52 protein-coding genes (1 of these 52 running past the window's edge) are annotated in these 57,671 nt (G+C 63.2%); 15 read left to right on the forward strand and 37 right to left on the reverse strand.

The window, feature by feature from the left end; genetic code table 11:
- From LMTR13_RS28580 to LMTR13_RS28590, 3 genes are all read left to right on the forward strand, one after another.
- Positions 1-779, forward strand: partial view of an amidohydrolase gene (locus LMTR13_RS28580; RefSeq protein WP_065730687.1) — the 3' portion only. It extends 559 nt beyond the left edge of the window; the window shows 779 of its 1,338 coding nt (coding positions 560-1,338); the start codon falls outside the window, past its left edge; it ends in the stop codon at positions 777-779.
- Between the two features lie 207 nt (positions 780-986).
- A complete protein-coding gene (locus LMTR13_RS28585; RefSeq protein ID WP_065730688.1) occupies positions 987-2,261 on the forward strand; it encodes an acyl-CoA dehydrogenase family protein in 1,275 nt (424 codons plus the stop codon).
- A gap of 171 nt (positions 2,262-2,432) precedes the next feature.
- Positions 2,433-3,053, forward strand: a complete 621-nt coding sequence (locus tag LMTR13_RS28590) for a flavin reductase family protein (RefSeq protein WP_065730689.1) — start codon at positions 2,433-2,435, stop codon at positions 3,051-3,053.
- Between the two features lie 88 nt (positions 3,054-3,141).
- On the opposite strand, the gene LMTR13_RS28595 is transcribed toward LMTR13_RS28590, so the two are convergent.
- Together LMTR13_RS28595 and yghU are read right to left on the reverse strand one after the other, a co-directional pair.
- Entirely contained in the window at positions 3,142-3,903 is a 762-nt protein-coding gene (locus LMTR13_RS28595) for an alpha/beta fold hydrolase (RefSeq protein ID WP_065730690.1), read from the reverse strand.
- Positions 3,904-3,978: 75 nt separating this feature from the next.
- Positions 3,979-4,872 carry a glutathione-dependent disulfide-bond oxidoreductase gene (gene yghU, locus LMTR13_RS28600; RefSeq protein WP_065730691.1) on the reverse strand — a complete coding sequence of 298 codons (894 nt, stop codon included), beginning with the start codon at positions 4,870-4,872 and terminating at the stop codon, positions 3,979-3,981.
- A 250-nt stretch (positions 4,873-5,122) separates the two neighbouring features.
- Between yghU and LMTR13_RS28605 the strand changes: the two genes are divergently transcribed.
- On the forward strand, positions 5,123-6,274 hold the full coding sequence (locus LMTR13_RS28605) for an aminotransferase class V-fold PLP-dependent enzyme (RefSeq protein ID WP_065733040.1): 1,152 nt from the start codon (positions 5,123-5,125) through the stop codon (positions 6,272-6,274).
- A gap of 103 nt (positions 6,275-6,377) precedes the next feature.
- On the opposite strand, the gene LMTR13_RS28610 is transcribed toward LMTR13_RS28605, so the two are convergent.
- On the reverse strand, positions 6,378-8,036 hold the full coding sequence (locus tag LMTR13_RS28610; protein WP_065733041.1) for a flavin-containing monooxygenase: 1,659 nt from the start codon (positions 8,034-8,036) through the stop codon (positions 6,378-6,380).
- Positions 8,037-8,367: 331 nt separating this feature from the next.
- Here LMTR13_RS28610 and LMTR13_RS28615 point away from each other — a divergent pair, with 331 nt between their 5' ends.
- Together LMTR13_RS28615 and LMTR13_RS28620 are read left to right on the forward strand one after the other, a co-directional pair.
- Complete coding sequence (locus LMTR13_RS28615; protein ID WP_065730692.1) at positions 8,368-9,501, forward strand: nitronate monooxygenase; 1,134 nt, start codon at positions 8,368-8,370, stop codon at positions 9,499-9,501.
- Between the two features lie 93 nt (positions 9,502-9,594).
- The gene (locus LMTR13_RS28620) at positions 9,595-11,109 is read left to right on the forward strand and encodes an acetyl-CoA acetyltransferase (RefSeq protein ID WP_065730693.1); all 1,515 of its coding nucleotides are present in this window, start codon (positions 9,595-9,597) and stop codon (positions 11,107-11,109) included.
- A gap of 29 nt (positions 11,110-11,138) precedes the next feature.
- Here the strand turns inward: LMTR13_RS28620 and LMTR13_RS28625 are convergent, their stop codons facing one another.
- From LMTR13_RS28625 to ltnD, 10 genes are all read right to left on the reverse strand, one after another.
- Positions 11,139-12,470, reverse strand: coding sequence for a TrkH family potassium uptake protein (locus LMTR13_RS28625; RefSeq protein WP_065730694.1), 1,332 nt, complete (start codon positions 12,468-12,470; stop codon positions 11,139-11,141).
- 3 nt (positions 12,471-12,473) lie between these two features.
- Positions 12,474-13,142, reverse strand: a complete 669-nt coding sequence (locus LMTR13_RS28630; protein WP_065730695.1) for a potassium channel family protein — start codon at positions 13,140-13,142, stop codon at positions 12,474-12,476.
- 183 nt (positions 13,143-13,325) lie between these two features.
- The gene (locus tag LMTR13_RS28635) at positions 13,326-15,074 is read right to left on the reverse strand and encodes a methyl-accepting chemotaxis protein (protein ID WP_065730696.1); all 1,749 of its coding nucleotides are present in this window, start codon (positions 15,072-15,074) and stop codon (positions 13,326-13,328) included.
- A gap of 258 nt (positions 15,075-15,332) precedes the next feature.
- On the reverse strand, positions 15,333-16,097 hold the full coding sequence (locus LMTR13_RS28640) for a helix-turn-helix domain-containing protein (protein WP_156795837.1): 765 nt from the start codon (positions 16,095-16,097) through the stop codon (positions 15,333-15,335).
- A 528-nt stretch (positions 16,098-16,625) separates the two neighbouring features.
- Complete coding sequence (locus LMTR13_RS28645; RefSeq protein WP_156795838.1) at positions 16,626-18,326, reverse strand: methyl-accepting chemotaxis protein; 1,701 nt, start codon at positions 18,324-18,326, stop codon at positions 16,626-16,628.
- Positions 18,327-18,540: 214 nt separating this feature from the next.
- A complete protein-coding gene (locus LMTR13_RS28650; protein ID WP_065733043.1) occupies positions 18,541-20,568 on the reverse strand; it encodes a methyl-accepting chemotaxis protein in 2,028 nt (675 codons plus the stop codon).
- A gap of 248 nt (positions 20,569-20,816) precedes the next feature.
- The gene (locus LMTR13_RS28655; RefSeq protein WP_065730698.1) at positions 20,817-22,508 is read right to left on the reverse strand and encodes a methyl-accepting chemotaxis protein; all 1,692 of its coding nucleotides are present in this window, start codon (positions 22,506-22,508) and stop codon (positions 20,817-20,819) included.
- Between the two features lie 179 nt (positions 22,509-22,687).
- Complete coding sequence (gene otnK / locus LMTR13_RS28660) at positions 22,688-23,965, reverse strand: 3-oxo-tetronate kinase (RefSeq protein ID WP_065730699.1); 1,278 nt, start codon at positions 23,963-23,965, stop codon at positions 22,688-22,690.
- Positions 23,962-24,744: a 2-oxo-tetronate isomerase gene (otnI, locus tag LMTR13_RS28665; protein ID WP_065730700.1), complete on the reverse strand. Its 783-nt coding sequence runs from the start codon at positions 24,742-24,744 to the stop codon at positions 23,962-23,964. Before otnI ends, otnK begins: the two co-directional genes overlap by 4 nt.
- Positions 24,745-24,768: 24 nt before the next feature.
- Entirely contained in the window at positions 24,769-25,683 is a 915-nt protein-coding gene (gene ltnD, locus LMTR13_RS28670) for an L-threonate dehydrogenase (RefSeq protein ID WP_065733044.1), read from the reverse strand.
- A gap of 119 nt (positions 25,684-25,802) precedes the next feature.
- Here ltnD and otnC point away from each other — a divergent pair, with 119 nt between their 5' ends.
- On the forward strand, positions 25,803-26,462 hold the full coding sequence (gene otnC, locus LMTR13_RS28675; RefSeq protein WP_065730701.1) for a 3-oxo-tetronate 4-phosphate decarboxylase: 660 nt from the start codon (positions 25,803-25,805) through the stop codon (positions 26,460-26,462).
- 145 nt (positions 26,463-26,607) lie between these two features.
- Here otnC and LMTR13_RS28680 read toward each other — a convergent pair whose 3' ends face one another.
- The 6 genes from LMTR13_RS28680 to LMTR13_RS28705 form a co-directional block, all read right to left on the reverse strand.
- A complete protein-coding gene (locus LMTR13_RS28680; protein ID WP_065730702.1) occupies positions 26,608-27,312 on the reverse strand; it encodes an ABC transporter ATP-binding protein in 705 nt (234 codons plus the stop codon).
- A complete protein-coding gene (locus tag LMTR13_RS28685; RefSeq protein WP_065730703.1) occupies positions 27,296-28,027 on the reverse strand; it encodes an ABC transporter ATP-binding protein in 732 nt (243 codons plus the stop codon). The genes LMTR13_RS28680 and LMTR13_RS28685 overlap by 17 nt, the downstream gene beginning before the upstream one ends.
- Positions 28,024-29,031, reverse strand: a complete 1,008-nt coding sequence (locus tag LMTR13_RS28690) for a branched-chain amino acid ABC transporter permease (RefSeq protein WP_065730704.1) — start codon at positions 29,029-29,031, stop codon at positions 28,024-28,026. The genes LMTR13_RS28685 and LMTR13_RS28690 overlap by 4 nt, the downstream gene beginning before the upstream one ends.
- Positions 29,031-29,864 (reverse strand): branched-chain amino acid ABC transporter permease, encoded by an 834-nt coding sequence (locus LMTR13_RS28695; protein ID WP_236843508.1) that lies wholly within the window; start codon positions 29,862-29,864, stop codon positions 29,031-29,033. The genes LMTR13_RS28690 and LMTR13_RS28695 overlap by 1 nt, the downstream gene beginning before the upstream one ends.
- 248 nt (positions 29,865-30,112) lie before the next feature.
- A complete protein-coding gene (locus tag LMTR13_RS28700; RefSeq protein WP_065730705.1) occupies positions 30,113-31,363 on the reverse strand; it encodes an ABC transporter substrate-binding protein in 1,251 nt (416 codons plus the stop codon).
- A gap of 83 nt (positions 31,364-31,446) precedes the next feature.
- Positions 31,447-32,268 carry a putative hydro-lyase gene (locus LMTR13_RS28705; protein ID WP_065730706.1) on the reverse strand — a complete coding sequence of 274 codons (822 nt, stop codon included), beginning with the start codon at positions 32,266-32,268 and terminating at the stop codon, positions 31,447-31,449.
- 120 nt (positions 32,269-32,388) lie between these two features.
- On the opposite strand from LMTR13_RS28705, the gene LMTR13_RS28710 reads away from it, so the two are divergent.
- Genes LMTR13_RS28710 through LMTR13_RS28720 form a run of 3 tightly spaced genes read left to right on the forward strand, consistent with a single transcriptional unit; the run spans position 32,389 to position 35,549 of the window.
- Complete coding sequence (locus tag LMTR13_RS28710; protein WP_065730707.1) at positions 32,389-33,306, forward strand: LysR family transcriptional regulator; 918 nt, start codon at positions 32,389-32,391, stop codon at positions 33,304-33,306.
- Positions 33,307-33,362: 56 nt separating this feature from the next.
- On the forward strand, positions 33,363-34,613 hold the full coding sequence (locus LMTR13_RS28715) for a Zn-dependent hydrolase (protein ID WP_065730708.1): 1,251 nt from the start codon (positions 33,363-33,365) through the stop codon (positions 34,611-34,613).
- Positions 34,614-34,637: 24 nt separating this feature from the next.
- A complete protein-coding gene (locus tag LMTR13_RS28720; protein WP_065730709.1) occupies positions 34,638-35,549 on the forward strand; it encodes an NAD(P)-dependent oxidoreductase in 912 nt (303 codons plus the stop codon).
- A 155-nt stretch (positions 35,550-35,704) separates the two neighbouring features.
- On the opposite strand, the gene LMTR13_RS28725 is transcribed toward LMTR13_RS28720, so the two are convergent.
- Positions 35,705-36,784, reverse strand: a complete 1,080-nt coding sequence (locus LMTR13_RS28725) for a tartrate dehydrogenase (protein WP_065730710.1) — start codon at positions 36,782-36,784, stop codon at positions 35,705-35,707.
- Positions 36,785-36,957: 173 nt separating this feature from the next.
- Here LMTR13_RS28725 and LMTR13_RS28730 point away from each other — a divergent pair, with 173 nt between their 5' ends.
- The 4 genes from LMTR13_RS28730 to LMTR13_RS28745 all read left to right on the forward strand — a co-directional run bounded on the left by LMTR13_RS28730 (position 36,958) and on the right by LMTR13_RS28745 (position 41,227).
- Positions 36,958-37,734: an SDR family oxidoreductase gene (locus tag LMTR13_RS28730; protein WP_065730711.1), complete on the forward strand. Its 777-nt coding sequence runs from the start codon at positions 36,958-36,960 to the stop codon at positions 37,732-37,734.
- A gap of 121 nt (positions 37,735-37,855) precedes the next feature.
- Positions 37,856-39,277, forward strand: a complete 1,422-nt coding sequence (locus LMTR13_RS28735; RefSeq protein WP_065730712.1) for an amidase — start codon at positions 37,856-37,858, stop codon at positions 39,275-39,277.
- 33 nt (positions 39,278-39,310) lie between these two features.
- The gene (locus LMTR13_RS28740) at positions 39,311-39,976 is read left to right on the forward strand and encodes a sulfite oxidase-like oxidoreductase (RefSeq protein WP_065730713.1); all 666 of its coding nucleotides are present in this window, start codon (positions 39,311-39,313) and stop codon (positions 39,974-39,976) included.
- Between the two features lie 24 nt (positions 39,977-40,000).
- Complete coding sequence (locus tag LMTR13_RS28745) at positions 40,001-41,227, forward strand: bifunctional alpha/beta hydrolase/OsmC family protein (protein ID WP_065730714.1); 1,227 nt, start codon at positions 40,001-40,003, stop codon at positions 41,225-41,227.
- Between the two features lie 42 nt (positions 41,228-41,269).
- On the opposite strand, the gene LMTR13_RS28750 is transcribed toward LMTR13_RS28745, so the two are convergent.
- The 16 genes from LMTR13_RS28750 to LMTR13_RS28825 all read right to left on the reverse strand — a co-directional run bounded on the left by LMTR13_RS28750 (position 41,270) and on the right by LMTR13_RS28825 (position 55,736).
- Positions 41,270-42,328: a YeeE/YedE family protein gene (locus LMTR13_RS28750; RefSeq protein WP_236843181.1), complete on the reverse strand. Its 1,059-nt coding sequence runs from the start codon at positions 42,326-42,328 to the stop codon at positions 41,270-41,272.
- A gap of 236 nt (positions 42,329-42,564) precedes the next feature.
- Entirely contained in the window at positions 42,565-43,584 is a 1,020-nt protein-coding gene (locus tag LMTR13_RS28755; protein WP_065730715.1) for a quinone oxidoreductase family protein, read from the reverse strand.
- Between the two features lie 31 nt (positions 43,585-43,615).
- Positions 43,616-44,947, reverse strand: a complete 1,332-nt coding sequence (gene paaK / locus LMTR13_RS28760) for a phenylacetate--CoA ligase PaaK (protein ID WP_065730716.1) — start codon at positions 44,945-44,947, stop codon at positions 43,616-43,618.
- Positions 44,948-44,972: 25 nt separating this feature from the next.
- A complete protein-coding gene (paaI, locus tag LMTR13_RS28765) occupies positions 44,973-45,425 on the reverse strand; it encodes a hydroxyphenylacetyl-CoA thioesterase PaaI (RefSeq protein ID WP_065730717.1) in 453 nt (150 codons plus the stop codon).
- A 174-nt stretch (positions 45,426-45,599) separates the two neighbouring features.
- Positions 45,600-46,679: a 1,2-phenylacetyl-CoA epoxidase subunit PaaE gene (gene paaE / locus LMTR13_RS28770; RefSeq protein ID WP_065730718.1), complete on the reverse strand. Its 1,080-nt coding sequence runs from the start codon at positions 46,677-46,679 to the stop codon at positions 45,600-45,602.
- Positions 46,680-46,681: 2 nt separating this feature from the next.
- Positions 46,682-47,185 carry a 1,2-phenylacetyl-CoA epoxidase subunit PaaD gene (gene paaD / locus LMTR13_RS28775; protein WP_065730719.1) on the reverse strand — a complete coding sequence of 168 codons (504 nt, stop codon included), beginning with the start codon at positions 47,183-47,185 and terminating at the stop codon, positions 46,682-46,684.
- Positions 47,179-47,955, reverse strand: coding sequence for a 1,2-phenylacetyl-CoA epoxidase subunit PaaC (paaC, locus tag LMTR13_RS28780; RefSeq protein WP_065730720.1), 777 nt, complete (start codon positions 47,953-47,955; stop codon positions 47,179-47,181). The genes paaD and paaC overlap by 7 nt, the downstream gene beginning before the upstream one ends.
- Before the next feature lie 113 nt (positions 47,956-48,068).
- On the reverse strand, positions 48,069-48,356 hold the full coding sequence (gene paaB, locus LMTR13_RS28785; protein WP_065730721.1) for a 1,2-phenylacetyl-CoA epoxidase subunit PaaB: 288 nt from the start codon (positions 48,354-48,356) through the stop codon (positions 48,069-48,071).
- A gap of 13 nt (positions 48,357-48,369) precedes the next feature.
- Positions 48,370-49,362 carry a 1,2-phenylacetyl-CoA epoxidase subunit PaaA gene (paaA, locus tag LMTR13_RS28790; RefSeq protein WP_065730722.1) on the reverse strand — a complete coding sequence of 331 codons (993 nt, stop codon included), beginning with the start codon at positions 49,360-49,362 and terminating at the stop codon, positions 48,370-48,372.
- Positions 49,363-49,437: 75 nt separating this feature from the next.
- Entirely contained in the window at positions 49,438-50,307 is an 870-nt protein-coding gene (gene paaX, locus LMTR13_RS28795; protein ID WP_065730723.1) for a phenylacetic acid degradation operon negative regulatory protein PaaX, read from the reverse strand.
- A gap of 155 nt (positions 50,308-50,462) precedes the next feature.
- Complete coding sequence (locus LMTR13_RS28800) at positions 50,463-51,233, reverse strand: esterase/lipase family protein (protein WP_065730724.1); 771 nt, start codon at positions 51,231-51,233, stop codon at positions 50,463-50,465.
- 186 nt (positions 51,234-51,419) lie between these two features.
- A complete protein-coding gene (locus LMTR13_RS28805) occupies positions 51,420-52,706 on the reverse strand; it encodes a DUF445 domain-containing protein (protein WP_065730725.1) in 1,287 nt (428 codons plus the stop codon).
- A 267-nt stretch (positions 52,707-52,973) separates the two neighbouring features.
- Positions 52,974-53,450: a phasin gene (locus LMTR13_RS28810; RefSeq protein ID WP_065730726.1), complete on the reverse strand. Its 477-nt coding sequence runs from the start codon at positions 53,448-53,450 to the stop codon at positions 52,974-52,976.
- Between the two features lie 236 nt (positions 53,451-53,686).
- Positions 53,687-54,280 carry a GNAT family N-acetyltransferase gene (locus tag LMTR13_RS28815; protein ID WP_065730727.1) on the reverse strand — a complete coding sequence of 198 codons (594 nt, stop codon included), beginning with the start codon at positions 54,278-54,280 and terminating at the stop codon, positions 53,687-53,689.
- Positions 54,277-55,359: an alpha/beta fold hydrolase gene (locus tag LMTR13_RS28820; protein WP_065730728.1), complete on the reverse strand. Its 1,083-nt coding sequence runs from the start codon at positions 55,357-55,359 to the stop codon at positions 54,277-54,279. The genes LMTR13_RS28815 and LMTR13_RS28820 overlap by 4 nt, the downstream gene beginning before the upstream one ends.
- Complete coding sequence (locus tag LMTR13_RS28825; RefSeq protein WP_065730729.1) at positions 55,356-55,736, reverse strand: hypothetical protein; 381 nt, start codon at positions 55,734-55,736, stop codon at positions 55,356-55,358. The genes LMTR13_RS28820 and LMTR13_RS28825 overlap by 4 nt, the downstream gene beginning before the upstream one ends.
- A gap of 162 nt (positions 55,737-55,898) precedes the next feature.
- On the opposite strand from LMTR13_RS28825, the gene LMTR13_RS28830 reads away from it, so the two are divergent.
- A complete protein-coding gene (locus LMTR13_RS28830) occupies positions 55,899-56,813 on the forward strand; it encodes an alpha/beta fold hydrolase (RefSeq protein WP_065730730.1) in 915 nt (304 codons plus the stop codon).
- 161 nt (positions 56,814-56,974) lie between these two features.
- On the opposite strand, the gene LMTR13_RS28835 is transcribed toward LMTR13_RS28830, so the two are convergent.
- On the reverse strand, positions 56,975-57,649 hold the full coding sequence (locus tag LMTR13_RS28835) for a spermidine synthase (RefSeq protein ID WP_065730731.1): 675 nt from the start codon (positions 57,647-57,649) through the stop codon (positions 56,975-56,977).
- Positions 57,650-57,671: the final 22 nt, after the last annotated feature.

Below are 57,671 nucleotides of genomic sequence, written 5' to 3' on the forward strand. Positions count from 1 at the left end.
ATGGCCTGTTTACGCGCTTTGCCAAACCCGATATCGCCTTCGCCCTGCATGCCGGTCCGTTCTCTCATGGCACGGGCTTCTATCGCACAGGAGTAGGCTCGTCCGCTGCCGACGGCCTCGATATAACATTCCACGGCCGCGGCGGTCACGGTTCGGCACCGCACACGACCGTCGACCCCGTGGGAATAGCGGCGCGCTTCATTGTCGAAGTGCAAAGCGTGATCAGCCGTGAAAAAGACCCGACCGAATTCGGTGTCGTGAGCATCGGCGCCATTCACGGTGGCACCGCTCCAAATATCATCCCCGACTCGGTGCGGCTCTCCGGCACCATTCGCTCCTACAAGCCCGAGGTTCGCGCCAAACTACATGCCGGGATCGAACGAACGGCAAAGGCCGCTGCCGCCATGTCAGGTGCACCCGCGCCCGATATCAGAATTGTCGAGGGCACCAAGCCCGTCATGAACGATCCCGACGTGGTCGCCGCCACTGCTGAAGCGTTGAAGACGGCATTTGGCGACAAGTTCAGGGTTTCGCCGCCGGGGACCGCCAGCGAGGACTTCTCCGAATACGCTGGCGCAGGCGTGCCGTCGATGATGTTCAACATCGGCGTTTATGACCAGGAAAGTATCGACGCAGCACGCAACGGCACCGGCCCGCCGATACCGTCAAATCATTCACCGCTGTTCGCGCCGGTGCCGAAGCCGACCATCGGAACCGGGGTCACCGCCATGACGCTCGCGGTGCTCAGCGCGTTCGATCGGCACGCCAGGCGCAAATGAATTGTAGGATGGGGGTAGAGCCAACGGATCAGCCGTGCCCGGCCCCGTTGGCTCCACCAATCCTACACACTACGCGCTTGCCATGAGGCGGAAAATCGTCGCCGCGCGCCCGCGCTTGTGCAAGCCCTCTCCTCCCGTCTACATTGCCGGCCAACGAGCCGAGCGCGCCCGCAGATAAATGGTCTGCGCAATGGGAGGAAATAATCCATGAAACACGCCTACATCCCGCGAACGACGACCTACAACCTCAATCCGGGCGAAGAACTCAACGATTTGCGCATGTCGGACGAAGTTCGTCCGCTCTACGAGCACGTCAAGAAATTCATCCGCGAGACCGTCGATCCGATGTCGGTGGAGTTCATGCGGCTCGGCGAGGGCAAGAAGGACCGCTGGAGCTTTACGCCGGAGCAGTTCGCGGTGCTGCAGAAGGCCAAGGACAAGGCCAAGGAAGAAGGCCTGTGGAATTTCTTTCTGCCCGATGCCGAGACCGGCGAGGGCCTGAAGAATCTCGACTACGCCTATATCGCGGTCGAGCTGGCGAAGAATCCGCTGGCCTCGGAAACCATGAACTGCTCGGCGCCCGACACCGGCAATATGGAAGTGCTGGAGCGCGTCGGCACCAAGGAGCAGAAGGAGAAGTGGCTGAAGCCGCTGCTGGCAGGCGAAATCCGCTCGGCCTACGCGATGACCGAACCCAACGTTGCCTCCTCCGACGCCAAGAATATTTCGACGACCGCTAAACTCGTCGGCGACGAATGGGTGATCAACGGCGAAAAATACTACATCTCCGGCGCCGGCGATCCGCGCTGCAAGATCATGATCGTGATGGTGAAGACCAATCCCGACGCGCCGCCGAGCAAGCAGCAGTCGCAGATCCTGGTGCCGATCGACACCCCCGGCGTGGAGATTCTGGGCCCGATGCACGTGTTCGGCCACGACCACGCGCCGCGCGGCCACATGCATCTGCGCTTCAACAATTGCCGGGTACCGAAGGAGAACATTTTGCTCGGCGAAGGCCGCGGCTTTGAAATCTCGCAAGTTCGGCTCGGGCCGGGCCGCATCCATCACTGCATGCGCACCATCGGCAAGGCGGAAAAGGCGCTCGACCTGATGGTGTCCCGCGGGCTCACCCGCGAAGCCTTCGGCAAGAAGATCGCCCATCTCGGCGGCAATCTGCAGATCATCGCCCAGGCGCGCTGCGAAATCGAGGCGATGCGGCTGATGGTACTGAAAGCCGCCAAGGCAATGGATGTGCTCGGCAACAAGGAAGCGCGGATCTGGGTCAGCATGGTCAAGGCCATGGTGCCGGAGCGTACCTGCAAGATCATCGACCAGGCGATCCAGATGCACGGCGCCACCGGCATCTCGCAATGGAGCCCGCTCGGCGAGATGTACCAGGACGTCCGCCATTTGCGCTTCGCCGATGGCCCGGATGAAGTGCACTGGATGGTGGTCGGAAGGCATGAACTGAGCATGCCGTAAACTTCCCCCCTCTCCCCGTTCTTCACGGGGAGAGGGTCGGGGTGAGGGGCTGCTTTCGCAGAAGCAGCAGGCAGCAAGTTCGCGGAGAGCCCCCTCACCCGCCGCGCTCTCGCGCGTCGGCCTCTCCCCGCACGCGGGGCGAGGCACAGACCTCCCCCGGAGCAGGCAGCCATGCAATACGACCCCGGCGACCTAAAACCCCGCGAGCGCTACAAGGTGCTCACCTCCTTTGTGCTGCCGCGGCCGATCGCCTGGGTGACGACGATCGGGCCGACCGGCGTGGTCAACGCGGCGCCGTTCAGCTTCTTCAACGTGTTCTGCGAGGATCCGCCGCTCTGCATGTTCGCCGCCAATCTGCGGCCCGACGGCCGCGTCAAGGATACCGTGATCAACATCCGGCGGACTAACGAGTTCGTCGTCAACATGACCGACGAGCCGCTCGCTCGGGCGATGCACGAAAGCAGCGGCGATTTTCCACCCGAGGTCGGCGAGCCGGACTATCTCGATCTCAAGCTGGCGCCCTCGACGAAAATCGCCGTGCCGCGGCTGGCGGATGCGCCGTTTGCGATGGAATGCAAAACCTGGAAGGAGATCGACGTCAACGGCGACCGGCTGTTGGTGATGGGCGAAGGCATCCACTTCCATATCCGCGACGATTTGTGGGACCACGCCGCTATGCGCGTGCACATGGAGCGCTATCATCCGATCGGCCGTATGTTCGCGGATCGTTACTGCCGGACCGACGACCGCGTGGTGTTTCCACCGGCGGAAGGGGCGAAGACAGTGGTGTAGAAGTAGGATGGGTGGAGCGAAGCGATACCCATCAGCATCACGAACGGTATTGATGGGTATCGCTTCGCTCCACCCATCCTACACGCTACTACGAATTAGCCACCGGCCTATGCGCACGCAGGAAAGACCGGATCTGGCGCACCGCGAGCGGCACCCGCTCTTTCGGCTCCTTCCACGGAAACAGGCTCACTTCCGCGTTCGGCGCCAGCATCGCGCTCTCCATGGCGACCGCGTAAGGATGGGCCGGGATGTCGTCGGGCAGGATAAGCACCGGCGTCTGACACTGGCGGACGAAATCACGCGTCACGGTAAAGACGAAGTCGGGATCGGTGCGATACATCCGCGTCAGGAATTTTTCCGCCTGCTCCATCGCGATGTCGGGCCGGCGTTTTGTCAGTTCCGGCGCCCAGCCGGTCATGTTGTTATTGTAAAACAGGTCGCGCATTTCGGGACGCGAGCCTGACGGCATCGCCAGTACGGCGGCGACGACGCGATCCGGTACGCGCTTGATCAGATTCCAGATCAAGGGCCCACCGATGCAAAAACCCAGCACCATGAATTTTTCAAAACCGAGGTGATCCATCAGCGCGAGCTGGTCGTCGGTATGGGAATCCCAGGGACGCTCGATCTCCAGCGGGCCGGTGGATTGGCCGGGCGGCGCGTTGCGCAGGTCGTAGGCGATGCAGCGATATTCGTTGCCGAACTCCTTGACGGCATTGAACGGCGGATAGTCGCCGGTGATGCCAGAGATGTTCGAATTCAATCCGCCGCCGGCGATCAGGAGCAGCGGGAAGCCGGAGCCGGCTTCCTCATAGTGGATGCGGACAGCGCCCTTTTCGAAGAAGCTCATGGTGGTTTCCTCCTGCCCTGTCGGACGCGCGGGACCTTTGTTGGTTGTTTATCGAGAGTCCCCCACCGCCAGCCATCACCCCTTCGCGGGCTCGCCGATCTTGTCCTGCGTCCTGGTATCGAAATCGCTCGCCTCATGCCGCTCGTGCAACTGGCTTGCCGGATCGCCGGAGATGCGGTTGACCATGCGCCCGCGCTTCACCGCCGGGCGCTTGGCGATCGCGTCGGTCCAGCGCTGCACGTTCTTGTATTCATGCACCGACAGGAATTCGCCGGCGCCGTAGACCAGGCCTTTTGCCAGCGCGCCGTACCATGGCCAGGTCGCCATATCGGCGATCGTGTATTCGTGGCCGGCGAGAAATTCGTTATCGGCAAGCCGTCGATTGAGCACGTCGAGTTGGCGCTTCACCTCCATGGCGTAGCGGTCGATGGCGTATTCGATCTTGGTGGGCGCGTAGGCGTAGAAATGGCCGAAGCCACCGCCGAGAAACGGCGCGCTGCCCATTTGCCAGAACAGCCATGACAGGCATTCGGCCCGCGCCGGACCGCTCGCCGGCAGGAAGGCGCCGAACTTTTCGGCGAGATGCATCAGTATCGCACCTGATTCAAACACCCGGATCGGCTCCGGTCCGCTGCGGTCCATCAGCGCGGGAATCTTCGAGTTCGGATTGACAGCAACAAAGCCGCTGCCGAACTGGTTGCCGTCGATCTTGATCAGCCAGGCGTCGTATTCCGCGCCGCTATGACCGGCGGCAAGCAGCTCCTCGAACATGACCGTGACCTTGACGCCGTTGGGAGTAGCCAGCGAGTAGAGCTGGAACGGATGGCGGCCGACCGGCAGCTCCGCCTCATGCGTAGGGCCTGCGATCGGCCGATTGATGGCGGCGAACCGGCCGCCGCTTTCCTTGTTCCAGGTCCAGACTTTCGGCGGGACGTATTCGGCGGGCTCGGTGGTGGGGGCGTCGGTCATTATGTGGGCTCCAGGCTTCTTCGGCCGTCTCGCGATTGCGTGATCTGTCGCGCGGCGGCCGGTGCAATCCATGTAAGGTTTCGTATCAGCACCGCAACAGAACAAAAAGCGCGCAAAAGTCAGAGGAGGAATGCGCCATGCAGCGCCTGCCCTGATTGCACGAGGCAAGTGTACTCGGAGCAATGCTCCTGTGGCTGGTGTATTCGAGATCGGTCATAATGGAGGTGTCGCCAGCAAAGAGACCATCCACATGCTCCCATCACAGCGCGCCTTGTTCGAGATACCGCGCCAGATCTGTTACCTGAACGCCGCCTCTTTCAGCCCGCTGCCGCTTCGAACGCTGGAGGCCGGCCGCGCCGCCGTTCTCCGCAAGGGCACGCCGTGGACGCTCGAGGCATCCTTCGCCAACCAACAGAATGAACGCGCGCGCCTTGCTGCCTCCCGGCTGATCAATGCCGAGGCCGCCGATATCGCGCTGATTCCCTCGGTCAGTTACGGCGTTGCGACAGCCGCGAAGACTCTGCCGATCGCCCGCGGCACGCGCGTGATCGTGCTGGAGAACGATCACTCCTCTCCGGTGCTCGAATGGCATACGCGGGCCGAGGCAGAAGGGTTCACTGTCGAGACGGTGCGGCAACCTGACGATGGCAACTGGACGGCGGCGGTGCTCGGAAACATCGAGCGATCCGGCGCACCGCCGGTCAGTCTGGCCTCGATCTCATCGGTGCACTGGTCGGACGGCGGGTTGATCGATGTCGACAAGGTCGGCGCGGCACTCCGGCAGCGGGGCGCTGCCTTTCTCATCGACGCGACGCACAGCACTGGCGTACTGCCGACCGACGTGAAGCGTCTCGACCCGGATTTTGTGATCTTCCCGACCTACAAATGGCTGCTCGGCCCTTACGGCCGCGCCTTTCTCTATGTTGCCAAACGTCATCAAGGCGGTATCCCGCTTGAGCAGACCGCGTCCGGCCGCTGCAACGTGCGCGCCGATAACGCGGTCTATTTCACCGATCTCAGTTACGTTCCCGATGCGCGGCGCTTCGACATGGGCGAGCGCGACCATTTCATCTCGATGGAGATGGCCTCAATCGGCATGGAGATGATAGCTGAATGGGGCGCGCCGGCCATTGTGCAACGTCTCACGATGCTGACGGAGCGGATCGCGCAAGCCGTGCGCGGCATCGGCGTCCACGTTCCCGAACCTCATCTGCGGGCGCCGCATGTATTGAGCCTCGCCTTCAAGGGCGGAATGCCGGCGGACCTCGTCGAAGGATTGGCAAGCGAAGGCGTCTATGTCGCACCACGCCTGGGGCGCATGCGCATCTCGCCCCACGTCTATAATGATGAGACTGATGTCGACCGGTTTGTTGAGGTGTTGAGCAGGCGGCTGCGGCGCTGACATGTAGGGTGGGCAAAGCGAAGCGTGCCTACCATTCGCGCTATCGAACCGGCGAGATGGTGGGCACGGCGCTTGGCGACTTTGCCCACCCTACGGCGGCCGCTTACGACGCGGCCAGCTTGCGCGTCATCTCTGCCCTTTCCATCACAAATCCCTCATAGCCCTTGGCCGCGACGTCGTTGCAGATCTGCCTGTACGGGCCGACGCCGCCGATATAGGGCATGAAGATGCGTGGCTTGCCGGGGACGTTCGCGCCCATGTACCAGGAGTTGGCCTGCGGATAGAGTGTAGTGGAGGCGACCTCGTTGACATGGTCGACCCATTGGTCCTCGGCCTCGGTGGCGGCCTCCATCGTGTCGAGCCCGCGGTCGCGTATGTAAGCGAGACAGTCGGCGATCCAGTCGACATGCTGCTCGATCGACACGATCATGTTCGACAGCACCGACGGGCTACCGGGGCCGGTGATGACAAACAGGTTGGGAAAGCCCGCGCTCATCAGGCCGAGGTAGGTGCGCGGGCCCGCGGCCCATTTTTGATTGAGCGTCTGGCCGTCACGGCCTTTGATATCGATCTTCGCCACCGATCCCGTCATGGCGTCAAAACCGGTCGCCAGCACCAGCGCGTCGACTTCGTAGTTTTTGCCGGCCACGCGCACTGCGTTCTCGGTGATCTCCTCGATCGGATTCGATCTGATGTCGACCAGCGTCACGTTGGGACGGTTGAAGGTCGCGAAGTAGTCGGTGTCGATGCAGATGCGCTTTGAACCGATCGGATGATTGTTCGGCTGCAGCAGTTTCGCCGTGTCGGGATCCTTGACGATCTCGGCGATCTTGTCGCGGACGAAATTTGCGGCAGTGTCGTTGGCCACCTTGTCGAGCGCAAGATTGTTGTAGACTGACATGAAGGTAAGCCCGCCGCGATTCCAGCGCGCCTCGTATTTGGCGCGACGCTCATTGTCGCCGTCATCGAGCGCGCCGCGGTCGGGCATCTCGGTGTAAATGCCGTTCTTCGCCACCTCGCGCGCAAAGCGCCGGATCTCGGGATAGTTGGCGCGGAATTTCTGCCGCTCTTGTTCCGTCAGCGATGCGTTGCGCGCGGGGATCGAGAAATTCGCCGTGCGCTGGAATACCGTGAGATGGCTTGCCTGTTCGGCGATGACCGGCACCGACTGAATCCCTGACGATCCGGTGCCGATGACGCCGACGCGCTGGCCCGTGAAATCGATCGTTTCATGCGGCCAATGGCCGGTGTGATAGACCTTGCCCTTGAATTGATCGAGGCCCTTGATGTCGGGCATCCGCGCGTTCGACAGGCAACCGGTGGCGAGCACGACGAATTTTGCGGTGACCGTCTTGCCGTCGGAGGTCGTAACCGACCACAGCGAAGTCGTCTCGTCGAATTCGGCGCTGTCGACGCGAGTGTCGAACTGGATGTCCCTTCGCAAATCGAAGCGGTCGGCGACGTGATTGGCGTATTTCAAGATCTCAGCCTGCGGCGCGTAGCGCTCGCTCCAGTCCCATTCCTGCTGCAGCTCCTCCGAGAACGAATAGGAATACTGCATGCTCTCGACGTCGCAGCGTGCGCCGGGATAGCGGTTCCAGTACCAGGTGCCGCCGACGCCGCTGCCCTGCTCGTAGACCCGCGCCGTCATCCCCTGCCCGCGCAACCGGTGCAACATATACATGCCGGCAAAGCCCGCGCCGACCACGACGACGTCGTAGGTCTCGGGCGATTTGGCAGCGGCGGACGGCATGGCGGACATGAAGATGGGCTCCCTGAAATATTCTTTTGGTTGATTGGCAGCATTCTCTCGATAGCGCCAAAGCGCAAGACGCAAATCGGCGGGTGGGCTTTGCATATTTTGCTAGGTGGAATGTTTTGTCCCCTCATGGTGAGGAGGCGCGTCAGCGCCGTCTCGAACCCTGAGGCCCGTGGCCCATCCTTCGAGACGCGGCCCAAGAGAGCCGCTCCTCAGGATGAGGTCGGTGTGTGTTGCTACGCTTGGCATTCACGCCTGTATTGGGCTAGCGTTCCGCCAACACACAAACCAACAATGAGCGGCTGGCCCGCGGTCGCCACAGGGAGCGCATACCATGAAATCGCCGATCTGCGACATGCTGGGTATAGAATTCCCCCTGCTCGCCTTCAGCCATTGCCGCGACGTCGTGGCCGCTGTCAGCCGCGCCGGCGGGTTTGGCGTATTGGGAGCGACCGCGCACTCGCCGGAGACGATCGAACAGGAACTGAAATGGATCGACGACCGCACCGACGGCAAGCCCTATGGGCTCGACGTTCTGATTCCGGAAAACATTTCGACCGCGGGCGAAAAGGATGTCACCTGGAAGAGCCTGGAAGCGCGGATCTCGCCGCAACATCGCGACTTCACCCGCAACCTCCTGAAGAAATACGGCGTCGAGCTGACGACCACCAACGTCACCGACAACCAGCCGCAGCCGTTCGACGCGCAGCGCGCACTCGACGTGCTCGAAGTTTCGTTCCGTCACCCGATCAAGCTGATTGCGAACGCGCTCGGTGTGCCGCCGAAGCAGATGATCGACATGGGCCGCAAGCATGGCGTGCCGGTCGCCGCACTCGTGGGGTCCAAGGAACATGCGCTGCGGCAGGTCGCTGCCGGCGTCGATATTTTGGTGGCGCAAGGCACCGAGGCCGGCGGCCATTGCGGCGAGGTCTCTACCATGGTGCTGGTACCCGAGGTGATCAAGGCGATCAAGCCGGTGCGCGACGTGCCGGTGCTGGCCGCCGGCGGCATCATGACGGGTAAGCAGATGGCGGCCTGCATGGCGATGGGCGCCGCCGGCGCTTGGACCGGATCGGTGTGGCTGGCGACGGTGGAATCGGAGACCACGGAAATTTTCCGCGAGAAGATGATCGCGGCGTCCTCGCGCGACGCCGTCCGCTCCAAGGGCCGCACCGGCAAGCCGGCGCGGCAATTGCGGTCGGTCTGGACCGATGCATGGGACCGCGGGCCGGATAGCCCCGGCGCTTTGCCGATGCCGTTGCAAAGCATCATCAGCCGCGATGCCTTCAACTCGATCGACCGCGCGGCCGCCGCAGGCAACGTACAGGCGCGCGATCTCGTGACGTACTTCGTCGGCCAGGGCGTCGGCCTGATCGACAGCGTGAAATCGGCCGGCGCCGTGGTGCAGGAGTTCAAGGAAGATTTTGCCGATGCGGTGGAGCATATGAACATGCTGATGGAGGAGTGAGTGCCCACCATTGCCGAGCATGAAGTCAGATGGTGGGCACGGCGCTATGCGCCTTTGCCCACCCTACGAGATTAGAAAGCGAAACAAGAAAAAATGTCGAACTCTCCCCTCCTCGAAGACCGCATTCCCGTCATCGTCGGCGTCGGTGAAATCGTCGACCGGCCAAAGGACATCGCCGATGGCCTCGAGCCGCTGGCGTTGCTCGAGCAGGCGGTGCGGCGCGCGGAGGCCGATAGCGGCGCAAAGCTGCTCGGCGAACTCGGCTCGCTCGATGTCGTCAATTTCCTGAGCTGGCGCTACCGCGATCCCGAGAAGCAGCTTGCAACGCGGCTCGGCGCCAATCCAGCGCATTGCTATTACGGCCCGGTCGGCGGCGAGAGCCCGATCCGCTACATTCACGAAGCCGCACAACGCATCGCGCGCGGCGAATGCAGCGTGGCGGTGGTCTGCGGCGCGGAAGCGCAATCGACCGCGACCAAGGCCGAGCGCGGCGGCATCTCGCTGCCATGGACACCGTTCGCCCATGACGTCGAGGAACCGAAGCGCGGCGCGGCGTTTCAGAAGCCGATGGCGGTAAAGCTCGGTGTGTTCCGCCCCATCACGGTCTATCCGCTCTATGAATCCGCCACGTCAGCACATTGGGGCCAGACGCCGCGCGAGGCGCTCGCCGAATCCGGCGAGCTGTGGTCGACCTATTCGAAAGTGGCGTCCGAGAATCCCAATTCGTGGCTGAAAAAGCGTTTTGCACCAGAGGAGATCATCACGCCGACGCCGGAGAACCGGCTGATCGCCTGGCCGTATACAAAACTGATGGTGGCCAATCCGACCGTGAACATGGGCGGGGCGGTGCTGCTGACGTCGCTGGCGAAAGCGCGCGCGGCCGGAGTCGCGGCGGATCGCCTGATCTATCCGGTCGGCGGCGCTTCCGCCGAAGAGCCGCGCGACTATCTGGTGCGCGACCAGTTTTATGAAAGCCATCCGCAGAACGCCGTGCTGAAGGCGGTGATGGACATCGTCGAAGGCGACGGCAGGAAATTCGGCGCCATCGAGCTCTATAGCTGCTTCCCCTGCGTGCCGAAGATGGCGCGGCGGACGCTGGGTCTCGGCCCCGACGTGCAGCCGACGGTGACCGGCGGGCTCACCTTCTTCGGCGCGCCGCTCAACACCTACATGACGCACGCGGCCTGCGCGATGGTGCGGAAGCTGCGTGAAGGCGGCAAGCTCGGCCTGCTCTACGGCCAGGGCGGCTTCGTCACCAAGCATCATGGCCTGGTGCTGTCGCGCGAGGAGCCGAAAGAGGCGCTCAAGCAGGACACCAGTGTCCAGGCCGAGGCCGACCGCAACCGCCGCCCGGTACCGGACTTCGTCACCGAGGCTTCAGGCAAGGGCAAGGTCGAGAGCTTTACCGTGATCTACACGGGCAAGGGCGAGGTCGAGCACGGCGTGGTGATGCTGCGCACCGAGCAGGATGCGCGGGCGCTGGCGCGTGTGCCCGCTGGTGACGCAGCGACGCTGGCGCATCTCCTGGACATGGACCGCACCCCGGTAGGATCGGTCGGCTCGATCGTCACGGCTGACGACGGCGTGCTGGAGTGGCGGGTGGGATAGCCGGAAAGACCACGCCAACGATCGCCGCATCAGCCTATGTAAACCTTGCCGGTAGCATATCGCGACCGGCCGACGCGCGGCGCCATAAACAGAAGGGCCAGCGTGAGCGGGCCCAGCTTTCCGGCGAGCATCAGCAGGACGATGATGACGCGACCAAACTCGTTGAGTTGCGCAGTCAGGCCGCGTGATAGTCCCACCGTCCCAAGTGCGGAGGTAACCTCGAACAGCACGTCGAGAAGCTGCGCGTCATGGGTGACCAGGACAAAGAAGGTGGCTGTGACAATGAGCGTTCCGGTCAGCACGATAAGGGAAAACACGCGAGTGACGTCGTCGAGCGTTATCCCCCTGCCGAACGCGCTGACCTGCGATTCCTTTCGAACGAACGAGACGCACGCGAGCACCATCACCAGGAAAGAAGATACCTTGATGCCGCCTGCAGCCGAGGTGCTGCCGCCGCCAATGATCATCAGAGTGATCGTCAGGAGCGACGTGCCGTCCTGAACTTTTGCGAAATCGATGGAGTTAAACCCGGCTGTTCGCGGCGTTACACCCTGGAACCAGGATGAGAGCAGTTTTTCACCAACCGTCATGCTCCCCAACGTGTCCGGGTTGCTCCACTCGAGCACGGCAAACGCCACTGTCCCCCAAAGGAGCAGGGCTGCCGTGCCGGCGAGCGTGAGTTTCGAGTGGAGCGTGAGCGCCCACCAGGTACGACGTGCGGCAATGTCGTCGATCACTCCGTAGCCCAGGCCGCCGATCACAAAAAGCAGTGAGATCGTGAGGATGACGATCCAACTGCCTGCCCAGGGCGTCATGCTTGCCGAATGCAGGCCAAACCCGGCATTGTTGAAGGCGGACACGGAGTGAAAAACAGCGTACCAGATCCCCTGCCAGCGACCCATCTCCGGTATCCAGACGTAGGCCAACACGATCGCCCCCAGCACCTCTGCCAAGAGGGAGATCCTGAGGACCTGCCAGGCAAGCACCAGCACATCGTGGATGGAAGTCCGGTTGAGATCGTCACGCAAATAGATCTTATGCTGAAAGCCGATCGGCATGCCCAACGCACGCAGCATCAGCACGGAGAACGTGATGATGCCGATCCCACCGATCTGAATGAGGCAAGCTACGATGGCCTGCCCGAACAAAGTAAGGTCAGACCCGGTATCCACCACCGCAAGGCCGGTGACGGTGATTGCCGATGTTGCGGTGAAGACTGCGTCCGACCACGTAATCGGCCGCGTCGTTGCGAAGCCAGCGCCCAGCTTCAAGAGCACTGCACCAAACACGACCAGGCCAATGTACAGGAAGCAAAGGACCAGCGGTGGCGGCAGCCGGTCGATCAGGCGCTTCAGCGGCATCGGCTACAGGCTCGCCGCGAGCCGTCGCAGCACATCGGGGCGGCCGACGAACAACAGTTTATCGCCACGCCTCAGAAAGTGTTCAGTATCCAGTTCAAACGAAGGCGAAAAGCCCTGCCCTCGCACGAGGCCGACCCAATACAAATCCTTGTATCCACTGATGCCCAGCGCCGAGAACGGGTGGCCGTCAAATTTGTCGGGAACATCGACGTTCACGGCCGAGTAGCCGTTGCCGAGCGGCATATAGTTACGAAGGAAAGGGCTATGCAGCGTGTGGGCGACGTGAACACCGGTATCATGTTCCGGCTGCACCACCCTGTCAACGCCGATACGAGACAGGATGCGGTGATGGGTCCTGCTGTTCGCCTTTGCCCAAATCGTCGAGACGCCGATCAGCTTGAGATTCATCGAGGCCACAATGTTGGCCTCCAGGTTCTCGCCGATCGCAACGATAGCCACGTCGCATTCGGCCACCCCTGCCTCGCGGAGTGCATCGTCATCGCGTGCGTCAGCCACGATTGCGTGGGCAATCTTGTCGGCCAGAGGCGTGACCTGCGTCTCATTCGCATCGATGCCGATGACACGATCGCCCAGCCGCGTCAGTTCGAGCGCGATGGTGCTTCCGAACTGACCGAGACCGATCACGGCGTATGTGCGCTGGCCTGCTGGCATTGAGAATTCTCCTCGTGCAGCCAACTTAGTCACAAGCTTGCAAAGGCGAAAGAGGATCACTCCGTGAACGGGTCTTGACGGCCCCATGATGGTCGTGCCTACACGCACCGGATCACCACGGCACTGCATGCAGCCGTGCTCGTTCAATACTCCCATTCCGCTTTCAGAAGCTGCGGCCGTTTTTCACGCCGCCCGCACCGTATCCAGGAACCTGCCGACCTCGAGCTTGAGGCGGTTGGAATCGCTCGACAGCGACTGTGCCGCCGAAAGCACCTGCGCGGAAGCCGAGCCGGTCTCACTCGCCCCGCGCTGCACGTCGGTGATGTTGGCGGAGACCTGATGGGTGCCCTCCGCGGCCTGCTGCACGTTGCGGGAGATCTCCTGGGTGGCAGCGCCCTGCTCTTCCACGGCGGCCGCAATTGCCGAGGCGATCTCGGCCAGTCTTTGTATCGTGCCACTGATTTCCTTGATCGCGCCCACCGACTCCTGGGTGGCGCCCTGGATGCCGGTGATCTGCTGACCGATCTCGCCGGTCGCCTTGGCGGTCTGTTCGGCAAGCGCCTTCACTTCAGACGCTACCACCGCGAAACCGCGGCCGGCCTCGCCGGCGCGTGCCGCCTCGATGGTGGCGTTGAGCGCCAGCAGGTTTGTCTGGCCCGCAATGGTATTGATGAGCTCGACGACGTCGCCGATGCGGCTTGCCGCCTTCGACAATTCGCTGACGCGTTCGTTGGTGATCCGGGCCTGGTCGACGGCTTCGCCGGCCATCCGCGCCGATTCCTGCACCTGACGGCTGATCTCGTTGACGGAAGACGACAGCTCCTCTGTCGCCGAAGCAACCGACTGCACGTTGGCGGAAGCCTCTTCCGAGGCAGCAGCCACCATCGTGGTCACTTCCTGGGCCCGTTCGGCGGTCGTCGTCAGCGTTCCCGCCGACGCTTCGAGTTCGGTGGAGGCGGACGATACGGTCTCGACGATCTCGCCGACGGCTGCCTCGAAGGCGTCGGCAAGGCGGACCATATCGGCCTTGCGCTGCTGAGCGGCGATCTGGTCCTGTTTCATCTTGGCTTCCGCCTCGTCGCGGGCTTTCTGCTCCGAGACGACCTTGAATTTCTCGACGGCGCCAGCGACGGCACCGAGCTCATCCTTGCGGCCGAGGCCCGGCAACACCACTGCGAAATTGCCACCCGCAAGCTCCTCCATCGAGACGCTCAGGGCGCGCATTGGACGGGCAATCGTGAAGAACGAGAATATGCTGGTTCCGATCAGCAGGAAGATCGTGCAGAGACCGATCGCCATGGACATCCGTTCAGCCGCCGCCATTTCGAGCGCGGCCTGGGCCTTTTCCTTCTCCACGCTCTGCTTGGCGAAATCGGTGATTTGGTTGGCGAGCGATTCGAGTTCGGCCGCGATCGGTAGCGTAACTTCGCGGGCGATGCGGATCGCTTCCTCGTTCAGCTTCGCGATCCGCGCTGTGGCGTCGGCGGCGCCCGCTGCAGCAATCGCTTCGTCCCGCACCTTCACGATCTGCTGGGCCTCCTTCACGTAATCTGAAGCTCTCGTCTTGAGCTTCTCGATGCGCGCGCGGTTCTCGGCGGCGTGCGACAGTTTCAGCATCTCGTCGCTGAATTGACTCGCCGATTTCAGACCGGCGGCCAGATAGTCGTTGGCTCTTTGCAAATGCGCCGCGGTATCGGCGAGACGAATATCACGAACACCGGTCTGCATACCGGCAATGGACGCCTTCGCATCCACTGAATCTCGCGCGACCGCCTGCTGCGCAGACACGCGAGCGTCCAGATCGCGCATTGCTGTATTTGCCCGCATTTGATTCGTCACCATCGCGGCGACGAGCAGAACGCCGAGACCCGAGGCGATGCCGAGCTTGGCGCCGATCGACAGATTGAGAATGAGACGGGTGATGCTGGACATGGCTGGCGTCCTCAAGAAACCGGTGGTCAAGGGAATCGCGGCGGTACCGTCTGCTTCCCGCACGGCGGGATCACGGTGAAGAAGTGCCGGGCCAATTTGGGACGAGCCGTTTCGTTGCGAACGAAGGGCTCCTGCGGCGGCGTAGCCACAGAGCGGCACCCATGACCATCAAGCTTTCATACGATGGTTAACCAGCGTCTAAAGCGGCACGGTCGAAGAATTGGTAGTATTACGGAATCCCGGCGCGCTGCGTCGGCATCATGACGGCTCGCTCGTCTGCTTGCGGGCTGCCGACAGCGTCTGCTGCGGCGTTTCGCCAAACAGTTCGCGATATAGCGCGGTGAACTCGCCCATGTGCCAGAAGCCGTTCACCAGCGCGACCGCCTTCACCGACTGCACCGAGGTGCCCCGCACCAGTTGTTGTCGCACGTTCCACAGTCGCCGCAACCGCATGTAACGATGCATGCTCATGCCGCGAATGGCAACCACGGCGTTATGCAGCGTCCGTACCGAGACCCCGAGTTGCCGCGCCACGTCGGCGCTGTACAGCGCCTTGCCGGCGCTTTCGGCAATGAACTCGTCGAGCTTCCGAACCAGCGCCAGATAGTGGCTCAGGCTCAGGCGCTTGGCTTCTGGTGTGGGCGATGCCGCAGCCATCGCCAGATCGACCGCCTGCAGGATCGATTCTTCGACGTGCTCGATCACGTTCGGCTGTGCGAAGGTATCGGGCGAATGCGATGCGAGCGTCAGGGCGTCGCGAACCGTCGCCCGCAGCGACTCGCATTTGTCCGGCAGCGTCACTATCAATTGAGCGCTATCGGCATCGCCCGGCCAGCCGCGATCGTCGATCGAAGCGAAATTCACAAGCGTCACCAGATTTGCGTGCTGCTCCACGATCTCGCACGTCGCGGTACCCTTGACCAGGAGCAATGCCGGCGCGCGGCCTTCGACACCGTTGATGAGCAACGAAGCCGCATCGTCCATCGTGAAGCCGACGATCGCGCCGGTCGTCGAATACTGCATCTGCAGAATTCGCGGGAACGTCCGCTGCAGATAAATCGTACAGGACTTGAGCTTCAACGAGGCGAAAGCGGCGGCGAAGTCCTTAGCGTCAATCGGAATGCTTTTGGCATCGCCCAGTCCTTCGATGCTCCGGAAACGATCGACGTCCAGAGACCGGCAAACCTTTACGAACTCAGATTCAACTAGTTCATCAAGCAACGACACGCGGCGCACATCCGAGCCATCGGTAGCGATCCATGGCAAGATCTTCTGGCACCAGACCTTTTGACATCAAATCGTCACGATGCTTCTGCGTCTTACCACTTTTTCCCGATTGCGGAAGTTCGTTTGCCACATTTGGTGCCAGTTTCACTCTGGGCGATTGATCGGCACGGACCGCAATCGCAATTTTGCGATCTAGGGATGTCTCCTGTTCCCGGTGCAGCCGAAGAAACGCGGGCCTCCGCATCGCCGGCTTCCGATTCGGATCGCCGGCGATCGCGAAGCCGGCATCAGGAACCGGCTTCGGACCGAATAGTCGGTACGCGATCAGGCCGCCCGCACCGAGTCGAGGAACCTGCCGACCTCGAGCTTGAGGCGATTGCTGTCGCCCGACAGCGATTGCGCCGCCGCAAGCACCTGCGAGGAGGCCGATCCGGTTTCGCTGGCGCCACGCTGCACGTCGGTGATGTTGGACGACACCTGGTGGGTGCCCATGGCCGCCTGCTGCACGTTGCGGGAGATTTCCTGCGTCGCGGCACCCTGCTCTTCCACGGCTGCCGCAATCGTCGACGAAATCTCCGACAGCTTTTCAATCGTACCGCTGATCGCCTGGATGGCGTTCACGGATTCCTGGGTGGCGGCCTGGATGCCGGTGATCTGCTGCCCGATTTCGCCGGTGGCCTTTGCGGTCTGCTCGGCCAGCGCCTTTACCTCTGAGGCCACGACCGCAAAGCCGCGGCCGGCCTCGCCGGCGCGCGCCGCCTCGATGGTGGCGTTGAGCGCAAGCAGGTTGGTCTGGCCGGCGATGGTGTTGATCAGTTCGACGACGTCGCCGATGCGGGTGGCCGCCTTCGACAATTCGCTGACGCGGTCATTGGTCGTGCGGGCCTGATCCACGGCGTCATTGGCCATCCGGGCGGATTCCTGCACCTGGCGGCTGATCTCGGTGACGGATGACGCCATCTCTTCGGTGGCCGATGCCACCGACTGCACGTTGGTGGAAGCTTCTTCGGAGGCTGCCGCGACCGTGGTCGTGAGTTCCTGCGCGCGCTCCGCGGTCGAGGTGAGCGTGCCGGCCGAGACCTCGAGCTGGCTCGACGCCGCCGACACGGCCTCGACGATCTGGCCGACCGCGGCCTCGAAGTCGTCGGCCATCTTGTTCATGTCCACCTTGCGGCTTGTCACAGCGCGGGTCTCGGCCGCGCGTTGCTCGGCCTCCAGCGACTGGCGGGCGACGGCATTGCTCTTGAACACTTCGACGGCCTTGGCCATCTCGCCAACCTCGTCGCCGCGTCCGACGCCGGGCACCTCGACGGCAAGGTTGCCACTGGCGAGATCGTTCATAGCGGCGGTCATGCGCTGCAAGGGCGCGGTGATGCTCCGCGCCACGAAGATCGAGACTGCAAGCATGAACAGCAGGATCACGCCGGCGACGATCAGCGAGCGTTGGGTTGACACCCAGGTCTGCGCGTTGAGGTCGTCGATGTAGACGCCGGTGCCGACGACCCAGTTCCACGGCGCGAAGCCGACCACATAGGACAATTTCGGCTGCGGCTTGTCGAAGCCGGGCTTGGGCCATTCATAGGGGACGAATCCCGAGCCGTTCTTCTTGACGGTGTTGACGAAGTCGACGAACAGCAGCTTGCCGTTCGGATCTTTGTAGGTCGAGAGATCGTTGCCGTTCATCTCGGGCCTGATCGGATGCATCACCATTTTCGGATGCATGTCGTTGATCCAGTAATAGTCATTATTGCCGTAGCGAAGCGCCGCGACGCGCGCCATCGCCCGCTTCTGGGCATCGGCTTCCGAAACGCCGCCCTTCTGCGCCGCGGCATGCTCGTCCTTGATGATGCCGAGCGCGACTTCGCCGAGGTGGCGCAGCTCGATCTGCTTCTGCTGATTGAGGCTCGAAGCCAGCTCGCGGGAATCGAGAAAGGCGATGCCGAGGAGCCCGGCAAAGCTCAGGCAGATGAGCGCATAGATCTTTCGGCCAACGGTCAGCCTGGCCCGGCCCATCATTCCAAACATGCTTCATCTCCCACGCGACGACGGCGGTCGTCGGCCCCATTGCGCGGAATCGTATATGTCAGCGGCTTTCTACCCGTTAATTTTGCACTCAGTAGATATACGGGGGTTTCTGTTGACCGAGCCCCGCCGCCGGCACCTCTCGCTGCTTCCGAACGGCAAAGCCCGCCCCCGAGTTCAGGGGCGGGCCTGTTTGGCCTGCGGGTCTGTCGGCTGTTTACGCCGCCCGAACCGAATTCAGGAACTTGCCGACCTCGAGCTTGAGGCGGTTGGAGTCCGACGACAGCGACTGGGCCGAGGAGAGCACCTGCGTCGAGGCCGATCCGGTCTCGCCGGCCCCGCGCTGCACGTCGGTGATGTTGGCCGAGACCTGCTGGGTGCCGCGGGCCGCCTGTTGCACGTTGCGGGAGATTTCCTGGGTCGCGGCACCCTGTTCTTCCACCGCGGCCGCAATCGTCGATGAGATCTCCGACAGCTTCTCGATGGTCGAGCTGATCGCCTGGATCGCACCGACGGATTCCTCCGTCGCGGCCTGGATGCCGGTGATCTGCTGGCCGATTTCGCCGGTCGCCTTCGAGGTTTGTTCGGCGAGCGCCTTCACCTCGGATGCCACGACGGCGAAACCGCGGCCGGCGTCGCCGGCACGCGCCGCCTCGATGGTGGCGTTGAGCGCCAACAGATTGGTCTGTTCGGCGATGGTGTTGATGAGTTCGACCACCGCGCCGATGCGGGCGGCCGCCTTCGACAATTCGCTGACCCGGTCGTTGGTGGTGCGGGCCTGATCGACAGCCTCATTGGCCATTCGCGCCGATTCCTGAACCTGACGGCCGATCTCGGTGATCGACGAGGCCATCTCCTCGGTGGAGGAAGCCACCGACTGCACATTGGTGGAGGCTTCCTCGGAAGCCGCAGCCACCATCGTGGTCAGCTCCTGGGCGCGTTCGGCGGTTGCGGTCAGCGTCCCGGCGGCGGCTTCGAGCTCGGTCGAAGCCGACGACACCGTGTCCACGATTTCGCCGACCGCACCTTCGAAATCGTCGGCGAGCTTGATCATTTCAGCCTTGCGCCGCTGCGCCGCGACTTGGTCCTGCTGGACCTTGGCCTCGGCTTCCTCGCGCGCCTTCTGTTCGGCGTTCTCGCGGATGACGGTCACCGTCTTGGCGAGGTCGCCGATTTCGTCGCCGCGGTCGGCGCCTGGAACCTCGACGTCGAGATTGCCGCCGGCCATCTCGCCCAGCGCACCGTTCAGCCGCGTCATCGGACGTGCGACCCCGAGGAAGGAGAATACCACCGAGGCGATCAGCGACGCGACGACGATGATCGCCATGATCAGGTTGATGCGGTTGGCGCGTTCGGTATCGGCCATGACGTCGTCCTTGGAGGTCCTGGCATCCTTTTGCGCGGCTTCGACGGTCGTTTCCATCAGATCGGCGACGTCTGCGGCGGCCTTGACGGTGCGGTTGGCGATGATGTCGTTCTTGACCTGCTCGGTCTTTACCGCTTCCTCGTTGGCGGCCAGGAAGCGCTTGACGGTCGAGGAAAGGTTGCTGACCACGACCAGCAATTCCCGGTCATCGGCCTCGCCGCGCAGCTTGTTGAACACGTCCTTCAGCGAGGCTTCGGTCTTGGCCATCTCCGTGACCAGCTTGGTATCGCCGGTAGCGCCGAGCTTCCAGGCAGCAGCCCGCAGCGCGTTCACCTTTCCATCGGCCTGAAACAGCAAACGCTCGATCTCGAGGCGGTTGTCCAGCTTCGCCATGGCCGGCAACTTCAACTGGGCATCGACCGCCTTGGTCCATTCTTCCGAGATGACCGAGCGCTTGTCGATCTGCGCCAGCAGCGTGATCTGCGCCTTGGCGAGATCTTCCACAGCGGCGGTAAAGCCATCCATCAAAGCCTTGATCTTCTGCAGCCGTTCCCTGGCGTCAGGCTGCTGCGCCATCGCCAGCGCCGCCTCGAGCTCCTTCGCTGCGCTCGCCTTGTAGCGCTGCAAATCGGCAATGGCCTTTTCGACCTCGGCGGGCGCTCGGGCGAGCCTGACATTGCCGGCGGCAAGCTGAATCTTGCGCAGGTCGATATGGGCTGAGAGCGAGTTGTCGGCCACCTGCTGCGACCGGGCGGCACGCTCGCTGGCTTGCTCGATCCTCGATTCGGTGACCATCTGGTTGGCCACCATGCCAATCGCCAGCAGCACGCCGACCGCGCCGGCCAAGCCCAGTTTGTTTCCGATACGGTTGAGCTTGATCATGTCGACGACCCCAAATTCTTCTGAATCAGTTTTTTTCCGGATGCGGAATTTGCAACGCAAAGCAACCGGCAACCTTCGCGCGCGAATCCCGTAGGATGCCGCGCAGCGTAGCGGCGACCGGTTAATTTCCGCTTGCGTGAAATTACGGGTCCAGTCCGGTTGTGGAGCGTCCACCCTCGCGCGGTACGCGAAAGGGCCCGGCGCGCTTTCTGCGAGCCGGGCCCTTCGTCCACGGTCGACGGTTGTCAGGCTGCCCGGACCGACTCCAGAAACTTGCCGACCTCGAGCCTGAGGCGCTGGCTATCGCCTGAGAGCGACTGCGCCGCCGACAGCACTTGCGAGGAGGCCGCACCGGTCTCGCTGGCGCCGCGCTGCACATCGGTGATGTTGGTGGAGACCTGATGGGTGCCGCGGGCGGCCTGCTGCACGTTGCGGGAGATTTCCTGGGTCGCGGCACCCTGTTCTTCCACCGCGGCTGCAATCGCCGAGGAGATCTCCGCCAGCCTTTCGATGGTGCTGCTGATTTCCTTGATCGCGTTCACGGACTCCTGGGTCGCGCTCTGGATCCCACTAATCTGCTGGCTGATCTCGCCGGTGGCCTTGGCCGTCTGCTCGGCCAGCGCCTTGACTTCGGACGCCACGACCGCAAAGCCGCGGCCGGCCTCGCCGGCGCGCGCCGCCTCGATGGTGGCGTTGAGCGCCAGCAGGTTGGTCTGGCCGGCGATGGTGTTGATGAGTTCGACCACGTCGCCAATCCGGCCCGCCGCCTTGGACAATTCGCTGACTCGGTCGTTGGTGACGCGGGCCTGACCGACCGCATCGGTCGCCATCCGCGCCGATGCCTGCACCTGGCGGCCGATCTCGGTGACCGAGGAAGAAAGCTCTTCGGTCGCCGACGCCACCGACTGCACGTTGGCGGAGGCTTCGCCCGAAGCCGACGCCACGACCGAGGTCAGCGTCTGCGAGCGCTCGGCGGTCGCCGACAGCGTGCCGGCCGACGCTTCGAGCTGCGTCGAAGCCGAGGATACCGTCTGCACGATCTCGCCGATCACGCTTTCGAAATTGCGGGTGATGCCGTCGACCCGCCGACCGCGCTCGATCTTGGCTTCGGCGTCGGCGGCCGCGGCCTCGTCGGCCGCTTTCTTGGCAATCAGCGCTTCCTTGAAGACCTGCAGGGTATCGGCCATCGCGCCGATTTCAGTCTTCTCGCCCTGATGCGGCACGTCGGCGCTCAGATCGCCCTGACCCAGCGCCTGCATCGGCGTGACGATGGAGGCAATGCCGCTCGAGACGTCGCGAACCAGATAGGCGCTGACGCCGACGCCGATCATGACGGCGGCGCCGAGGATCAAGGCAAGCATCATCAGAGCGGCCGTGTAGCTGTCGGCCGCTTGCTTTACCACCTTGTCGGCGCCTGCGTTGTTGAGGTCGATACTCTTCTTCAGAACGGCATCGGCCTGAAGCCCGATCTTGTTCACGGTTGTTGCATTCAGGTCGTTGGCTTCAGTGGGAATCTGGCCGACCGCATTGCGGGACAGCTCCATGACTTCCTGGGTGCCCCTGCGGTATTTGTCCCAGAGCTGCGCCCACTCATTAAGCAGCGTGCGCTCTTCGGCCGACGTAATCAGGGGCTCATAGGCTGCGCGGATCTTGTTGTTGGCCTCGATCACGGCAGCCAGCGTCTTTTCCGTCGCCAGTTTTTCTTCCAGAGTCTCAGACAGCATGTGCTCGCGGATCACGTTGCGATAGGTGATGACACTGGCGCGCAAGTCACCCAGCACGCGTACGCTCGGCATCCAGCTCGTCGCGATGTCCACCGTGTTGGCGTTGATAGCCCGCATGTTCCGGGCCGCAAGCAGCCCCATGCCCATCATGGCGGCGAGCAGGAAGGCGACCACGGCGATGATCTTGGTGCGGATGGAATACCTGGCGAGCATAAATCCGATCTCTTGGTCTTGGGCGCGCGGTGAGCACGCCGGATGGCGGCGGGAAGGTTGGAAGACGGAGGATGCCTTGCCGACATTAAACCCGATGCGCCCTGAGGTAGAGTTAACGCGCGTTGGCAAAAAACCGCCGCGGGCCGGGCCTCACAGGGAGATGCACGCCGACGAAGCGATCAGCGCATCAGCTTCAGGGCGTCGGAGAAGAATTCCGTCCCACCGAAATTGCCAGATTTCAAGGCAAGCAGCATTTCGCCATTGTCGGCGCCGACGGACCGCAAAACCGGCACGCCTGCAGCGATTTCCTCGCCTACGAGGAATCCGGGAATGCGCAGGCGATCGACGACGGCGCCTGAAGTTTCACCGCCGGCGACCACCAGCCGTCGCACGCCTGTGCGCACCAGGCCTTCGGCGATGTCGGCCATCGCCTGCTCGATGGCATGTCCGGCTGCATCGCGGCCATGCCGGGATTGCAGAGCTGCAACCTGGTCCGGCGTCGAGCTGCTGGCGATCAGGATGGGACCGTCGGTGATTCGGTCGCTTGCCCAGGCCAGCGCGCGGCGCGCCTCTGCCGGTCCCGCGACGATCTGCTCAGGATCGAGATGCAGCACGGCCATGGTCTTTTCGGCATTGGCGATCTGCGCCAACGTCGCCTGCGAGCAGCTCCCCGCAAGGCACGCGGCCGGTCCACCGACCGGCGCGCCGGACACCGCGCCCGCGGAAGCCGCTTTGACCTTGCCGGAGGCGACCAGCGCCCGGGCAAGGCCCAGGCCGATGCCGGATGCACCGACGGACAGGCGGTGATCAAGGGCGACGTTGCCGATGGTTTCGAGATCGCGGTCGAATACGGCGTCGATGATGGCCGCGCCGATACCCTTGCCTACCAGCTCCGCGAGACGTCCGCGAACCGCCTCCGCGCCGCGCGACAAGGTGGCGAGATCGACCAGCCCGACCTGGGTCCGGCTCTGGCGCGCCAGCACCCGCACCAGGTTGGAATCGTGCATCGGGTTGAGCGGGTGGTCCTTCAAGGGGCTTTCGTTCAGCGGCACCGGGCCTACGAACAGATTGCCCTGATAGACGGTGCGGCCAGTCTCCGGAAACGCCGGCGTCACCAGCACGATGGCGTCGCCCGAATCGGCGCGCAGCGCGTCCATGACGGGACCGATATTGCCGGCGTCGGTGGAATCGAAGGTCGAGCAGATCTTGAACAGCACGTGGCCGGCGCCGCGGCCGCGCAGCCATTTTTCGGCGGCGCGCGAACGTTCGACCGCGACGCCAGCCTCGATCGAGCGGCTCTTGAGCGACACCACGACCGCATCGACCTCGGGCAGCGCCAGATCGTCCGATGGCACGCCGATGGTCTGCACCGTGCGCAGGCCCTGACGCGTCAGCGTGTTGGCGAGATCGGAGGCGCCGGTGTAGTCGTCGGCGATGCAGCCCAAAGACAGTTTCACGATTTTGCTCCGGCATAGGGCTTGAACCAGGCAAGTCCGTCGGTGGTCTTGCCGCGCGGGTTGTATTCGCAGCCGACGAAGCCGCCATAGCCGAGCCGGTCGAGCTCGGTGAACAGGAACGGATAGTTCAGCTCCTCGCCATCGGGCTCGTTACGCGAGGGAATGCTGGCGATCTGGACATGGCCTGTTATCGGCATCATCTCGCGCAGCCGCATGGTGACGTCGCCATGGATGATCTGGCAGTGATAGATGTCGAACTGCAGTTTCAAATTTGGAATCTTCAGTTCGGCGATCAGGTCGCGTGCGAAGCCGAAATCGTTGAGGAAATAGCCGGGCACGTTGCGTGGATTGATCGGCTCGATCACGACGTCGAGGCCATGGGACGCGTAGAACTCGGCCGCCCATGCCACCGACTTGTAGAACTGTTCGACGGCTTTCGTGCTGTTGCGATCGGCGATACCCGCCATCAGATGCAGCCGCTCGACGCCGGTCGCCTTCGCATAAGGCAGCGCCGTCTCCAGGCTTCGCTTCAGATCGTCAAAGCGCTCCGGCAGCGCGGCAAAGCCTTTTTCGCCGGCGTCCCAATTGCCCGGCGGCAAATTGAATAGCGCCTGCGTCAAGCCGTTCCTCTTCAGCCGCTCGCCGACGGCTTCTGCCGGATGATCGTAGGGAAACAGGAATTCGACCGCGGTGAAGCCCGCTCTTGCCGCTGCGTCGAAGCGGTCGAGGAACGGCACGTCGGTGAACATCATGGAGAGATTGGCGGCAAAACGCGGCATCGACGGTCCTCTCTGATCCTGCTGTTACTTCGGCTCGCCCGGCAGACGCGTGCCGGTGACTTTTGCATACATCCGCGCCACCGAGGCGTCGTCGTCGCGCCCCATGCCGGCGGCTGACGTCATCAGGAACATCTGCAATGCAGCGGCCGAAACCGGCACCGGGAACTTTTGCGAGCGAGCCATGTCCTGGATAATGCCGAGGTCCTTCACGAAAATATCCACCGCGCTGCGCGGCGCATAATCGCCGTCCAGCACATGCGGCATGCGATTCTCGAACATCCAGGAGTTGCCGGCGGAGGCCGTGATCACCTCGTAGACTTTTCGGATGTCGAGGCCCTGCTTGGCGGCGAATGCGATCGCTTCGGAAGCCGCGGCGATGTGTACGCCCGCAAGCAACTGGTTGATCATCTTGAACGCGGCGCCCTGGCCGGCGTCATCGCCGAGTTCGTAAAGTTTTGCGGCCATCGCATCCAGTGCCGGCCGCGCCTTCGAAAACGCCGCCGGGCTACCGGACGCCAGGATAGTGAGTTCCCCCTGCGCCGCGCGCTGTGCGCCGCCGGAGATCGGCGCGTCCAGGTAGTGCCGGCCGGTTTCTTCCAACTGTTTGGCGAGCCGTCGCGCCACATCGGGATCCATGGTTGCGGAGGAAATGAAGACCGCGCCTTTCGCCAGCGTTTCCGCGACGCCGTCCTTGCCGAACAGAATGGTCTCGGTCTGGGCGGCGTTGACAACCACGCTGACGACGATGTCGGCCGATTTCGCGGCTTCCGCCGGCGTCGCCGCACCCTTGCCGCCCTCGGCGACGAACCGCTTGACCGAATCTGCCGAGACATCGCAGCCGGTGACCTCCAGCCCCGCGCGGCGCAGCGACATCGCCATGCCAAAACCCATCGAGCCCAGCCCGATGACGGCGACACGCGGTTTGGCGGTTTCTGGCATTGCGGCGATTCCCTCGATGGTTCTGTTCGGCGGCCATTTGGCCGGCGGCTTGGCGCCTTGCGTATCACGGCTTGGCCGCGCTGCCAAAGCGTGAGACAAGGCGGAAAAGAGGTCGGTCTATGAGCGAAACAAGGATCCGCGAGGAAATCTGCCGCTTGGGCCGCTCGCTGTTCGAGCGCGGGCTGACGCCGGGCTCCTCCGGCAATATCAGCGTGAAACTCGACGACGGCGGCTGGCTGGTGACGCCGACCAATGCCTCGCTCGGCTTCCTCGATCCGGCCCGAATGTCGCGGCTCGGGCCCGACGGACGGCTGGTATCCGGCGATGCGCCCACCAAGGAAGTGCCGCTGCACACCGCCCTCTACCAGACCCGCAGCGCGGCGCGCGCCGTCGTGCATCTGCATTCGACCCACTCAGTGGCGTTGTCGATGCTGCCCGAGATCAACCCCCGCACCGCGCTGCCGCCGATGACGGCCTACTACGTGATGAAATGCGGCCACACCGCGCTCGTGCCCTACTATCGCCCCGGTGATCCCGCCGTCGCCGACGCGATCAAAGGACTCGCCGGGAAGTACTCCTCCGTGCTGCTCGCCAATCACGGCCCGGTGGTGTCGGGCGATACGCTGGAGGCGGCGGTATTCGCGATGGAGGAATTGGAAGAGACGGCGAAGCTCTATCTGCTGCTGCGCGGGCTGAACCCGCGGTATCTGTCGCCGGCGCAGGTGGAGGATTTGACCAAGGTGTTTGGATTGGAGTTGCCCGAACATCACCACGACTAATGGTGTCATACCCGCGAAGGCGGGTATCCAGTACGTCGCGGCTTATCGATTCAAGCTCCGACGCCTCGGAGTACTGGGTCGCCCGGTCAAGCCGGGCGATGACGACCGATAGGGCGGCTCGCGCGTTGCCACTTCGAAGCTGCAGCTATAGCCCCAGATACGCCTTCCTTACATCCGGATTGACGCTGATCTCGGCAGCGCCTCCCTGCATCAGCACGCGGCCGGTTTGCAGGATGTAGGCGCGGTCGGCGATTTCGAGGCATTCGGACATGCGCTGCTCGACGATCAATACCGTCATGCCGGCGTCGCGGATGCGTTTTACGGCCTGGAAGATTTCATCGACCAGCTTTGGCATGATGCCCTGCGACGGCTCATCCAACATGAGTAGCCGCGGACGGGTCATCAGCGCGCGGCCGATGGCGAGCATCTGCTGCTCGCCGCCGGAGAGCGTCTCGGCGCGCTGCTCGAGGCGCTCCGAGAGACGGGGAAACAGCTTGAAGACGAGGTCGAGCGGTGCCTCGCGATCGGACTGGCTACGAAAAAGATAACTGCCGAGCCGCAGATTGTCGCGCACCGACAACCGCGGAAACAGCCGGCGGTTTTCCGGCACGTAGGCGATGCCGCGCGAGGTGATGACATGCTGGGCCATGCCGTCGATGCGGGCGCCATCGAACGTCACGCTGCCGGAACGCGGGCGCTCGGCGCCGGCGATCGATTTCAGAAGCGTCGACTTGCCGGCCCCGTTGGCGCCGGCGACGCAGACGATCTCGCCCTTTGCGACCTCGATCGAGACCGCCGAGATCGCGACCAGCCCCTGATAGGCGGTGGTGACTTCATGCACCGACAGCATGACGGTCTCCCAGATAGGCGGTGATGACTTTCGGATCGCGGACCACGTCGGCAGGCTTGCCCTCGACCAGCACCTTGCCGAGGTCGAGCACGATGGCGCGGTCGACCAGCGGCATCACGATTTCCATGACGTGCTCGACCATCAGCACGGTAACGCCGGTGTCGCGCACCTTGCGAACCAGTTCGACGCCGGTCTTGGCCTCGACCGGAGTAAGCCCCGTGAGCACCTCATCGAGCAGCAGCAGTTTCGGCTCGGTCGCGAGCGCCCGCGCCACCTCGAGCCGGCGCTTTTCGGACGGGACGAGATCGCTGGCGAGCACGTTGGCACGCGGGCCAAGGCCACAGAATTCCAGCACCTCATGCGCCCTGCGCCGTGCATCGCGCATCACGGTGGTACGGACCAGCGCGCCGACGATGACGTTGTCGATCACGGTCATGGTCTCGAAGCTTTTCACGACCTGAAAGGTGCGGCCGATGCCGCGCTGGCAGCGCTCCGCCGCCGGCAGCGCGGTGACATCCTCGCCGTCAAAGACGATTGAGCCCTGCGTCGGCGGCAGCACGCCCGCGATCAGGTTGAATAGCGTCGACTTGCCGGCGCCGTTCGGGCCGATCAGACCGACGATCTCGCCGCGTCCGACCGAAATCGAAACGTCGCTGTTGGCGATCAGGCCGCCAAAACGCTGCCAGACGCCGCGGGTTTCCAGCAGAGGCGTCATCGGACAGCCTCCTTGCGCTTGGGCGCAGACAGTCCGGCGCGACCTTTGAACGTGAACAGGCCGATCAGCCCCTGCGGCCGCGCCAGCGAGATCGCAATGATCAGGCCGCCATAGACGATCAGGTCGACACCGCGGCCGGAGCCACCGACATAGGACCGCGTCAATTCGGTGAGCGGGATCAGGATAACCGCGCCCAGCATCGGCCCCCACAGGGTGCCGATGCCGCCGAGCACAGCAGGCAGCGCCATCAGCAGCGAGAACTGAAAGCCCATCACGCTCTCGGGATCGATGAAGTAGACGAACTGCGCATAGAAGCTGCCGCCGATTGCGACCAGGAATGCCGATACCGCCGCCGCGCCCATCTTGGAATTGAACACGTCGACGCCAAGGCTTTCAGCCGCCTCCGGATTGTCCTTTACCGCGCGCCACCAATAGCCCCATTTGGAATCCTCCAGCCACCAGGTGACGAACCAGGCAACGCAGGCCAGCGCCAGCGCGAAGTAAAAGTATGGCAGCTTGCTGCGTGGGAACTGGAATTTCAGCCAGCTATCGCCACGCGCCGGGATTTCGATGCCCATCGCAGCACCAGCCCAATCCCAGTTGTGGAAAAGCAGCAGCCCGATCTCAGCAATGACGATGGTGGCGATGACAAAGTAGTGTCCGCGCAGCCGGAAACAGGGATAGCCCAGCGCCATCGCAATCAGCGCGGAGATCACGCCGCCGCCGAGCATTCCGAACCATGGCAGCACGCCGAATTTGGTAAACAGCAGCGCGGTGGTATAGGCCCCGATGCCGAAGTAGAGCGCATGGCCGAGCGAGATCTGCCCGCAATAGCCGGAAAGAATGTTCCAGCTCTGCGACAACGCACCCCACATCAGCGTCAGCACCATGATGTTCTGTACGTAGACGTCCTTGACGAACAGCGGGACGGTGGCCGCAATCGCGGCGAGAACAACGGCGACGATGAGGTCGCGGCGGCGGCGTTCTGCGAAAGCGGTATCCATCACATCGATCCGAACAGGCCGCGCGGCCGGACAAAAACCACAAGGAGATAGACGGCATAGATGCCGACGGCCTTGAGCGACGGCGGCAGCAACATGGCGGTCGTGGCCTCGACGAGGCCGACGATGATGCCGCCGGCGAAGGCGCCGAACACGCTGCCAAAGCCGCCGAGCGCCACAGTCACGTAGGCAATCAGCGCGAACGAGGCGCCAACGTCAGGGTAGATGTAGAAGAAGATCGCCATAATCGCGCCGGCGAGGCCGACAAGCGCCGCGCCGAGGCCCCAGCCCAGCGCGAACACCTTGTTCTTGTCGATGCCGACCAGCGCCACCGCGCCGGCATCCTCGCGGGTCGCTTCCAGCGCGCGGCCGAAATCAGTGCGGTTGATGAAGAGATAGAGCGCGCCGAAAGCGGCGATTGCCACCAGCGCGCCGACCAGTTGCGGCACGGGCAGATAGATTCCGGCCACCGAAACTGTTTTGCCGCCGAGCCAGGAATGCGTTACGCTACGATAGTCCGGCGTGAAGAAGTATTGGGCCAGGCCGCGCATGACGATGGCGAGGCCAAAGGTCGAGAAGATCTGCACCATGCCGGCATTGGCTTTCGCACGCACGGCAAAGCGCACAATTAAGAGATAGACGACGGCCCCGAACACGAACAGGGCGGCGGCGACCAGCGGGGCCGATAGCAAGGGGTCGATCGCAAAGAACACGAACAGGAAGAACGTCGCGTACATCGCGATCATCAGGAATTCGCCGTGCGCGAAGTTCACGACGTCCATCAGGCCGAAGATCAGCGCGAGGCCGACGGCGATGAGGCCGTAAAGCAGTCCCATGAGGAGCCCGCTCGCCAGGCTTTGGATGATGGTTTCGGCGGTCACCGGGACGCCTCCCTTGCTCGTCGTCCCTGCCTGGTGCGCAATCGCGCACAGATGCAGGGACCATAACCACCGGAGTCGCATTTGGGGGAAGGACGTGAGGCCACGGTGAAACTGATGCTCCTCGGCGTATGGGTCCCTGCTCCGTGCGCAACCGCGCACTAGGCAGGGACGACGCTGCGTTTGTGATGTCTCTCCAGAAGGTGTCAGCCCTGCTTCATCGGCCAGACGGCTTCGGCGATGGCGGCCTGCGGCGGGAAGATGGTGACGAACTTGCCGCCGATATATTGCAGCAGCACCGGGTCGGCGTCGTTGTTCTGGCCCATCTCGTCGAACTTGACGCGCTTCCAGGGCATGATGGTCTGCTCGCCCGGGATGTCGGTGGCGACCAGCGCCTCGCGGATCTTTTCGCCGTCGGTCGACTTGGCGCGGTTGATGGCGTCGGCCATCACCAGCAGGCCCATGAACTGGCGCGAGGTGAGGTCGTTAAAATCCTTGCCCGACTTCTCCTTGAACATGGCGTTGACCTTGCCGACCATCGGCCGCTTGGCGGCGAGATCGAGCGAGAAGCTGCCGCGCGAGATCACGCCTTCGAGCTTGTCGCCGACCGCGTCATACAGCGCCTTTTCGGAGAAGCCGGCGTTCTGCGCGACGATCGCGTTCGGCTTGTAGCCGAGTTCGGCCATGGTCTTGACCAGCAAGATGCCGTCGGTGGTGTAGCTCGAGGGCATCAGCACGTCGGCATTCGCCGTCTTGAGCTGCTGCACTTCCGCCGACAGCGACGGCGAGTTGGAGCGGTACTTGATATCGGAGATGACCTTGTAGCCGCGATCGGAGGCCAGCTTGAGCTGGGTGTTGGCGGAGTCGGTGCCGAAGATGGTGTCCTCGTGGAACAGCGACAGCGTGTCGATCTTGGTACCCTTCTTCTTCATCGCATCGAAGAAGTTGAACATCGCGGCCGAGAACATCTCGTCGTGTGGCGCGGCGCGGAAATAAAACTTGAGGCCACGCTTGTGCAGGCTCGGCGAGGAATTGTCTGCCGAAATGAACGGAACCTGGTAGCGCTCGCAGATCTGGCTGACGGTGACCGCGACCGAACTCTGATAGGTGCCGATGACGGCGCAAACCTTTTCCTGGGTGATCAGGCGCTCGGTTTCGGCGCGACCCTTCTGCGGATCGGCCTGGTGGTCGGCGAAGACGAGGCGGATCTTGGCACCACCGAGGCCGGGCAGCCCCTCGCCCTTCGCCAGCGGCAGATCGAAATCGTGGTTCTTGTTGATGATGTCGAGCGCGGTCTCGAACGACTTCTGCGCGTCGACGCCCATCTGCGCGCTGGCGCCGGAGAACGGATAAATCACGCCGATCACGACTTCGGACGTTTGTGCGCGGGCAGCGACGGGTCCGAGCGCTGCGGCAGCAGTGGCTCCAAGCAACACATTTCGGCGCGTGATGTTCATGGCGATATCCTCTGTTGGATCGGCAACTATCGATGAAACGGTTGACGGTTACGGTAAAGCCTCAATGCACGGCACGGCCTGCATCAAAGCACGGCAAGCTGTTTGTTCATGAGATCGGTCACCAGCATCAATCCGGGCGCGTGCGTGATCGCGAATGGCAGCTTCGCCGCCTGGATCACCGATTGCGGCGTGACACCGCACGCCCAGAACACCGGAATCTCGTCGGCCTCGACCGGCACCGGATCGCCGTAGTCGGGCTTATCGATGTCGGCGATGCCGATCGCGTGCGGATGACCGAGATGCACGGGCGCGCCGTGCACCGCCGGAAAGCGCGTGGTGATCTGCACCGCGCGGATCGCATCCGCCGGCTTGAACGGCCGCATCGACACGACCATGGGGCCTGCGAACGGGCCCGCCGGGCTGCACGCGATATTGGTGCGGTACATCGGCACGCGAACCTTGCGCTCGATGTGGCGGATCGACAGGCCCTCCGCCAGCAGCGCCTCCTCGAACGAGAACGAACATCCGATGACGAAGGCAACGAGATCATCGCGCCAGTGCGCCATGATGTCAGTCGGCTCTTCCACGACTTCGCCGTCGCGCCAGACGCGGTAGCGCGGCAGGTCGGTGCGGATATCGAGATCGATGCCGAGGGCCGGGATGCGCGGGTCGCCGACATCGGAAATGCCGATGATCGGGCACGGCTTGGGATTGAGCTGGCAGAACCGGTGAAACGCGCTCGCGAGCTTTTCCGGCAGGATCGCAAGATTGCCCTGGACGAAGCCGTTGGCGACGCCGGCGGTCGACGAGGCCATGCCGTTGCGGCAGGCATGGCGGGCCGCCACGCTCGGCGATAAATCGGCCGTATCCTGACCGGGCCGTTCCGTCCTCGCCAAGCTGGTCATCGTTGTCCCCGCTTCCATTCTTGTCGACATCTACTCCCGCATATGGCTATGATAATGTCTAATCGTCTTTTCTAATCAAATTCGATAAACCTAAATTATCGACCTGCGGGCAGAGGATGCATGACTGATTTCAAGGCAATTGAGACTTTCATGTGGGTGGTGACGCTCGGCAGCTTTCGCGGCGCGGCCCAGAAGCTCAACACAACCCAGCCCGCGATCTCGCAGCGCATCGCCCAGCTCGAACGCGAAGTCGGCGTGAAACTTCTGCAGCGCGATCGCCGCATGGTGTTGCCGACGCCGAGCGGACGGCAATTGATGGTCTATGCCGAAAAACTGATCGGGCTGCGCTCGGAAATGCTCGCCGTCGTCGGCGATCGCTCGGCAATGCGCGGCGTGCTGCGGCTCGGCGTCGCCGAAACCATCGTGCACACCTGGCTGCCGCAACTGATCAAGAGCGTCAACCATGCCTATCCCAACCTCTCGCTCGAGATCGAGGTCGACATCACCTCGAATTTGCGCAACCGGCTGTTGGCGCAGGAGATCGAACTCGCCTTCGTGCTCGGACCGCTGACGGCGCCGATGGTCAACAACCGGGCACTGTGCGATTACCCGGTGTGCTTCACGGCCAGCCCCTCGCTTGGCCTCGGCAAGCAAGAGCTGACGCTGCACGATCTGGCGAAGTTCCCCATCATCACGTTTTCGCGCCGTACCCAGCCCTATGAAATCGTGCGCTCGCTGTTCAATCGCCCCGACCTGCCGCCGATACGCCTGCATGCCAGCGCCTCGCTCGCAACCGTCATCCACATGGCAATCGAAGGTCTCGGTATCGCCCTGATACCGACCGCGATCGTCGAGGATGATATGGCGAACGGGCGGCTGCAATTGCTGTCGACCAATCTGCGGTTGGCGCCGTTGACTTTTTCGGCAAGCTGGCTCGCCTCCCCCGACACGGTCGCGGTGGAGCGCGTGGTCGAACTTGCGGCCAGCCTGGCGCGAGGAGGCGTCATTGTTGACGCGCCGCCTCAGGCGCGTCATTGAAAATGACCGAACAAGAATGAACAAGCGCCTGCCCACCTGACCTCCCGGAACAGTGCATGACCAAGATCGGCTCCAATCTGCAAATCGATTCCGCCCGGCTATGGGGCACCATTCACGAAACTGCCAAATTCGGCGCCACGCCCAAAGGCGGCGTGCGGCGGCTGACGCTCGGGCCTGAAGACAAGCAGGTGCGCGACTGGTTCCGGAACGCTTGCGAGGCCGCCGGGCTCGAAGTGCATGTCGATGCGCTGGGCTCGATGTTCGGCCTGCGCAAGGGCCGCGACATGTCGAAGGCTCCGGTCGGCCTCGGTTCGCACCTCGACACGCAGCCGACCGGCGGCAAATATGACGGCGTGCTCGGCACGCTGGCTGCGCTGGAAGTGGTGCGTACGCTCAACGATGCCGGGATCGAAACCGAGACGCCGATCTGCATCTGCAATTGGACCAACGAGGAAGGTTCTCGGTTCGCGCCGGCAATGATGGCTTCCGCGGCTTACGTCGGCGATTTCACCACCGATGACATCTTGTCGCGCAAGGACGCCGAAGGCGTCACAGTGGCGCAGGCGCTGGACAGCATCGGCTATCGCGGTGACGCGCCGGTGGGTCGCCAGAAATTCTCTGGCTTCGTCGAGCTGCACATCGAACAGGGGCCGATTCTGGAAGCCGAAAACAAGACCATCGGCGTGGTCGATTCCGGTCAGGGCGTTCTGTGGTACGACGGGAAGATCATCGGCTTCGAAAGCCATGCCGGTTCGACGCCAATGCCGCTGCGCCGCGACGCGCTGGCGACGCTGTCGGAGATCGTGCTGGCGATGGAGAGCATCGCCAAGAAGCATGGGCCGAAAGCGGTCGGAACCGTCGGCGAAGCCGTGATCGCCAATCCCTCGCGCAACGTCATTCCCGGCGAGATCGCCTTCACGGTGGATTGCCGCAGTGCGGATGCTGCCATCATGGACGCGCTGGATAGGGATTTGCGCGCGGCGATTGCCGAGATCGCGGTACGGCGCAAGGTCGAGGTGCAATTCGATCTGATCTGGCGCAAGCCGCCGACGCATTTCGATGCAAGACTTGTGGATGCGGTGGAGAACGCCGCCAAGATGCTCGGCTATTCGCACCGCCGCATCACCTCCGGTGCCGGCCACGATGCCTGCAACCTCAACACCGTGATGCCGGCGGCGATGGTGTTCGTGCCCTGCAAGGACGGCATCAGCCACAACGAGCTGGAGGACGCCACGCAAGCCGATTGCGCGGCGGGCGCCAACGTGCTGATGCATACCGTGCTGGCGCTGGCCGGCGTCGCGTCCTGACAATCAAGAAACGAGGGGGAAGCTGTGCGCGGAGTTTTTGTCGACGCCAACGAATCGCTGGCCGTGATCTTCGAACGGCTGCACCAGCCCGGCGATCCTGAAGTGCGGATACACCGGGATCCCGACATCACCTCTGATCAATATCCCAAGATACTCGACGGCGCCGAGATCGCGATCGTCGATCACACCGCGCTTCCGACCGATATCGCAAAAAGGTGCACCGGGCTGAAGCACGTGGTGTTTCTCGGCACCGGCGCGCGCAGCTACATGAACCCGGAAGAGCTGGCCGAGCTCGGGATCCAGGTGCACCTGATCAAGGGCTATGGCGACACGGCGGTCGCAGAATGCGCTGTTGCGCTGATGTGGGAAGGCGCGCGTGGCCTTGCCAAGATGGACCGCGGCATCCGCGCCGGCAACTGGCTGCGCGACGACGGCATGCAGCTCACGGGCAAGACGCTCGGCCTGATCGGTTTCGGCGGCATCGCCGCGGAAGTGGCGCGGATCGCGATCGGCTCCGGCATGCGCGTCATCGCCTGGAACCGGTCGCCGAAAAAATATCCGAAGGTCGAGTTCGTCGATCTCGACGAACTCTTGACCGAGAGTGACGTGGTTTCAATCCATCTCCTGTTAAACGACGAGACACGCGGCCTGATCTCGCGCGCCTGCATCGAGGCGATGAAGCCCGGCGTCATCCTCGTCAATACCGCGCGCGGCGCGATCGTCGACGAAGAGGCGATGATCGACGCGCTGAAATCGGGCCAGATTCGCCATGCCGGCCTCGACGTCTTCAACATCGAGCCGCTGCCGGCGGATCACCCGCTGACCAAGCTCGACAACGTGACGCTGTCGGCGCATTCGGCGTTCCGCACGCCGGAAGCGAGCGAGAATTTGCTGCGCGCGGCGTGGGAGCATTGCCGAAGGATTGCGAAGGGGTGACGCGAACCTCCGTCGTCCCGGCCAAGCGAAGCGCGAGCCGGGACCCATAACCACCGATGATTATGTTGCGACTGGCTGGAGCCACAGCCGAAGCAAACAATGAACGCCTGTGGTTATGGGTCCCTGCGTTCGCAGGGACGACAATAACCAAAAACTCAATCCACCATCTCCGCGACCGCCTTGCCGCACGCGGTCGTGTCGGCATTACCACCAAGATCCCGCGTCCGCAGCGTGCGTTCGCCCAGCGTGCGCTCGATGGCGCCGACAATCGCGGCCGCGGCCTGCTTCTCGCCGAGATGCTCCAGCATCATCGCGCCGGACCAGATCATGCCGATCGGGTTGGCGATGCCTTGGCCAGCGATATCCGGCGCCGAGCCATGCACCGGCTCGAACACCGATGGGAAGTTGCCTTCCGGATTGATGTTGCCCGACGGCGCGATGCCGATGGTGCCGGTGCAGGCCGGTCCCAAATCAGAGAGGATATCTCCGAACAAATTCGAGCCGACGACGACATCGAACCAGTCCGGGTGCAGCACGAAGTTCGCGGTCAGGATGTCGATGTGATACTTGTCCCACTTCACGCCAGGGTACTTCTTCGCCATCGCCTCCACGCGCTCATCCCAATAGGGCATCGTGATCGAGATGCCATTGGATTTGGTCGCCGAGGTCAGGTGCTTTTTCGGCCGCGACTGCGCCAGATCGAACGCGAACTTGAGGATGCGGTCCACGCCGGTGCGCGTCATCACCGTCTGCTGGGTGACGAATTCGCGATCGGTATCCGGGAACATGCGCCCGCCGACCGAGGAATATTCGCCCTCGGTGTTTTCACGCACCACCCAGAAATCGATATCGCCGGGCTTGCGGTTGGCGAGCGGCGACGGCACGCCGGGCATCAGCCGCACCGGGCGCAGGTTGACGTATTGATCGAACTCGCGGCGGAACTTGATCAGCGAGCCCCACAGGGAAATGTGATCGGGAATCTTAGCGGGCCAGCCGACTGCGCCGAAATAGATCGCATCGTGCTTGCCGATTTTCGCCTTCCAGTCCTCCGGCATCATCTCGCCGTGCTTTTCGTAATAGTCCCAGGACGCGAAATCGAAATGGTCGAAATGCACGGAAACGCCGTGCTTTTTCGCCGCCGCCTCCAGCACGCGCAGCCCCTCCGGGATCACTTCCTTGCCGATGCCGTCACCGGGAATGACCGCGATCCGATACTGCTTTTTGGCGCTGCTCATCGAGAGTTTCCTTGTTGTCCTGCCGGCCGCTAATGCCGGTTATTTGATCGGCTTGCAATGGACCAAACCTGCCGCTTGCGCAACGCTGCACTGCAATGTTGACCGTCACGGTGCCCGCCGCTTACCAATTTCGCTGACCGTCTTCCACCCTCCTCTCACCACACGAGAATCCCATGGACCTGCATCTCCGCGGCAAGCGTGTCCTGATCACCGGCGCCTCCAAGGGCATCGGCGCGGCCGCGGCCGAAGCCTTTGCCGAGGAGGGCTGCGACGTCATGCTGGCCGCCCGCAGCGGCGAGCAGTTGAAAGCGCTGACAGAGCGGCTGCGCTCGGCGCACCAGATCGGCGCGACCGCCCATGTCGTCGACCTGCGCAATGGCGAGGACATCGCAAGACTTGCCAAAGAAGCCGCCGACATCGACATCCTCGTCAACAATGCCGGCGACATCCCCGGCGGCTCGATCGACAAGATCGACGAGGCGACCTGGCGCCACGCCTGGGAGCTGAAGGTGTTCGGCTACATCAATCTCACCCGCGCGATCTATGCGCAGATGAAGGCGCGTGGCGGCGGCGTCATTGTCAACGACATCGGCGCCGCCGGCGAAAAATTCGATGCCAACTACATCTGCGGCAGTGCCGGCAACGCCGCGCTGATGGCATTCACCCGCGCGCTCGGGGGCAAAAGCCTTGCCGACAATATCCGCGTCGTTGGCATCAACCCCGGCCCGGTCGGCACCGACCGCCACGTCACGCTCCTGAAGACGCGGGCCAAGAACCAGTTCGGCGATGAAAGCCGTTACAAGGAATTCCAGAAGAACATGCCGCTCCGCCGCCCGGCGCATGCGCGCGAGATCGGCGATCTCATGGCGTTTCTGGCGTCTGATAGGTCGGGGTATACGTCGGGGGTGATCTTTACGGTGGATGGCGGATATACGGCGGGGTGGGGTTAGGTCGCGCTGCACCGTCATGCATTATCTTCGGTCGGCCACTACTTCCATGCGTTTCCACTTTGCCGAAAAATGTTCTACAGCACGATCAGCGATCGAGAAAACCGAAGCAGGAGTATTCGAAGTGGCTGATCAGGGGCTGGTGCGTGAGACGGCGATTGCTGTTGTCGGCAAATTGAAAGCGGGCGAAGTCACGCCGCTCGATCTGCTCGACGTGCTGGAAAAGCGCATCGCCGAAGTCGACGGCAAGGTCAACGCGTTGCCGACGCTGTGCTTCGATCGCGCCCGCAAGCACGCCACCGCTCTGATGAAGAAGCCGGTAGCGGAGCGCGGCCTGCTCGCGGGACTTCCGATCCCGATCAAGGACCTCACCAATGTCGCCGGCGTGCTGACCACGCAGGGGTCGCCGATCTACAAGGACACGATCCCGGCAAAGTCGGACATCCTGGTCGAACATCTCGAGAGCAATGGCGGGGTGATCTACGCCAAGTCCAACACGCCGGAGTTCGGCGCCGGCGCCAACACCTTCAACGAAGTATTCGGCCCGACGCGCAATCCGTGGGACACCTCGCGCTCCGCCGCCGGCTCCTCGGGCGGCGCAGCGGTCGCGCTCGCCACCGGCACGGCCTGGCTGGCGCATGGCTCGGACATGGGCGGCAGCTTGCGCAACCCCGCGAGCTTCTGCGGCATCGTCGGATTGCGGCCGAGCATCGGCCGCGTCGCGCATACGGTCGCCGCGGCGGTCGACCGCAATCTCGGCGTCCAAGGTCCGATGGCACGCAACGTCGAAGACGTCGCGCTGCTGCTCGATGCCATGAGCGGCGAGCACCCCGCCGATCCGCTGTCGCTGCCGGTGCTGCCGAATTCGTTTCTCGCAGCCGCCCGTTCCGGCAACAAGCCGAAGCGCATCGCCTATTCGCCCGATCTCGGCATCACACCGGTCGACCCTGAAGTCGCAACCGTCACCCGCAAGGCGGCGCAGCGTTTTGCGGAAGCGGGCGCCATCGTGGAGGAAGCCCATCCCGATCTGCGCGAGGCCCATGAATGCTTCCACGTGCTGCGCGCCTTCGATTTCGCGCTCTCGAAGGCGGCGCTGCTGCGCACGAAACGCGACCTGCTCAAACCCGAAGTGATCTGGAACATCGAGGAAGGCCTCAAGCTGACGGTCGAGCAGCTCGAGCGCGCCGAGGCGCAGCGCGTCGCGATGACCGCGCGCACGCTGGAATTTTTCGACAAGTACGATCTGTTGCTTTGCCCCGCCACGATCGTTCCGCCCTTCCCGGTCGAGAACCGTTACGTCGCCGAATGCGCCGGCAAGAAGTTCGACAATTACGTCGAATGGCTCGGCATCGTCTACGCGATCACGCTGGTGTGCTGTCCGGCGCTGTCGTTGCCGTGCGGCTTCACGGCCTCGGGCCTTCCGGTCGGACTGCAGGTGGTCGCGCCGCCGCGCGGCGAGGCGCAATTGCTCGCCGGAGCCAAGGTGCTGGAGGATATTCTCGGCGTTCGCGGCACGACGCCGATCGATCCGAGGGCGCCGAAGTAGACTAGACGTGCTTGCCGATGAGAGGCCCTTCACATGACCCATGAGAATGAGCCGCCGCCCGAGAGCAAGCTGACGCGCAGCAAGGAACGCTGGGCGAGAGAAGGCAAGTTCCTCACTGGGAAGACCTCGCGGCCTGAAGACCAACGGCTGCCGCCAGGGCAGCATCTGACCAGGGATTGGCCGACACTCGATCTGGGACTGACACCCAATATTTCCCGCGAACGCTGGCGGCTTGACGTCTACGGCGCAGTCGAAAAGCCGATCTTCTGGGATTTTGCGCAGTTCACGGCCCAGCCGCAGAGCAAGTTCATATCCGACATTCACTGCGTCACGACCTGGTCGCGCTACGACAATCAATGGGAGGGCCTGGCAACGCGTGACCTCCTGGACACCTGCCGGCCGCGCGAGGAAGCGCGATTCGTGGTGCTGCATTCCCATGACGGCTACACCACCAACCTAGCGCTGGAAGATTTCGCCGCCGAGGACGCCCTGCTCGCCCATAGCTGGTCGGGTGCCCCGCTGGAGCAGGAGCATGGCGGCCCGGTGCGGCTGGTGGTGCCGCATCTCTATTTCTGGAAGAGCGCGAAATGGCTGCAGAGCATTGAGTTTCTGGCAGAGGATGCGCCGGGCTATTGGGAAGTACGCGGCTATCACAACCGCGGCGATCCGTGGGCCGAGCAGCGCTATTCAGGCGATTGAAGCCAAGTCCGAGGGAGAACAGCCGTGCCGAACGAACGCTTTCAATTCACTGGCGAAGGCGGCCATCAGCTTGCCGCTGCCCTCGATATCCCGGATGGCCCGGTGCAGGCCTACGCGCTGTTTGCGCATTGCTTCACCTGCGGCAAGGATGTGCTGGCGGCGAAGCGCATTGCGACCGCGCTCACCGCAAAAGGCATCGCGGTGTTGCGGTTTGATTTTACGGGGCTCGGCTCCAGCGAGGGAGAATTTGCCAACTCGACCTTCTCATCGAACGTTGCCGATCTGGTCCACGCCGCCGACCACTTGCGCGAAACTCACGGGGCGCCCGCGATCCTGATCGGCCATAGTCTCGGCGGGGCGGCGATCCTTGCCGCGGCCGGGCAGATCCCGGAGGCAAAGGCGGTCGTCACCATCGCCGCCCCCTCCGATCCCGTGCACGTCACGCATCTCTTCAGGGATCGCCTCGAAGACATCCGCACGCACGGCACGGTGGAGGTTCAGCTCGCCGGGCGGCCGTTTCACATCAAGCGCGAATTTCTCGACGACATCGCCGAACAAAGCCTGGCTGCGCATATCGCAAACCTTCACAAGGCGCTGCTGATCATGCATTCGCCGACGGACGACACGGTCGGCATCGACAACGCCACCAGGATTTTTGTTGCAGCCAAACATCCCAAGAGTTTTATGTCGTTGTCGGGCTCTGATCATCTGCTCAGCGAGAAGCGCGACGGCGCCTATGTCGCCGGCGTCATCGCCGCCTGGGCCGAGCGCTATATCGAGCCCGCCGCCGCGCAGCCTGTTCCTGCTGCGAGCGAAGCGCCACGCAACGTCGTGGTGCGCGAAACCCGCAGCAGCAAGTTTCAGCAGATCGTCACCGCCGGTCCCCATGAGATGGTGGCGGATGAGCCTGTTGCCCTCGGCGGCCAGGATAGCGGACCCGGGCCATATGACTTCTTGCTCGCCGGCCTTGGCGCCTGCACGTCCATGACGATGCGGATGTATGCCGACCGCAAATCGCTGCCCATGGACCGCGTCACCGTGACGCTGAAGCACAGCAAGATTCACGCAAAGGATTGCGAGGAATGCGAAACGCGGGAAGGCATGCTGGATCAGATCGACAGGGTGATCGCCATCGAGGGCAGCGCACTCGACGCCGATCAACGCGCGCGTCTGATGGAGATCGCCGACAAGTGCCCGGTGCACCGGACGCTGACGTCGAAGATACGGATCGTGACGAAGACGGCGGATTGACGAAGTAACCTCTCCCCGCGAAGAGCGGGGAGAGGGAGAAGATCAAGCCGCCGCCAGCGGCCGAACCCGCAGCGCGCCGCGCAGGCCGGCGGCGGTGCCGACGAGGATGCCTGCGAAGGCGATCAATGACGCCAGCGCCAGCGTGGAAAATCCTGTCAGGCCCTGCCCAATCGAGCAGCCGAACGCCATGACGCCGCCGATGCCCATCAGCGCGGCGCCACTGCCGGAGCGCAGCATGTGGCGCGGCGACTGATAGCCTTCGAGCTGAAAGCGTCCGGTTAACAGCGCCGTCACGAGGCTGCCGGCGAACACGCCAAACACGGTGACGATGCCGAAATTGAGCGTCGAGCCCGTCGACAGCATGACGTATTGAAGGGCGTCCGCGATCGGCGCGATGAAGGTGAGCGAGGTCACCGGCGTGGGATTGAAATCGTCGGCGCCGAGATAGCCGGTGGCAAACCAACCGGCTGCCACCAAGAGGCCGATGACGAGCCCCGCGGCGATCTGGCCCGGCGACCGCCGGAACGCCGGATGCGCAAAGGCAAAAATGATCAGCGCGGCGGAGATGACCGAGGCGGCCAGCATGCGCGCGGCTGTTGCACTCAAGCCCGTGCCGGCGAGCAACGCAGGCACCGAGTTCGCCGCCGCCGTGGTCTGTGACGCCCCGACCATTGCGATGCGTGACGGGGCGATCAGGCCTTTCAACGTCATCTGCGCAAAGATGGCCAGCACGACCACCACCACGAAGGAACGGAGATTGCCGCGGCCGAGCAGTACCAGCGCGCGCGAGCCGCAGCCGTTCGAAAGCACCATGCCGTAGCCGAACAACAGCCCGCCGAAGAACATCACCGGCGCGGAGAATGACGGCTGCAGATAGATCGACTTGCCGATATCGACGAGGCCGCCTGCCGCCAGCAACTGAGTCATGGCCACCGCGACGCCGATCGCCAGCGCGTAGGTGCGCACCAGCCGGCCATCGCCTTCAGCCCAAAAACCCCTGAGGCTGCTGAGCAGGCAAAACCCGCTCAACAATCCAACCGATCCGTAGACGAGACCGATCAATAATCCGCTGATGACGACGATATTGGCACTGTCCAGCACTGATGTTTTCCCGTCCCGGCGCGGCCGATCCATCCGTTGCCGCTCAAATAGGAAGCAATTTCAGCGGTTGCTAATATGTTGGAAATCTGCGCGCGTCCACGCCTGGACGATGCGGAGAATGAATCGACCATCATGCTCGGCGACGGCGGAATAAAATCATTGCGCACAGGCGGCGGACGGCAGGTTTGTTCCCTATGAAAAAATGGAAAAATCCTGCGCTTCCGGCGAATGCTTTTTCAAGGCCGCAGGATCACCCGATCGCGCGACGAGCCGGCGACCGCGATGAAGGCAGCGCGGGCCTGCTCCAGCGGATAGATCGCGGCCGGCTTGATCGGGAACGGCTTGAGATGGCCGCTGGCGAAGCCGGGGCCGAGCTCCCGGAGCACCGCACCGGTCGCAATCGACGACAGGCCGAGCGTGTCGATGCCGACATAGGTGTGCTGGCCGCGATAGAATTCCAAAATATTGAACTGCACGATGCGGTCGACGGCGGCGATCAGGATCTGCCGCCCGCGCAAGCCAAGCGATTTGTGCGCAGCGTCGAAATAGGGATCACCGACGGTGTTGAACACGATGTCGGCGCCCTTGCCGCTGGTGAGTTCGCGCACGCGTGCCGCGACATCGATGGCGGAAGCGTCGATGACTTCGACAGAAGAATTGGCGTGACCTTCGTAGGGTTCGCTCTTGCGCACAACGCCGACCACCCGCGCGCCGTGCCAGCTCGCGATCTGCACCGCCGCCTGCCCCACCTTGCCGTTGACGCCCATGACCAGCACGGTCTCGGCGGCCTTGGGAATGCCGGCGCGGCGCAGACCTTCCATCGCGGTGACGAAGGGTACACCGATGCCGGCGGCCTCTTCCCATGAAATGCTTTTGGGTTTCTCCACGACGGCGTCGGCTTCGACCACGAGATGCGTGGCATGGGTGCCATCGCGGCGAATACCGAGATCGCCGGAGGAGCCGAACACCTCGCGCCCGATCCAACCTTGGGGACCATCGATGACAACGCCTGCATAGTCGCGGCCGGGCGTGCGCGGAAAGACCGCATAGGACATCAGCCCGGTCGCGGCCTTAACGTCCGATGGATTGACGGCGGCGGCTTTGATTTCGATCAGCAACTCGTTGCCGAAACGCGACAACGAGCGCGTCTCGATCACGGGCGCAAGTGAGGCGGCATCGGCCGCTTTTGCCGGCAGGCGGACGCAGCGGGCCTGCACCGTGGCAGGTCCAACATCGGAATTTTCGGCAACTAACATTAGAGATTCCCGCTCGGCTTCTGAGCAGGAGTTACCCTTTCGGCCGCTTGTCGTAAACACGTTTCGCCTTGCCGAGCGAACGTTCGAGCGTGTCGGGCGCCACGGCCTTGATGCGCGCGGTGATGCCGATGGTGTTCTTGATGAAGAGCGCGACCTTTTCGGCATCCACCTGCAAGCCATTGCCGTCCCAGCTTTCGGGGCGGGCTTCGGCGAGCACGGTCATCTTGTCCATCCGCCCTTCGCGCGTCAGTTCGATGATGAAATGGCCGCCGCACCAGTCGGTGGCGAGCAGCGCTTCCTCGATCTGGGTCGGGAACACGTTGACGCCGCGCAGGATGATCATGTCGTCGGAGCGGCCCGTGACCTTCTCCATGCGCCGCATGCCGGGCCGCGCGGTGCCCGGCAACAGCCGCGTCAGGTCGCGGGTGCGGTAGCGGATGATCGGGAAGCCTTGCTTGGTCAGCGAGGTAAACACAAGTTCGCCCTTCTCGCCGTCCGGCAATACCGCACCAGTCTCGGGGTCGATCACCTCGGGATAGAAATGATCCTCCCAGATGTGCAGGCCGTCCTTGGTCTCCAGGCATTCCTGCGCCACCCCGGGGCCGATCACTTCCGACAGCCCGTAAATGTCGGTCGCGTCCATGTCGAAGGCCTGTTCGATCTCGGCGCGCATCGCGTTGGTCCAGGGTTCGGCGCCGAAGATGCCGAACTTCAACGACGATTTGCGCGGGTCGAGACCTTGCCGCTTGAACTCGTCGAGAATGGCCAGCATGTAGCTCGGCGTCACCGTGATGATATCGGGCTTGAAATCGTTGATCAGTTGCACCTGACGCTCAGTCATGCCGCCGGAGACCGGCACCACCGTGCAGCCGAGCTTTTCGGCACCGTAATGCACGCCCAGCCCGCCGGTGAACAGGCCATAGCCATAGGCGTTGTGAATGATCATTCCGCTGCGGCCACCCGCGGCGCGGATCGATCGCGCCATCGCCTCCGACCAGATGTCGATATCGCCTTGCGTGTAGCCGACCACGATCGGCTTGCCCGTTGTGCCCGAGGACGCGTGGACGCGGACCAGCTTTTCGCGGGGCACGGCGAACATGTTGAAGGGATAATTGTCGCGGAGATCGGTCTTCGCCGTGAACGGGAACTTGGCGAGATCGGAAAGCTGCTTGAAATCGGAGGGATGCACACCGGTCGCATCGAACGCTTTGCGGTAATGCGCGACATTATCGTAGGCATGCTGGAGCGACCAGGCGAGACGTTTGGTTTGCAACGCCATGATCTCGTCGCGCGAGGCCCGCTCAGCCTCATCCAATTCAGCGCTGTAACCGCTTCCGCTGGATTTCAATCTTGCCATGGCCATGGCGCGTTCCTCTTGCTCTGGATTCCTACTTTGCATCGCTATTCGCGGCCGGCAGCCAAGTGCCGGCGATCGTACGCGAGTGACCGCGGAACTCCGCAATCACGACATCGCCCGCGGTGACGCGGACGTCATAAATCCCGGAGCGGCCGTTGCGCGAAATTTCGCGTGCGGTCGCCACCAGCACGTCGCCGAGCTTGCCGGGGCGAATGAAGGCGATGTCGCATTGCGCGGCGACCGCGCGCTCATTGCGGGAATTACAGGCAAAGGCGAAGGTGGAATCGGCGAGGAGAAAAATGAAGCCGCCATGGGCGATGCGCTGGCCGTTGACCATGTGCGGCTCGACCGTCATCGTCAGCGTCGCCTGCCCCGGCTTGACCTCGACAATTTTCATGCCGAGGCCCTTGCTGGCATCGTCTTCCTTCCACATCGCCTCCGCACAGGCGCAGGCGATCTCGTCGGGCGAAAGCGCGACGTTCATAACGGTGTGCCCGCTCTGCGAGACGGTTTCAAGACGTTCTCTCCCTTGTGTGCGCGGGCCTGTTATCAGGCCTCTTTGCGTAGTGTCTTAGTGTTGAGTCGAAGCACACGAGGTGTCAACGAGCCCGCATCTCTTAGCTTCAACCACCTCTGTCATTCCGGAATGACGACTTCACTAAACGTGGTCGTAATCCACCACGACCTTATCTGAACACGGCCGCGCCTGACAGGTCAGGATAAATCCCGCCTTCAGTTCCCACGGCTCCAGCGAATAGTTGACTTCCATTTGCGCCTCGCCCTCGACCAGCTTGGCGCGGCAGGTCGAGCACATGCCGCCCTTGCAGGCGAACGGCAGATCCATACCGGCGCGCAACGCGGCGTCGAGAATGGCCTCTCCTTCAGCAACCGGCACCTCACGGCGCTTGCCGTCGATGATCAGCGAGGCCATCGCCTTCGGCGGCGCAGACGGTTCGATCACCTTCTTCGCGCGCGGCTTGCCGCCGAATTCCGAGACGAAGCGCTCGACGTGAATGCGATCCTCAGGGATGCCGATGTCGCGGCAGGTCGCCTCGATGTCCTCGCTCATGCCGGCGGGACCGCAGATGAAGACGTGATCGACGTGTGCGGCCGGCACCAGCGAGCGCAACAGCACGCGCACTTTCGCGCCATCGAGCCGGCCGTGCAGGATCGGGATGTCCTGCTCCTCACCCGAGATGACGTGGAATAGCGACAACCGCTGCATGAAGCGGTCTTTCAATTCCTCGAGCTCTTCGAGGAACAGCATGTTTGATGTCGTGCGGTTGCCGTAAAACAGGAAGAAGCGGCTATTCGGCTCGCGCGCCAGCACGCCTTTGACGATCGACAGGATCGGCGTAATGCCGCTTCCTGCGGCAAATCCGACATAGACCCTCGCCTCATCCGGCGCAGGGGCGACGCCGAAACGGCCGGTTGGCGTCATCACGTCGAGTTCGTCGCCGGCTTTCAATTCGTCCGCTGCCCAGTTCGAAAACGCGCCGCCGTCGACCTTCTTCACCGCGATGCGCAACTCGCCGTCGTCAGGCCCCGAGCAGATCGAATAGGAGCGGCGCACTTCCTCGCCGTCCATCGTGGTACGCAAAGTGAGGTATTGTCCCGGCGCAAAGCTGTAGTCGCCTTCCAGCTCCTTCGGAATGGTGAAGGTCATGGACACGGCGTCGGCGGCCTCCCAGCGGAGGTCGTTGACGGCAAGGCGATGGAAACGCGGCGCTACAGACATGATCAATGACACTTGAAATAATCAAAGGGTTCGCGGCAGGCCTTGCAACGCCATAGCGCCTTGCAGGAGGTCGAACCGAACTCGGACAGCAGCTCGGTGTTTTGCGAGCCGCATTGCGGGCACGCCACCTGCTGTTCACCGAACAGCGCGCGGCGCGAGCCTGAGGCCTGCGGTGGGGCGATGCCATATTCCCGGAGCTTGTTGCGGCCATCCTCGCTCATCCAGTCCGTGGTCCAGGCCGGCGACAGCACGGTGCGGACCGTCGGGCGCGGCATTCCCGCGCGTTCCAGCGCCAGCTCGATCTCGAGCGCGATCATGTTCATCGCCGGACAGCCGGAATAAGTGGGCGTAATCGCGACCTCGACGCGGCCGTCGTGGACCTCGACCTCGCGCAGCACGCCGAGATCGGCAATGGTCAGCACCGGTATTTCGGGATCGACCACCCGTGACGCGGCGTCCCAGGCGCGCTGGCGCAGGTCGGCATCGCTGAGGATGGCGGCTACCATGTCGCCCCCGGAAGGGTTCGCTGCATCGATTGCAGTTCGCTGAGGAGATGGCCGAGATGTTCGCTGTGCCGGCCGCTGCGGCCACCCTGCTGCATCCAGTTATTATCGGGCAAAACAAGCGTCGCTTCGCGGACGACATCCGATACCGTCTTCAGCCATTGCGGACGCAAGGTGGCAGGGTTGATCGCAATGCCGGCATCGATCAGGCCGCGCTCGCTGTCGTCGACCTCAAACATCTCGCCGGTGAACGCCCAGAGCTCGTCGATCGCCGCTTGCGTGCGGCGGTGGCTTTCCTCGGTGCCATCGCCGAGACGGACGATCCATTCCGAGGAATGCCGGACGTGATAGGCGCTTTCCTTTTCCGACTTCGCCGCGATCGCCGCCAGCGTCGCGTCGGTGGAACGCATCATCGCGCGCCAATAGAGATCGGCGAACGTCGCGTAGAAGAACTGCCGCACCATGGTGCGCGCGAAATCGCCGTTCGGCTGTTCCAGCAGCAGGAGATTGCGGTACTGCCTGACATCGCGGAGATAAGCGAACTTGTCCTCGTCGTTGCCCTTGCCCTCGACCTTCGCGGCGTAGGTATAGAGCTCGCGCGCCTGGCCGAGCAGATCGAGTCCCATATTGGCGAGCGCCATGTCCTCTTCCAGCATCGGCGCATGGCCGCACCATTCCGAGAGCCGATGGCCCAGGATCAACGCATCATCGGCGCGGCGCAGGGTGTAGAGCACCAGCGGCGTTTCGGAGACCTGGATGTTGGCGACGGTCATTTTCAATCACCTAGTTGCTCAGTCGTCATTGCGAGGATCGATCGACGGAGCAATCCACACTTACGTTGCAGGCTCGATGGATTGCTTCGCTGCGCTCGCGATGACGGAAAGACCTACATATGCCCGACTTCTTCGGGCACGTCGTAAAACGTCGGGTGCCGGTAGATCTTGGATTCCGCCGGCTCGAACATCATGCCTTTCTCGGACGGATCGGACGCGGTGATGGCGCTCGACGGCACCACCCAGATCGAGAGGCCCTCGCCGCGACGGGTGTAGATGTCGCGCGCGGCCTGCAGCGCCAGCGTCGCGTCGGTCGCATGCAGCGAACCGACATGCTTGTGTGCGAGGCCATTGCGGCTGCGAATAAAAACTTCCCAGAGCGGAGTGTTCGGCGTTGCCATTGCGTGTGTCTCCCTACTCGGCCGCCTGCAGCGCAGACCGCTGCCGGCGCTTCCCGGCATAGGCCATCGCCGCTTCGCGTACCCAGGCGCCATCCTCATGCGCCTTGCGCCGCGCCGCCAGACGGTCGCGGTTGCAGGGCCCGTTGCCTGAAAGCACCTGCTTGAACTCTTCCCAGTCGATCGCGCTGTATTCCCAATTGCCGTTGGCGTTCTGCTTCATCCCGGGATCGGGAATCGTCAGCCCGAGGAACTGCGCCTGCGGCACGGTGGCATCGACGAATTTCTGCCGCAGCTCGTCATTGGAGAAGCGCTTGATCTTCCACTTGGTCGAGGTGTCGCTGTGCTGGCTGACCTGATCGGGCGGGCCGAACATCATCAGCACCGGCCACCACCAGCGGTTCAACGCGTCCTGCGCCATCGCCTTCTGTTCGTCGGTGCCGCGGCACAGCGTCAGCATGATTTCAAAACCCTGGCGCTGGTGGAAAGACTCCTCCTTGCAGACGCGGATCATCGCGCGCGCGTAAGGACCATAGGAGCAGCGGCACAGCGGGATCTGGTTCATGATCGCTGCACCATCGACCAGCCAGCCGATGGTGCCGATATCGGCCCAGGTCAGTGTCGGATAATTGAAGATCGAGGAGTATTTTGCTTTCCCCGCCAGCATCGCGTCGACCAACTCTTCGCGCGAAGAGCCGAGCGTCTCGGCGGCGGCGTAGAGATAAAGCCCGTGGCCGCATTCGTCCTGCACTTTGGCCAGCAGCGCCGCCTTGCGGCGCAGCGACGGCGCGCGAGTGATCCAGTTGCCCTCGGGCAGCATGCCGACGATTTCGGAATGCGCGTGCTGGGAAATCTGCCGCGTCAGCGTCTTGCGGTAGGCGGCCGGCATCCAATCGTTGGGCTCGATGCGATCATCGGCGTCGATGCGCGCCTGAAACTGCGCAGCCCGCGCGGCGTCCTCGATGTGGCGGTCGTCGCCATCGGACGTATTGAGCGCCTGCGTGTACATGGCGGACCTCCCGGAATTTGTTGGGAGGAAATATATAACACAAATTATGATATGCAATATATTTCTGTAACATATTTACGGCCCGTCAAACCGCTTCGAAAGTTCCCCGCCGGGCTTTGGCAGGGGTCCGTTTTCGTTGGTCGCATGGCGGTCAAGCCATTGTTCGGACGCGGGAAGTACTGCCCGGTAGATCTCGCCGCACAACGCTCGAGCCGCCCTGCCCGGCCAGTCCGCCGGCAATAACGCGGTCGGCAGCAACGGGTCGCGCAGCACGACGCGGCGGTAATGGTGGATCAGGAGGATCCGCGCGGTGAAGGCGTCGGTCTCGGTCAGCCGCTCGCCGCGGCCGAGCCAGCCGTGCAGCGGCTCGAAGGTCTTCATGAACTTCTGATAGGCGTCGGCGGTGCGATCGAGCGGCCAGCTTTCGCTGAGCAGACGCCGCCCGCTATCGTCTTCCGCCGACACTTCGAGACGAATGGCGCCGGAGGCTTCCGCCGGCACCGGCACGCCCGACGGCGCGACCCAGACACCCGGCAGCGGACTGCCGAAGCCAGCATTCTTCAACGCCTCGCGCGCGGTGTCGCGATCTCCACCATTGCCGATCAGCAGCAGCTCAAATCGCCCGGTCCAGTCCGAGGCCGGCGGGCCATAGATGTGTTTCGTCGCGATATCAAACGTTTGCCGCCCGCTCTGCACGAGGCGATAGAAGCTGTTGCGACCGATTCTATTGCGCTCGAACCAGCCGTCGGCCGTCAGCCGCGACATCGCGGTGCGCACCACGCCGGCGTCGATGTCGAGCTCCTCGAAAAATTCTAGCAGCGTGCCGAGCCAGACCGAGCCGCCGCGCGGCACGATGGCATCACCGAATACGGTGATGACGATCGAGCCAGTGCGCGACGGTTCGCGTTTCAACTGCTGGATAATGCGGGCAAGCGGCGGCGGCATGCGTCAACGCATAGCGCGTTTTGCGGGAGAACGACAATGTCGGTGGTTTTTCCCTCTCCCCGTTCTTCACGAGGAGAGGGTTAGGGTGAGGGGCTGATTCCGCAAATTCGCTGGCGCTGAGTGCGCGGAGAGCTGTCGGAGTTCGCGGCGCCGCTTCAGCGATGCGGATCCGGATACACCAGGCTGCGCCAGCCGCTTCGATCGAACGGTGCCCATTCGCCTTCCGGCTGCGCCAGGCGATCGGCCACTGCGTACACGACCGCCGGGTGGTGGCCCATGCCGCAATGGCTGCTCTCGACCTCGATGCTTTCGGAGGTTGCCGATGCCTTCTCCACGCAGCCCTGCCAGGCGCAGATGCCGTCGGTGCGGCTGAAGATTGCCGTGGTCGGCGCCGGCGGCGTACCTAAGAGCGACCCGCCGAAACGCGGATCCTCTTCGTCGGCGCGGCGGCCGCTCGCCATTTCGTAGACGCGCCAGGCGTTGGTCGCCTTCGGTCCCGACGCAAACGGGCTGCCGAGCGTGATCACCGAGCGCACGCGCTCCGGCATCATCTTGGCTAGCTGGCGCGCGTAGAGACCGCCGAGGCTCCAGCCGACCAGCGAGACCTTGCGGCTGTGCGTGTCGTTCAACTCCTGCACCAGATCGACCATGGCGTTCTGCACGCCGTGGCGCAGGCCGAGGTTGCGCCCCTGACGCCAGCCGCTGACGGCATAGCCGCGTGTACGCAGGAAGCTGCGCAGCGGCCGCGTCGAGGTGTCGGATGCAACAAGGCCGGGCAACACCAATACGGGATGCCCGTCGCCGCGTGGCGCCAGACTCAGCAATGGCAGTGCCCCAAGAAACGCGCCGAGTTCGTGAATGGCACGCCCCTCCAGAAGCATCAGGGTTCTGGAGGGTGGGGCAAGCGTCTGCGCAGCAACGGACATCAGATCTCCTCTCGGGCTCGGCCCCTTACGTCGCGGCAGCCGGCCACCGGTTCAGTTAGACGCCAACGCGGTAGAATCGTTCGGCACTGCAATATAGTTCCATAAAAAGCTAGGGAACCGGCTTTGCCCTTGCAAGCGGTACAGGTCACACCTTGGATAACTAAAAGCGTTGACGTGATGAATTGGTCACAGCAGACGCAGCAGGTATTCGAGGGTGTACAGCGCCAGCCCTGCAAGCCCGCCGATCAGCGAACCGTTGAAACGGATGTATTGCAGGTCGCGGCCGATGTTGATTTCGATCAGCGAGATCAGTTGCCCCATGTCCCACGACTTGACCTGGTCGGAGATGAAGGTCGAGACGCCGCTCTTCTGTTCGGCGATGACCGTTCGCAGCACGGCCACGAGGCCCTGGTTGATCTCGGTGCGCAGTTCGGCGTCGCCGGCCAGCGCCTCGCCCGCTTTCACGAACATGCGCACCAGATATTGCTCCAACACCTGCGTCTCGCCCGAGGCGCTGCGCTCGAAGAAAGAGCGCGTGTTCTCCCATATGTGACGCGCGAGCCCCGCCACTTCAGGACGCGCCAGCAAATCGCGCTTCAGTCCTTGGATGCGTTCGGCGTAGCTCGGATCGGTACCGAGGCGGTCGACGAAGGAGAGCACCATGCGATCGAACTCGCCGCGGAACGGATGCGCGGGATCGTTGCGGACTTCCTCGAAGAAGGCGGTGGCGGAAGCCACGATCTTGTTCACCAGGAACTTGTCGGCGCGATAGAGTTTTAAAAGCGTCGGCAATTCGGCGCGGATCTTTTCGCGGATCATCGCCATGGTTTCGGCCTGCGTCATCGTCTGATGCACCGCGCGCAGGATGTCATCGAGCAGGCCCGAATGCCGTCCCTCCTTGACGAAAGCGCGCAGCGTTCCGGCGGCAAGCGGCGCCAGATCGATCGCCATCAGTTGCGCCGTGATACGGCGGCTGACGAACGTCATCAGGCCGGAGGTCTCCGTCGCTGCCACCGCTTCCGGCAACAGCCGCAGCGCAAAGCGCGCGAGATCCTCGCTGCGCTTCTTGTCGCGCAGCCAGTCGGCGATGAATGCGCCGAAATCGATCTGCCGCAGCTTGGCCTCGACGGGGGCCGCTTCCAGGAAATGCTTCTCGATGAATTCGCCGAGCTTGTCGGCGATGCGGTGCTGGTTGCTCTGGATGATTGCCGTGTGCGGGATCGGCAGTCCCAAGGGCCGCTTGAACAGCGCCACCACGGCATACCAGTCGGCGAGGCCGCCAATGGTGGCAGCCTCTGCAAAGGCCGCGATGAAGCCGAACGCCGGATGCAGCGGCAGCAGTGCCCTTGCTGCGAGAAAGGTCGCGAATGTCGCCGCCAGCACCGACGTTGCCAGCAACTTCACGCGCCGCAACTCGGCGGCGCGGATGGCATCGCCCGGGCTGTCGATGATGAAGGTGGCGGGAAGGGTCATGACGGCTTTCGAGTGGTGAGTGCGAACTTTAGCGCTTCACGCCTGACGTGTCCCGGACGCGGTGCGGCGCGCCCTTCGCGCTGCTCCGCAGAGCCGGGACCCACGCGATCCGTGGATAGGCCCCGGCTCTGCAGCGCATCACGCCGCACGGGCGGCGCGCTGCGCAGCGTCCGGGGCACGCAAGCGCCTGACAAGACAAAAAGAAGGCCCGCTTTAAGCGGGCCTTCGAAACAGGAGTTGTCAGCGTATCGCGATCAGGCCGTCTTCTCAGGCGGTCTTAGAGTAGACCTTGGCAAAGTTGTCCTGTGCGGTCTTGGCGCTGTCGGCGACGAGCTTGCCGAGATAGTCGGTGGTGGCCTTCGCCCGCGAGACGAACACTTCGCCGCGCGCACGGACCAGGTCCGACTGGATCTGGGCGGCTTCGCTCAGCGACTTGGCCGAAGCGAGCTTGTCGATGCCGGCGAAGAACGCTTCCGCGTCCTGGTAAAGCGCCTGCTGGATGTTGCGGCTGATCTTGGCGGCCTCGGTGACCGAACCGGCAACGGCGGTCTCGATCGCAGCGGTCGCCTTCTCCGAACCGGCATAAAGGTCGGCGGCGCGCTCCTTGGCGGTCTCGGTCTGCTTCTTCACGAACTCACGGGCGGCCTCCGGAACTTCCAGGTTCTGGAGCTTGGTGAACGCCTCGGTGACGGGCGCGAAGGCATCCTTGACGGTGTTCAGCACGGAATTGGTTTCGGTGGTCATTGCAGTCTCTCCATCCTCACGGTTTGAGCTATGGGCTCACCCCGTCCGGATTGGCCCGGGGCACAAGCGTTGTGCCATAGTTAATGGTGCGGCGCAACATCAATGTTGCACCGCGATATCACGAATTCGTGATAGGCTTAATGGATGAGCGGTTCGCCCAGAGAACCGGCAAAGTTCCAGTTTAGGAGCCGGCCCATCTACTTTGCATGGGGTTGTTTTCGCGATTTTGTGTCTGGCTAGTGCTGGACCGCCCCGGGCAGGCCATAGGCCTCAAGCTGTGCCCGAACCTGCGCCACATTGTGCCCGAGTACGACGATGTCGTGCTTCTTTCCGTCGACGTCCCGGACATGGTCGCGCAGCAGCGCCTCGGCCCTGAAACCAATGCTCTCGAACAACGCGATCGCCGCCTGCTGGTCCACGGTCATCTGCACCGACAGCTTTTCCAGCCCGGCGCCCAAGGCCAAGGCGAAGGTCTCCTGCGACAACGCCCGGCCGACCCCCTGCCCGCGGACATCAAGCGACACCACCATGCGGATCTCGCCGACATGGGGCGACCAGGAATGCGGGTCGCGCACCAGCGTGCCGCAGCCGACCACCGAACCGCCCCTCACTGCCAGCAGGCTGACGATCTGGCCGCGCTCGATCTCGTTGACCCAGGCCGAGAGCACTTTGGGCTGGCTGATGTTGCGCGGCAGGAACAGCAGATCATGGGTCGGGAGGTTTTGCGCAAATGCCAGCACCGCGGCTTCGTCCGCCCGCCCCATCATGCGGAATTCGATGTCGCCGGCATCGGTCTTGACGTGGCGCGGATAGGAACGTGTCTCGCTCATGTTGATCTCTTACCTAGCCAGGAATCCAGTTTCGGCCACAGCCGCTTGATCGCGTTGGCACCGGCGACGAGGCTGACGTGACCGCCCTTCAGCATCACCTCTTCCTTGTCTGATGAGCCGACCTTGGCGATCAGGTGCTTGGCCGCGTCATAGGGCACGATGTGATCGTGCTCGGCGACCGCATGCAGGATCGGCACCGTGATCCTGGAAATATCCGCCGCGCGGCCGCCGACCGACATGGTGTCGTTGTAAAGCTTGTTGTCCCACATCAGGTTCTTGGTGATGTCGCGGAAGTACTCGCCAGCCAGCGGCAGCGTATCGGTCGCCCAGCGGTCGAACATCCGGTACGACTTCACGAACTCGTCGTTCCAGATGTTTTCCCATAATTGCACCTGGCTGACGGTGCGCGAGGCCGGCCGCAGCATTTCGAACGAGGACAGGATCATTTCGGGCGGCACATTGCCGACACTATCGACGAGGCGATCGACGTCGAAATAGCGGCGATCGGAAAAGTTCTGGAACAGCTTCATCTCGCGAAAATCGATCGGCGTGGTGAAGCAGATCAAATTCTTCATCGGCCCGTCGTTGAAGATCGAGCCGTACAGGAGCGATAGCACGCCGCCGAAGCAGTAGCCGATCACGGTAACGTCCTGCTCGCCGGAATCCTGCTGTACGCGGCGAACGCAATCGGGGATGAAGTCGAGGACGTAGTCCTCCATCCGCAACGATTTTTCTTCCGGCTTGGGCGCGGTCCAGTCCAGCATGTAGACGTCGTAGCCGCGCTTCAACAGAAACTCGATGAAGCTCTGACCCGGCACCATGTCGAGGATGTAGCCGCGGTTGGTGGTGGCCATCACGATCAGGATCGGCACGCGGTAGATTTCATCCGCGATCGGCCGGTAGTGATAGAGGTTCATGGTGCCGCGGACGGCCAGAATGTCCTTTGGCGTCGAGCCGAGCGACGGGCCGGAGGTAGAAAAATATTCGACGCCCTTGATGCTGCGCTGGATCGCGCGCTGCACCTCGGACTGGACCCGCTCCGAAATGGAAGCGAAATCAAGACCCGCGGGCGCGTTCATTTCTCCTCTCCCTCCGACGGCGGACGCTTCGTGCGTGGCGGCCGCGGCGTGCCGTAGCCGCTCTCCAGCGACAGCGAATTATGATGCACCTGATGCAACAGCGCCTTGATCTCGTTGAGCTGGCCCTCGATCGCCTGCAGCCGCTCGGCCATGCCGACGAGCTGCGCCCGGCTCGGCAGGTTCATTGCCAGCAGGTACTTCTCCATCAGTTCGCCGAGCTGCTTCTGCGCGCCTGCGCTGACGCCGCCTACTTGATTCATCATTTTTGAGAATTCGGGCGATGCCATCGCCTGGTTGGCGAAGGAGTTGAACCCCTTTTCCATCTCCCCAAGCATGGTCTGCCAGATCACGGCAGGATCGTTGCCTTTGTCGGCCATCAGCGCGCCCTCTCCCGAAAGACTACGAGCGCTTGCCACGCTTCGCTTGTGTTTGGCCCATACCACACGGCGGGCCGGTCAACCATTGCGACGTCTTCTGCGGTGCGGGAAACCGTGCCATAGTTACTGATGCCAGATATCACTTGAGGGAAGACATACACGATGCTTGCCCATCAGCCGCCCCAGATCGCCCGCGCCAACGGCATCGACATTTGCTACGAGATTTTTGGCGATCCGGCCGCGGAACCGATGCTCTTGATCATGGGGCTCGGCGCCCAGATGATCCATTGGGACGACGATTTCTGCCGCCAGCTCGCCGCGCGCGGTTTTCGCGTCATCCGTTTCGACAACCGCGACATCGGCAAGTCCTCGCACCTTTCCGGCGGCAAGCGGCTGACACCGTTCGAACTGTTAAAGCTGCGGTTCCTGAAGATCCCGGTGGCTGCACCCTACAAACTGATCGACATGGCCAAGGATACCGTCGGCCTGATGGATGTGCTCGGCATCAAATCGGCACATCTGGTCGGTGCCTCGATGGGCGGCATGATCGCCCAGGAAGTCGCGCTGTCGTTTCCGCAGCGGGTGCGTTCACTGACCTCGATCATGTCGACCACTGGTAACCCCAAGCTACCGCCACCGACGCGGGAGGCGAGCGCCGTGCTAATGGCGCCGCCGCCGACCACGAAGGAAGAATATTTCGACCGGTTCGCCAAGACCTGGAAAGTGCTGCGCGTCGGCTCGTTCCCGGAAGACGAGGCGCTCGACCCTGCCCGCGCCGCCCGCACCTATGAACGCGGCCTCAATCCGAACGGCGTCGGCCGGCAGTTGCGGGCGGTGCTCGCCTCCGGCAGCCGCAAGGAACGGCTGCATCACCTGAAGATTCCGACGCTGGTCATCCACGGCACCGTCGATCCGCTGGTGCGCCCCGAAGGCGGCAAGGACACCGCAGCGTCAATCCCCGGCGCAAAGCTGCTGATGATCGAAGGCATGGGCCACGCGCTGCCGATCCCGATGTGGCCCCAGATCATCGGCGCGATCGCCGGGCACGCGCAGGGTGCCGCGGCAAAGGCGGCGTGATCTATCTCGTCGTTCCTGCGAAATCAGGAACCCTTAACCACCGGCGTGCGTAGTGTTGAGCGCTGTGACTCCAGCCCAGTCGCGGCATCAGCATTTGTAGTTATGGGTCCCTGCGTTCGCATGCGTTCGCAGGGACGACAGTGGAGATAGAGTCGAGCCAGTCAACTCTTCGTTGCGATCCAGATCACGTGACGCACGCCGCGGCCTTTGCCGGTGGCGCGGATGTTGACTTCATTGACGTCGAAGCCCGCGCCGCGAAGGCGTTTTGCGAACGCGGGATTCGGCCCCGAAGACCATACGGCAAGGGCGCCGCCCGGTCGCAGCGCGGCGTGCGTCGCATGCAGGCCAGCAGCGTTGTAGAGCGCATCATTGCCCTCACGAGTAAGCCCTTCCGGTCCATTGTCGACATCGAGCAGAATGGCGTCGAACTTCGAACGCTGCGACCGGATGATCTCGGTGACATCCGTCTCTCGAATGCTCACGCGCGAATCGTCCAGGCTGTCGCCAAAAAGTTCTGCCATCGGGCCTCGGGCCCAACTGATCACCGCCGGCACCAGCTCCGCCACCACGATCTGCGCTTCATTGCCGAGCGCGGCGAGCGCCGCACGCAGCGTAAAGCCCATGCCCAATCCGCCGATCAGCACATGCGGTTTTGCGACCTTTTCGATCTTCTTCGCAGCGAGCGTCGCGAGCGCCGCTTCCGAGCCGGACAGGCGGCTGTTCATCAGTTCGTTGCTGCCGAGCTTGATCGAGAACTCCTTGCCGCGGCGCATCAGGCGGAGTTCGCTGCCGGTGCCAGGAATGCGGGCGGTGTCGAGCTTTTCCCAGGGAATCATGCGGAGGGTTGTAGCATGCGCT

The sequence above is a fragment of the Bradyrhizobium icense genome (genome assembly GCF_001693385.1).
In the GTDB taxonomy this organism is placed as follows: Bacteria; Pseudomonadota; Alphaproteobacteria; order Rhizobiales; family Xanthobacteraceae; genus Bradyrhizobium; species Bradyrhizobium icense.

Coding starts and splice junctions, on each gene's coding strand:
- LMTR13_RS28645 (WP_156795838.1), bottom strand. CDS start 18,326: ATGTTTGGAATGATGGGCCGGGCCAGGCTGACCGTTGGCCGAAAGATC.
- LMTR13_RS28830 (WP_065730730.1), top strand. CDS start 55,899: ATGCTTGCCCATCAGCCGCCCCAGATCGCCCGCGCCAACGGCATCGAC.
- LMTR13_RS28630 (WP_065730695.1), bottom strand. CDS start 13,142: ATGCCAGCAGGCCAGCGCACATACGCCGTGATCGGTCTCGGTCAGTTC.
- paaX (WP_065730723.1), bottom strand. CDS start 50,307: ATGCCGCCGCCGCTTGCCCGCATTATCCAGCAGTTGAAACGCGAACCG.
- LMTR13_RS28715 (WP_065730708.1), top strand. CDS start 33,363: ATGACCAAGATCGGCTCCAATCTGCAAATCGATTCCGCCCGGCTATGG.
- LMTR13_RS28740 (WP_065730713.1), top strand. CDS start 39,311: ATGACCCATGAGAATGAGCCGCCGCCCGAGAGCAAGCTGACGCGCAGC.
- paaE (WP_065730718.1), bottom strand. CDS start 46,679: ATGTCTGTAGCGCCGCGTTTCCATCGCCTTGCCGTCAACGACCTCCGC.
- paaC (WP_065730720.1), bottom strand. CDS start 47,955: ATGACCGTCGCCAACATCCAGGTCTCCGAAACGCCGCTGGTGCTCTAC.
- LMTR13_RS28820 (WP_065730728.1), bottom strand. CDS start 55,359: ATGAACGCGCCCGCGGGTCTTGATTTCGCTTCCATTTCGGAGCGGGTC.
- LMTR13_RS28725 (WP_065730710.1), bottom strand. CDS start 36,784: ATGAGCAGCGCCAAAAAGCAGTATCGGATCGCGGTCATTCCCGGTGAC.
- LMTR13_RS28815 (WP_065730727.1), bottom strand. CDS start 54,280: ATGAGCGAGACACGTTCCTATCCGCGCCACGTCAAGACCGATGCCGGC.
- paaB (WP_065730721.1), bottom strand. CDS start 48,356: ATGGCAACGCCGAACACTCCGCTCTGGGAAGTTTTTATTCGCAGCCGC.
- paaK (WP_065730716.1), bottom strand. CDS start 44,947: ATGGCCATGGCAAGATTGAAATCCAGCGGAAGCGGTTACAGCGCTGAA.
- LMTR13_RS28835 (WP_065730731.1), bottom strand. CDS start 57,649: ATGATTCCCTGGGAAAAGCTCGACACCGCCCGCATTCCTGGCACCGGC.
- ltnD (WP_065733044.1), bottom strand. CDS start 25,683: ATGCCAGAAACCGCCAAACCGCGTGTCGCCGTCATCGGGCTGGGCTCG.
- LMTR13_RS28755 (WP_065730715.1), bottom strand. CDS start 43,584: ATGTTAGTTGCCGAAAATTCCGATGTTGGACCTGCCACGGTGCAGGCC.
- LMTR13_RS28655 (WP_065730698.1), bottom strand. CDS start 22,508: ATGCTCGCCAGGTATTCCATCCGCACCAAGATCATCGCCGTGGTCGCC.
- LMTR13_RS28595 (WP_065730690.1), bottom strand. CDS start 3,903: ATGAGCTTCTTCGAAAAGGGCGCTGTCCGCATCCACTATGAGGAAGCC.
- LMTR13_RS28685 (WP_065730703.1), bottom strand. CDS start 28,027: ATGACGCCTCTGCTGGAAACCCGCGGCGTCTGGCAGCGTTTTGGCGGC.
- LMTR13_RS28640 (WP_156795837.1), bottom strand. CDS start 16,097: ATGCAGTATTCGACGACCGGCGCGATCGTCGGCTTCACGATGGACGAT.
- LMTR13_RS28590 (WP_065730689.1), top strand. CDS start 2,433: ATGCAATACGACCCCGGCGACCTAAAACCCCGCGAGCGCTACAAGGTG.
- LMTR13_RS28625 (WP_065730694.1), bottom strand. CDS start 12,470: ATGCCGCTGAAGCGCCTGATCGACCGGCTGCCGCCACCGCTGGTCCTT.
- LMTR13_RS28710 (WP_065730707.1), top strand. CDS start 32,389: ATGACTGATTTCAAGGCAATTGAGACTTTCATGTGGGTGGTGACGCTC.
- paaD (WP_065730719.1), bottom strand. CDS start 47,185: ATGGTAGCCGCCATCCTCAGCGATGCCGACCTGCGCCAGCGCGCCTGG.
- paaA (WP_065730722.1), bottom strand. CDS start 49,362: ATGTACACGCAGGCGCTCAATACGTCCGATGGCGACGACCGCCACATC.
- otnC (WP_065730701.1), top strand. CDS start 25,803: ATGAGCGAAACAAGGATCCGCGAGGAAATCTGCCGCTTGGGCCGCTCG.
- LMTR13_RS28705 (WP_065730706.1), bottom strand. CDS start 32,268: ATGACCAGCTTGGCGAGGACGGAACGGCCCGGTCAGGATACGGCCGAT.
- LMTR13_RS28680 (WP_065730702.1), bottom strand. CDS start 27,312: ATGCTGTCGGTGCATGAAGTCACCACCGCCTATCAGGGGCTGGTCGCG.
- yghU (WP_065730691.1), bottom strand. CDS start 4,872: ATGACCGACGCCCCCACCACCGAGCCCGCCGAATACGTCCCGCCGAAA.
- LMTR13_RS28585 (WP_065730688.1), top strand. CDS start 987: ATGAAACACGCCTACATCCCGCGAACGACGACCTACAACCTCAATCCG.
- LMTR13_RS28810 (WP_065730726.1), bottom strand. CDS start 53,450: ATGACCACCGAAACCAATTCCGTGCTGAACACCGTCAAGGATGCCTTC.
- LMTR13_RS28800 (WP_065730724.1), bottom strand. CDS start 51,233: ATGTCCGTTGCTGCGCAGACGCTTGCCCCACCCTCCAGAACCCTGATG.
- LMTR13_RS28700 (WP_065730705.1), bottom strand. CDS start 31,363: ATGAACATCACGCGCCGAAATGTGTTGCTTGGAGCCACTGCTGCCGCA.
- LMTR13_RS28615 (WP_065730692.1), top strand. CDS start 8,368: ATGAAATCGCCGATCTGCGACATGCTGGGTATAGAATTCCCCCTGCTC.
- LMTR13_RS28695 (WP_236843508.1), bottom strand. CDS start 29,864: ATGGGACTGCTTTACGGCCTCATCGCCGTCGGCCTCGCGCTGATCTTC.
- otnI (WP_065730700.1), bottom strand. CDS start 24,744: ATGCCGCGTTTTGCCGCCAATCTCTCCATGATGTTCACCGACGTGCCG.
- LMTR13_RS28635 (WP_065730696.1), bottom strand. CDS start 15,074: ATGTCCAGCATCACCCGTCTCATTCTCAATCTGTCGATCGGCGCCAAG.
- LMTR13_RS28825 (WP_065730729.1), bottom strand. CDS start 55,736: ATGGCCGACAAAGGCAACGATCCTGCCGTGATCTGGCAGACCATGCTT.
- LMTR13_RS28730 (WP_065730711.1), top strand. CDS start 36,958: ATGGACCTGCATCTCCGCGGCAAGCGTGTCCTGATCACCGGCGCCTCC.
- LMTR13_RS28620 (WP_065730693.1), top strand. CDS start 9,595: ATGTCGAACTCTCCCCTCCTCGAAGACCGCATTCCCGTCATCGTCGGC.
- LMTR13_RS28690 (WP_065730704.1), bottom strand. CDS start 29,031: ATGGATACCGCTTTCGCAGAACGCCGCCGCCGCGACCTCATCGTCGCC.
- LMTR13_RS28605 (WP_065733040.1), top strand. CDS start 5,123: ATGCTCCCATCACAGCGCGCCTTGTTCGAGATACCGCGCCAGATCTGT.
- paaI (WP_065730717.1), bottom strand. CDS start 45,425: ATGAACGTCGCGCTTTCGCCCGACGAGATCGCCTGCGCCTGTGCGGAG.
- LMTR13_RS28610 (WP_065733041.1), bottom strand. CDS start 8,036: ATGTCCGCCATGCCGTCCGCCGCTGCCAAATCGCCCGAGACCTACGAC.
- LMTR13_RS28805 (WP_065730725.1), bottom strand. CDS start 52,706: ATGACCCTTCCCGCCACCTTCATCATCGACAGCCCGGGCGATGCCATC.